Origin of the sequence: Microcoleus sp. BR0-C5 (assembly GCF_036705045.1) — a bacterium.
Taxonomy (GTDB): domain Bacteria; phylum Cyanobacteriota; class Cyanobacteriia; order Cyanobacteriales; family Microcoleaceae; genus Microcoleus.
Genome location: NZ_JAUBTR010000041.1, coordinates 1 through 57671, shown reverse-complemented (window position 1 = coordinate 57671; position 57671 = coordinate 1). Strand labels below are relative to the sequence as shown.

The window sequence follows — 57671 nt, the reverse complement described above, 5'->3', positions numbered from 1 at the left end:
TTTGGCGGTGATTGTACTTGGTGGATTAGGGAGTATTCCTGGGGCTGTTTTGGGTGGGTTTATCATTGGTTTGGTGGAGGCTTTTGTGCCGGGAGATTTTTCGGCTTATAAGGATGCTGTTGCTTTTGGCATATTGTTTATGATGCTATTGGTTAGACCGCAGGGTTTGTTTGGTCGGCGTTTGATTCAAAAGGTGTAAAATAGATAATTAGGTGATTAAAATTGGGGCGATGGTTCGACGCTTCGCACGCACCAACGGCCACGGGGGATTGCCCCCTAAAGAAACTAATTATATCGGAATGATTTAACCGCAGAGGACGCAGAGAACGCAGAGAAAGAGAAGAGAGAAATGAATGATTATGAGGGGACTGGATTTGAGATGAAGTTGGTATTTAAGTATGTTTATTATTTAAAATAAAATCATGGCTGTATTTTTTACTACTTATGGGTTTCTGATTGTCTCGATGTTGTTGGGTGCAATGTTGGGAATGTCGCTGTATTTGCCTCTAATGACTGGTCAGTTGTCTCTCGCTAGCCCTGGTTTTTATGCGTTGGGTGGGTATATTGCGGCGATTTTGTCTACGACGGTGTTTAAGCCGACAGGGGGTTTGTTTCCTCTGCCATTGCTGTTGGGGGAGATGATAATTGCAGGGGTTGTTTCGGGGTTGCTGGGGATTTTGGTGGGAATTCCGGCGCTGCGGTTGAGTGGGATTTATTTGGCGATCGCAACTATTGCTTTTGTGGAAATTTTGCGGGTTTTATCGCTGAATCTAGACATCACGGGCGGGGCTGTGGGCATTTTTGGGATTCCGCAACCGTTTGGGACGCCGATCGAGTATTTGTGGATTGTACTACCTTTACTTTTGGTAAGTATGGCGATTGTCTATCGGCTGGAACGGATTCGGGTGGGGCGGGCTTTTGCTGCGATTCGGGCTGATGAATTGGCTGCTGATGCGATCGGCATTAACCCGACTTTTTATAAGGTTCTGGCTTTTACATTGGGTGCTGTTTTAGCAGGGGTTGTCGGTGCGGTTAGCGCGCATTTTCTCAATACTTGGAACGCCCGTCAAGGTACTTTTGATGCTAGTATTATTTACTTGACTTCTGTGTTGATTGGTGGTAGCAGAACTTTTGTAGGGTCTGTTTTGGGCGGGATGGTTTTTACTGCTTTGCCGGAGGTTTTGAGGGGGATGGCGACTATTGATGGATTGCCGGTTTGGTTGGCGCAATTTCTGCGGGATGGGCGGTTAATTATTTTTGGGTTGCTGATTGTAGTAGGGACGATATTTTTTCCACAAGGGTTGGTGACACCGGAGTTGTTGAAGAAGTTTAGAAAGGGCGATCGCACTTCTGTTTAAAAAAAGATAGCGTTACGATTTCGCCCCATCCTCATCAATGGCTATATCAAGGATGTACAATTATTAAGAATTTTATTATTTAGGTGGTAAGAATCATATTACTTTTTCTTGATTCTGGCGTTATTCTTGGTAGAATCCGAAGCTTCTGCTTTGAACCGATCGCATAAGTTTTGTGCCATCAGTTGACTAACTTGCTCATGGCCTTGACTATTCCAATGACCGTCACAGCACATAGCATTGGGAAAGCCATGTAGACAAGTTTGATTTTTTTCTGCATACTCTAGCAATCGTGGGACTGTATCCAATGTCGTAATATTCAGGCGATCGCCAAGGGCTTTGATTCTCTGATTAGGATAATACAAGTCCTTAATCTTAAATCGTTTCATATAGCTTTGACGCATCATAGGCTCAGGATTGACTTGAACTCCCGAACTAACAATCAAAATCATAAAATCTGCCTTTTTGGTCTTGACTTCCTGATACATTCGTGTAACTAATTCCTCAGTTATTTGCCAAGCCTCTTTCCATACTGGATTGATAGGTTCTTGAAAGTTATGAGCTGAACGCTTTTTTTCTGTGGCATCAACTAGACGTTTCTTATTATTTAAATCAATTTGTCTGAATAATCGCAAAATGCGTGAATTATTGACCAACCAAGTCGGAAGATAATCAACAGATGAAAATTCTAAATAATTATGTTGTCTTTGTGAAATGTTCAGCCCTGAATTATCTAAAACTAATTCGCCATTTTTATATACGAAAAATGGCTTACGTTGAGAAAATTCAAGTTTTTTTGAATTATTAATGATATCGTTGCCAGGAAGAAAAGCTAAGATAACTAAATCTGGAGAATATTGCCAGACTTTATGGCGCAGAGTGATTAGTTCTTGATCTGTCCCATAGCCCTGAACCCCAAAATTAATTACCTCTACTTTGCGATCGCCTAAAGCAGCACATTGTTTATTGAGTTGCTTTCTCATTTTCCACCAAAAAGTATTTTCCATCGGCACTTGTAAAGATTCGGCAAAGGAATCTCCTAACACTGCGATCCGAAAAGTGTTTGGTGGTTTCTCCTTGGTATGTTCGCGATCGCGCAAACCATCTTTATTTGCGCGAATTAAGGAGCTATCGCCTTCCCCATGCCACTCGAAAGACGTACCCGGTTTCAATGACCAACCAGCGGGATCGTCTAATGTGTAACTTGCAAAAGAAGCAAGATCGCTTGGTTTTTCTATACCTTTAATTCCCCCCAGATGCAGAGCTAATTCTCCCATAAAAACACCGGCCATAATTCCTCCCAAAACTAGGCTGAGTTTTTGCGCCCATAAACTTAGTTTTTTCATCTTAGTTTTTTCAAAAATAAAAATAGGCTCTCAATCGCCGCGACTATCTCACAAAGACAATCCCTACAGACAATTAATGTTTTTCTTGCGAAGCTAATTTTATGCTTTTGAGTATCATATATCGATCGCCCAAAAGTGCAAAGGGAAAAAAGACGGATAAAGGCGGGTATTTATCAAATTTGGATAAAGGCGGATAAAGACGGATAAAAGCGGATAAAGGCGGATAAAGTCGGCTATACTAACCCTAGTTATCTGATACCCCTACTGATGGACACTGCCCATATATTGCAATTTGTAGATGAAGTGCTCAGCCCGAAGACAGGCAAACATCTCAATGACTTGCAGCGTAAAATTATCAAGGGAATACTGAACCGACACAAGTATTCTGATATTGCAGGTACTTACGGTTGTACCGCGGGTCATGCTAAGGATGTAGGTTACAAGCTTTTACAATTGTTATCGGAGGTTTTTGATGAAGCAGTTGATAAAGGTAATCTGGAATCAGTTTTAGAACGTCAATTAAACCTGAAGATAAATTTGGGCGATCGTAATACGACTTATTTTGGTAATAGCAACACAATTAACTATATCAATGCTTGCTCAGAAGTACCCACTACTAGCACCGAGAAAAGTCAGCCTCCGAATTCTGAATCTCAGGGCAACAAGAATCAAGTTAAGATTGAAGCGGTGGGTAAGTTACGGCAGCTTGGCTTGAGCGATGAGCAAATTGCAGAGGTGCTAGGCTTAGCCTTGGAGGTAGTGAAGCAGATGGATTGAAGAAAATGAGTTTATTAAAAGTGTCAAAGGTATTGTAAGCTAGAAAAATAAATGAGAGGTACGATCGCGCAACCTATTGTTGTTTTTTTACAAAGTAACTAAATTAGGCTATTTACGGAAACAAACCTAAACGAATCCATAATTGTCGCGCTATTAACTGTGCTTGAGAGTTCATTCCCAAACTCTCAACTGTTACTCTACCTGTTGGTGTCCTTCCTGCGATCGCACCAGACTCAGTTTGCACTTGAAAATGCTCGTCCCATCTATCTTGTCTTGGGTGAAAAAGGGAAACTTGTGTGTTAGACGTAGCATCAATTCCGCTTGTATTAGTTCCTTTCCGAAGATTGCAAGAGCGACAAGCTAATGCTAGATTTGAAATTTCATCATTACCGCCTCGATAAAGCGGAACAATATGTTCAACCTCAAAAGGAAAGTTGAATACGATTTCAGGCGCGCGACAATATTCGCAGCGATGAGCAGCGCGATCGGCTACTAAAGTGTAGTAAGGGTTCATTAACTAAATTATTGTACAAGAGCCGATGTCCGAACTGTAGCAGCTTTGAGTTCAACCTCGACAAGACTTTCTAATTCTGCTTGTTCTTTAGGAGAAAGAGTTTGTCCTCGATCGCGTGCTGTACGCCACAAATTCATTAATTCTGATAATCTTTTTTGTTGTTGGACAGTAAAGAATTCGTCAGGGTTAAAGCTTTGAATGACTATTAATGCGCTGAAGTTTATTTCACCTAACAAAGCCGTTAAAGCATCTAAAGCTTGACCAGCAGTTTGGCCAACTGACTCCCGATCGCCCGCAATAGCACGATAAGATTTCTCGCCGCTGGCATTAAATACAGGCAGGATAGCTACTGTAGTCATATCTCCTTCTATATCTGTTGTTTATTAATGGTAACATTCAAGATGCTATATTGTGCGATCGCAATTCAATGGCTGCGATTTACACAATATTCTGCCAGATTGTGATAGTTTTGTCACTGCTGCCGCTAGCAAGAAAATCTCCTTCCGGGCTAAAATTAACGGAATAAACCGAATTAGTATGCCCAGAAATATTACAAATTTCTCCACCGTCTTTAACTCGCCAAATCTTGATAGTTTGATTGCTGCTGCTAGCCAGAATCTCGCCATCGGGACTAAAAGCAATAGAATCAACATACCAAGAATGTCCTGTAATAGTTAAAACTTCTTGCCAATCTTTGACCCACCAAATTTTAATAGTATTGTCATGGCTGCCGCTAGCCAAAAACTCTCCATTTGGACTGAAAGCTATGCAGCGAACGGAGTCTGTATGACCTGTAAGTGTGCGAAGTAGCTTCCCATCTTTAACTCGCCAAATTTTGACGGTTCTGTCCCAACTGCAGCTAGCAATAGTTTCACCATCAGGGCTAAAAGCGACAAAATAAACTAAATTGATGTGACCCGCAAGCGTGCGAATTTCTTGCCCGTCTTTGACTCGCCAAATCTTGATTGTTCTGTCCCAACTGCTGCTAGCAATAATTTCGCCATCGGGACTGAAAGCTGCGCCGTAAACGGAGTTACTGTGACCGATCAGGGTGCGGATTTCTTGTCCATCTTTCATCCGCCAAAGTTTGACAGTTTTGTCGTGGCTGCTGCTGGCTAGCATCTGTCCGTCCGGGCTGAAAGCTACTGTATAAACCGAGTTAGCGTGTCCTGTGAGGGTGACAATTTCTTGCCCGTCTTCAACTCCCCACAGCTTGATTGTTTTGTCATCGCTGCCGCTGGCTACAACTTCTCCGTTGGGACTAAAAGCCACAGAGTAAATTAAGTTTTTGTGACCTGTGAGGGTGTGAAAACATTGCCAGTTATAGGTTTGCTTTTGGGGCGGGGCGGGAGTTTTTCCGGGTTTAACTAACTTGGAATTTGTTTGAGGAATTGCTAGGTCGATCGCAATTTGGGGATTAATTTCTTTTAATACTTCAACAGCCGTTTGATAGCGGCGGTTAGTAGCATTTTCAATCATTTTGTCTAAAATTTTCCCTAGTTGTTCACTCACGGGGTTGTTAGCCAAATACTGTCGCCATATCCAGGCATCTTCACCAGGATCGAACAGGTCAAAGGGGGAAACTTGAGTTAGCAAATACAAACAAGTTACGCCTAAACTGTATAAATCGCTGGTAAAAAATGCTTTGCCTCTAGCTTGTTCGGGGGCAATGTATTCGGGGCTGCCGATGCTGGTTCCTGTTTTGAGTAATGCCGTACCTGTGGCAATTTTGGCAGCGCCAAAGTCTACTAAAACTAATTGTTTGTCGGCGCGGCGGATGATATTTCCGGGTTTGATGTCTCGGTGAATAACGTTGTGGGAATGGATGAAGTGAAGTACGGGAAGTAAGCTGTTGAGTAAGTCTTGAATTTGAATTTCTGTAAATGTGCCTTCTGTTTCTACAATTTGTGCTAAGTTTTGCCCGTCGATAAATTCTTGGACTACATATTGTCTGCCCTCTTGGATGGAATAGGCTAATAGTTCGGGAATTTGAGGGTGTTTGCCCAATTCGTCTAATCGCATTGCTTCTTGTTCAAAAAGTTCGGCTGCTTTTTTGCTGTTGCGATTGCTTGCTGATGGGATGAGTTGGGTTTCTGCGGGTAAAAATTGTTTGATGACGCAGCGGGGTTTTGAGGGTTTGTCTTCGTCAACGGCGAGGAATGTTCTGCCAAAACCGCCTTGTCCGATCGCCTTTATAGCCCGGTAGCGATCGCGCAGCAGCAGTTTTGAACGGCAATGTTTGCATAATTTGACTGCGGGGGGATTTTGCGGCTTGGAACAGTTAGGATTCAGACAGTAACTCATTCGATTTTAAATTTCGGATTTGTGATTTTTGATTTTAACTTTTTGAATATTTCTACAGCGCAGTAGATATTATACCTCATTAGCTTTTTAGGAACGGGCTAGAAGCCCATTCGACAAGAAATTCACTCTTTGTGGAATGGGCTTCTAGCCCGTTAAGCGAGAATGGTGCTCTGGGCGTGAGTTCCGGGATACCTTACTATATATGCCAGTTGCGTCAGTTCTGTTTTAGAAGTTCCACATAACGGGGTTATCGTCTAAATGATCGGTGACTGTTCGCCCGATCGCGTCAATTTCTTTTAATTCTTCTTCACTCAATTTTACCTCAGCAGCTTTAGCATTTTCGGCTGCTTGTTCCCCGTCGCGCGCGCCGACAATTGCATTTGTTTGTGGCTGGGAAATCAACCAGGCTAAAGCTAAGTTGCCCAAGCTTATCTGGTGGCGATCGGCAATTGGTCTGAGTTGATTTAATGCTGTTTGCACTCGGTCGTAATTTTCTTTGATGAACAGCTTATTTTTGGCGCGGTGGTCGCCTTCTTCAAACTTGTGTTCTGGCCCGAATTTACCTGTCAATATTCCTTGAGCTAGAGATGAATAGGCAATGATGGAGATATGATTGTCCACACAATAGGACATCGCATCTTTTTCTACCCAGCGCCAAAACAGAGAATATGGCGGTTGCAAGCTGTCGATGCGTCCGTATTGGGCCGCTTCTTCTATTTGGGCGCGGGAGAAGTTGGAAACGCCGATCGCCCGAATTTTTCCCTGTTCTTTTAACTTGTTCAGGGCGTCCATTGTTTCTGCAATTGGCACTAACTCGGAATTCCAACTGCCAGCGGGCCAGTGGATTTGGTAAAGGTCGATATAATCGGTGTTGAGGTTTTTTAGCGATCGATCGCACGCTTCGATTACCAACTCGGGTTTCAGGTGGTTGGCAAAAACTTTGCTAGCATAAACTACTTGCGATCGTACATCTGAAAGTGCTTGACCGATAATTTGTTCCGAATGCCCTTCTCCGTAAACCTCTGCCGTATCAAAGGTGGTAATACCTGCCTCAAAAGCCGCGCGCATTGCTTTGACAGTTTCAGCATTCTCAATTCCCACCCACATCCGCTTCCCAGCTTGCCAAGTCCCCATAATTATCGGGGTAATCTGAATTTGTGATGTCCCTAATTGTCGCTTTTGCATACCCTAAGTCCTCATTTATATTTTTAGTATTCACCCTCAAGCTCTCTAATCTTAACAGAAAAAAGTTGGGTAGTAATGCACAGTAATGATATCGTTTTCTTATGCAATAATTATAGTGATGTACAAAGTTAAAAATTACCCCAATATGGTTGGGCAGTTTTTTTGATAAAGACAAGCTTTTACCAACCAAACGAGAAATTCGCTGCATTAAAGTATTATTAAGTCTTTCAATATAACTGGTTTCTCCCGATTATTTACCTACAGGTCGATGTCTTTTAAAAAGTAGCACTTCTGAATAAGATTCCCAAAAATCCGTATAACAAACAGCACATTGTCTATAGACCAATACGGTTCAGTTAATGTTTTTTTGTCCGAAGAGAGCTTTGGGCGAAGCATAAGCCCTTCGGGCAGGATTCGCCAACGCAGGATCGGTTTTTCACAGGGTTTTGTCTCCATGAGTGTCTTATGTGAACCGTATTGACCTATGGACATTTTATTGGCAAAATACAACCTTTTGCTAGCAATCCCTCAATCCATTCTACCCTAGTCCCAAACTACCTTGTAAAGCAATAACTTAATCCTCTAAAATCAGTTTTGCATTTTTTTGTGTTGCTTGAGAACTTTAGCGGGACTGATAAATGAAATGCCCTGAGAAGATGAGGTACTAATCATGACAGCTTCAATGACAGGATCATAAACCGTTTTTTCTGCAACCCACTCCACAATAAAGTTTGCACCTGAGCCTCCACTTGTATCATCTGCTGCAATAAAAAAGTCTGTGGAAGCAAGCGGTTTGAGTTCTACTGGACTCTTAATGTCGTGCCTAATCAATTTCCCATCACTATCGTAGTAACGCACCGAAGTAATAATAATCGAATTTGTCAGATCCGTATTGCGGATACTGAGGGTGGCTGACAAATTCATGACTTGATCCTGGCTATTGTAGTGATAAATATGTGAGTAAATAGGGACATATACGGTTTGTCCCATCACAACTTTTGTTTTATCTAACGAGACTGCTCTTAGTGAAATTTCACGTTTTATATCGGGTTGTTGTCTTTGTGAGGTAGTTTGGTCCCAACAAGAGCTCAGGACGATCGCCCCTAGCGCCCAACCAACCCAGAAATCATGTTTAAACTTCATCGGCATTCATCCAAATACACCACATACATTGCAGTTACGTCTAAAGCAGAGTGCACATTCTCTTTCGTTTGAGGCGGCTTAGTGATAAGGTTTGAGCGGCAGTTCAACCTGGAACGTTGAGCCCAGGCCCACTGCACTTGTCACCTGTATTTGTCCGCTGTGTGCCTTGACAATTTGTTGGACGATCGCTAACCCCAGCCCAAAGCCTCCGCTATCCTGCGAGCGATCGGTGTCTACTCGATAGAAGCGATCGAAAATATAGGGTAAGTCCGCTTCTGAAATACCGATTCCCGTATCGATTATCTGAATGACCGCCAAATTGGAATGAAGAACTAGGCGTATTGTTACAGTTCCGCCAACGGGAGTATATTTACAGGCGTTGTAAAGCAAGTTTTCGACTACTTGCCGTAGCAAATCAGGGTCAGCCAATAATTCAATCCGTTGTTCTGGTGATTCGCAGGTCAGTTTGATATTTTGGGCTTCTGCAAGTGCGACAAACTGGGTTGCTAAATTGCTCAGCAACTCGTTGAGATTGATTAACCTGAGCGATTCCGGCGCCAGGTGCCCCTGATGACGAGCCAACAGCAGTAAATTATTCACCAGGGCTCCCATGGATTTTGCGCTATCTACAATGTTTTCTAAGGGAGGATGGTAACGTGAATCATCAGCCGCCATGAGCAACCCAAGCTGGGCATTAGTGAGAATTGCAGACAGGGGCGATCGCAACTCGTGAGAGGCATCGGCTGTAAAGCGCTGAAGCTGCTGATAGGCTTGCCGAATCGGTTGCATGGCCAGCCCACTGAGAAACCAACCTGCGAGGGCAATTAAGCCCAGTGTCAGCGGGACAGCGAGAGTTAGCACAATCTGAAGCTCAGTGAGCCTGTTTTGAGTTTCTGTCAGGGGAGTTGCAACCTGAAGATAACCGAGTACCCCTGTTCTACCTTCAACGGGTAATGTCACCTGACGCAGCCAGATTCCTTTTCCCAAAAGTGGATCGGTCGATCGAACTGTGAGATAACCAAAGGGCGTATTTAACCGATCGGGAGGAGAATTCCCAAAAAAACGAACTAACCGCCTTTGTGCGTTATACCAGCGCACGTAAATCAGATCTTCAGCAAGGGGATGGGAACCGCTGCCTAACAAGGAAACATGACTCAGATCGACCTGGTTCTGGTTTTGGCGAACTTCATAATGTACGCTGGCAGCCATGACTCTAGTTTTGTCATAGAGCAGTCGATCGAGCGCCTCTAGTTTATCTTTTACCTCAATCTGATAAATCGCCCCAGCAAACAGCACGAGAATGCTTCCCATTGAGAGGGTGAACCAACGAGCCAGATTGCGACGACTTTGATTAAACATGACTTGCCTTCACGATCGTTGCTTTTCGGGGGAAGTGAGGCGATAACCCATGCCGTAAATGCTCTCGATCCAGTCTGCCGATCCTACAGCCTGCAAGCGTTGGCGGAGTTTGCGAATTAGAACAGTGATCGCATTGCTCTCTGGTTCAGTCCCCCATTCCCACACGCCTTGTTCAATCTGATTCCGAGTCAAAACCTGTCGGGGATGGCGCATAAAATACTCCAACAACTGAAACTCGCGACTGGAGAGGGAAACGGTTGCACCTTGTCGCTCAACAGTAAGAGTATCGAGGTGGAGGTGCAGATCCTCAAGGCTGAGCGTATCTCCTTGCCAAAGGGGCGATCGCCGTCTTAAGGCCCGCACTCGTGCCATGAATTCAACCAAATCGATCGGTTTCACCAGGTAATCATCTGCACCTGCGTCTAACCCAGTCACTTTTTCAGGCGTGGTGTCTCTTGCCGTGATCATCAAAATCGGCGCTGTTTTCCCTGCTGCTCGATATTGACGACAGAGATTTACCCCACTGATATGTGGCAACATCCAGTCCAAAATCAACAAATCATATTCTTTTTCTGACAACAGCCACTGTGCCGTCTTTCCATCTTTTACCCCATCCACGCTATGTCCTGCCTGAGACAGCACTGTTTGAAGCGGCATCAGTTGCTTTGGGTCGTCCTCCACCAGCAAAACTCTCATATCTCGGCTCGCCTCCTTCGCAGCTTGCAGTTTTCAGAATTATTAGAGTTTGAGGTGATTCGCGCATCTTCTTTAAGCTAGATTTTAGGAGAGATTAAGTTGTATTAAAGTGCCAATAGATAGTATTAGGCTCAGAATGGATGGGAAAGAATAGCGGATGATTAGACGTTGGCTAAAAGCATCAGGCGCAGAGTTTTGGTTGCCATTGCCGTTTGTGGCGATCGCGTTTTGGGTTTGCTCTAGTTTCCTAATGGCTCAAGAATTACAACAACCCCAGATAGTAAAGAATAAACTTCAGGCAGATACCCAGCTTAAAGCAACGGTGTCTGTCAATATATTGCTGATCAACGCGGTGATTAACCGAAAACAAGGAACCACCCAGGTTGCGGTAGAAACAGCAGAACCCATTTTGAAGCGATTGGAATTAGAATTGCCAATGACTGACGCAACCCAGATAGAGGCAGCGATCGCGCAAGAACTCCAGTTATCACGTCAAAATGTTCGCCAGTTAGTCCGTTACGAGATCGTGGAATAAGTTTATTGTTTCAATATTGCGATCGCATCCAGTAGACCTCTTGCAAAAATCCTTTTCATCAATTGACGGGACGGGCTATCCGGCCCATCCCACAAGAGTTATTTTTTTTGTGGGACGGGCCGGATAGCCCGTCCTATTTATTTTTGCGATCGCATCCAGTCAAATAAGGTTGCCAAATCCATAGGTTTCCTGGCTGGGATCGAGCAATTCCTCAAGCACCAAGAAGCGTCCCATACTCTTGCCGCTTGAGGATTAATAACTACTGAGTGACGATTTCGTTATTGATTGAAACATTCGCTGCAGTTTGCCGAGCAATTTGTTCTGCCAATGCTTTTTGTTCTGCAGTTTGAACGCGCCCTGTTAACACAATCGAATTATCCCGATCGTCTGCGTCCAAATCGAACGGCTTGAGAGTGGCATCGGAGTCTAAGGCATCTTCTACGCGATCGGCAATATCGTCAATGTCTTGATTTTGAGGCGTCTGTGCGGTCGTGGTTGCAGGCGCTGGAGTGGTTGGAACAGTCGTATTTCCAGTGGCAGTTGTGGGAGCAGAAGTAGATGGAACAGTTGTCTGTGGAGTATTGGGGGAGGTGCAAGCACCTAAACCCAAAATAGCAACAGTGCTGACGCTGATTCCTTGCACCAATAGCTTTAATAATTGCATATTCTTTGTTTGTTTTGTTTGTTGTGAAACGCAATTTTGCCGATAAACCTCAGCATGAAGTCTTTGAGGATTTGAACTCAATATAGCCTTTCGAGCTCTCATATGAGGTACTCATGGGCATAGGCTTCCGTGGGCATAGGGCATACCTCACTTTTTTGAAAACTTGTATAAGTAAATGTACCATAGTTCATCCATCAAAAGTAATGCTTTTTACAACCCTTTTAATAAAAGGTAACAATAAATCAAATGGAGTGAACTAAGGTTGGCAAGTTTATAAGTTATCTTAATCGGTTCTCTGCCTAAGTATAGGGAGCAAATGTGATCCAAATGTGAGTAACAGAAATCAGTCGCTCACTTTTCCCTCACTTTCATCAATGACGCTAGAAACAAGACGAAATAACAAAGAAGCAGTTGGCTTGACAATAAACGTTATGACTGCAACGAATGTAGAAAAATTAGTAGAACACTCTTGGCATCACCTTTCTGTCGAGAAAGTGGCTCGGATTTTAGAGACTGACCTGGAAATAGGTCTATCTTCCCAGGTGTCAGCCGAACGGCGCGAAATCCTCGGCCCCAATCAACTAACGGCTCAGAAGCAGCAAAGTGCCTGGTTGCGATTTTTTCAGCAACTGAATCAGCCACTAATCTACATTTTGTTAGCTGCTGGGATAGTAACAGCATTTCTGAAAGAGTGGATTGATTCAGGGGTAATTTTGGGGGTCGCTCTGACGAACGCCACCATTGGTTTCGTTCAAGAGTCAAAGGCAGAGAATGCGATCGCCGCTTTAGCAAAATCTGTTGCAACTGAGGCAACCATTCTCCGCAACGGTCAAAAGCAAGTGGTTTCCTCCAGCGAACTGGTTCCTGGCGATCTCGTCTTGCTGTCTTCTGGGGATAAAGTGTCTGCGGATCTGCGGCTGATCGAAGTCCGTGACTTACAGGTGGATGAGTCAGGATTAACGGGAGAATCTGTCCCGGTTCAGAAGCAATCCCAGGCGCTAGAGGCAGACGCTGCACTGGCCGATCGCACGAACATGGCCTATACCGGAAGCCTGGTAACGTTTGGACAGGGACGCGGACTCGTCGTCAGCATTGGTGACATGACCGAGACCGGACACATCTCCCAACTCATGCAGCAAAGTACCGCACTGGAAACGCCACTGAGTCGCAAAATTGACAAATTTAGCAAAACCTTGCTCTATGTCATTTTAGGTTTTGCTGCCTTCACCTTTGTCGCAGGCATTGCCCAAAGATTTTCTTGGGTTGAGGTGTTCAAGGCATCTGTGGCCCTTGCCGTCAGCGCAATTCCTGAAGGCTTACCCGCGATTTTAACGGTGACACTGGCGATCGGGGTTTCCCAAATGGCAAAGCAGCACGCCATTATTCGCAAACTTCCGGCAATTGAGACGCTGGGCAGCACCACCGTGATTTGTTCCGACAAAACCGGAACCTTGACAGAGAATCAAATGACTGTTCAGGAGATTGATGCCGGTGGAAAGCGATATCGGGTTAGCGGTGGAGGATATGCACCAGACGGGGAAATTTCTGTAAATGGACATTCCGTTGACCGGGCGAACGCACCTGCTTTATATGAATGCCTGCAAGCAGGATTGTTGTGCAACGATTCGCATCTAGAAGTGCAAGATGGAAACTGGACTGTAATCGGTAGTCCAACGGAAGGGGCGCTGGTTGCGGTAGCCCAAAAAGCGGGGTTAATTACTGAGAAACTGGAGGAAGCGTTTTCCCGGCTCGATACACTGCCGTTTGAATCTCAGTTTCAATACATGGCAACCTTACATGACGATCGCCCACAACGGTTGATTTATGTCAAGGGTTCAATTGAGGCAATTCTCAAGCGGTGTCGCCAGATGCTCGATCAAGAGGGAGAGGCGAGATCCCTCAACCCCGCGCCGATCGAGCAAACCGTCGACAGAATGGCGAAAAAAGGGTTACGAGTTCTGGCACTTGCCAAGAAAGTTGTACCCGCTTCTCAATCTTCAATTGAGCATTCTGATATTGAGCAAGGGTTAACTTTTGTGGGTCTGCAAGGCATGATCGACCCGCCTCGCCCCGAAGCGATTCAAGCGATTGAAGCCTGTCGGTCTGCGGGAATTCAGGTCAAGATGATTACCGGCGACCATGCCAAAACAGCAGCAGCGATCGCGCACCAAATGGGACTAAATCAAACCCAAGAGGCTCTTGTTTTTACGGGTCAAGAACTCGCTCAAATGAATCCGCAGGAATTAGCCAATGCTGTTGAACAAAGCTGCGTGTTTGCTCGTGTAGCGCCAGAACAAAAGCTCCGCATTGTTGAAGCACTTCAGTCTAAGGGCGAGATTGTGGCGATGACAGGAGATGGAGTTAACGATGCTCCCGCCCTGAAGCAAGCTGACATTGGGATAGCGATGGGCATCACGGGCACTGAAGTCACAAAAGAAGCCGCAGATATGATTCTGACGGATGACAACTTTGCTTCGATCGAGAAAGCAGTTGAGGAAGGGCGCACGGTTTATAAGAATCTGCTGCGGGCGATCGCCTTCATCCTGCCCGTGAATGGTGGCGAGTCCATGACCATCTTGATTGCCGTACTTTTGGCAACCCCACTACCCATTTTGCCAGTACAAATTCTCTGGCTGAATATGGTCAGTTCAGTTACTTTGAGCTTACCGTTGGCATTTGAGCCACCCTCTCCCGATGTCATGCAACAGCCGCCTCGACCTGCCAATGAACCGCTTCTGTCTCGCAGGCTGACCGCTCGGATTTTGACAGTTTCGGTATTTAACTGGATTGCGATCTTTGGGATGTTTGAATGGATCGTCCAAACCACAGGCAATGAAGCTCTAGCCCGGACGATGGCAATTCAAGCATTGGTGGCGGCCGAAGCTTTTTACCTATTAAGCATCAGTCGCTTCGTTCCGGCGATCGTCGCCAAACTACGCGGTAAGGATGAATCAGTTGGCTACGCGGTAGCGATCGGCATTGGGGCTATTTTCATTCTCCAATTCCTGTTTAGCCAATGGGGCATTATGAATCAGTTATTCAACACTGAAGCTTTGAACCCAATCCAAGGCTTAATTTGTATCGGAGTCGGACTGCCCATGATTGCTCTGTCAGCTTTGCTAAAGCGTTTTGCACCTCTGAACTAAGTGGTTTTTGTGATGCGAGTTTCACAGCGGCTTTACCAGAAAGAATTGGTTTAAAGCCCCCAGCATAAGCGGGAGAAATTAAAAGAAAACTATTCATTACTCCCATCCTCTTCCTTCCAGATAGAGTTCGCTATAAAGCGGTCAACTGTCAACTGTCAACTGTCAACTGTCAACTGTCAACTGTCAACTGAAACACTATTTACCAATTTTGTACTGTTGAATATTGAATATTTCTCATGACTTACCAAAATCTCAAACGTGCTAGTGGCCTATTTACTAATTATCGAAACGCAAAGCAGGCGCTAGTGGAGCTAAAAAGCACGGGCTTCCCCATGCACAAGATTTCAGTGATTGCTCAACCTTCTGATAATGATGATTTGGACTCTCTGGGTGTCCAGCAAATTTTAATCACAAGAGCAGCAGGTGCACAAGTAGGCGCGATCGTAGGCAGCATAAGACTAGGTTCAGTAGCATTAATTGTTGGACTCAGCAGCCTGCTAATTCCCGGTATTGGTCAGGCCGTAGCGGTGGAAAGCCTTTTAGCAACTTTTTTGGGAAGTGGGATTGCTGCAAGTGCTGGCGGTCTGTATGGCGCACTTCAAGGATGGTTGGTGCCAGAAGAACAAGCAAGAATTTACAATAACAGATTTAACGAGGGAGATTATTTGATCGTCATGGAGGCAAGAGAAAATGAGGTCGTGATTGCTGAACCTGTCCTTAAACGTTGGGAGATTCTGACGTGGCGTGTCTGTGATGCTACATAAATTCAAGGTAATATAAGAAAGACAATTACCTTGCGGTTCCGCCTACAGCATAGTCAACCGTATCCTGTAGACTAAAACGATAGTTAATCTGTCAATTTCTTTGAGGAAAACGAGTTTATGACAGGAGTATCGGCGATCGAGTCGATTGTAGCGCAAGCACCTCCCTTGGGGAGCGATCCTGCTATAAATAGCCAAACGGCAGGAGCCATTCCTGAATTGGTCATCATATTGATCATTCTGCTGCTGATTGCAACTTTTGTTGCACTCGTAACCCAACGGTTGCGAATTCCCTACGTGACGGGCTTAGTGTTAGCAGGCTTGCCCATTACCGAGCTCTTGTCGCGTCGAATTGGTTTAGACCCATCTTTAGTATTAAATCTTTTCCTACCAATTCTGATTTTTGAAGCAGCTATCAATACCGATATCAGCCGTCTCCGCAGCACCTTTAAGCCGATCGCCCTGCTGGCGGGTCCAGGCTCGATCTTTTCCTCAGCAATTATCGCTGTTCTGGTTAAATTTGGGCTAGGGCTAGACTGGATTCCGGCATTGCTGATCGCAGTAATTCTGGCAAATACGGATACCGTCTCAATGATCGCGGTTTTTAAAGAGATCCGTGTGCCTTCCCGGCTATCCACCATCGTTGAAGGAGAAACCCTGTTCAATGATGCGGCTGCCCTGGTTTCATTCAATTTGATTCTAGTCGTTTATGCTACAGGCTCTTTTACCGTCGTGGGAGGACTTAAGGAACTGCTCGTGGTTGCCTTGGGTGGGGCACTCGTGGGTGTCATCTTAGGTTACTTGAGTCTGCCGATATTTGTTCGATTACATGACCCGTTGAGTAGTCTCTTGCTGACCGTGGCACTGGCGTTAGGAACATTCCAAATCGGGCAATTTTTGGGGGTATCCGGTGCGGTGGCTGTGGTTATCGCCGGACTCATTTTTGGCAATCTGGGGCTTTCTCGCAGTACGTCAGCCTCGGATCGAATTACACTACTGAGCTTCTGGGAGTACGCTGGTTTTGGGGTCAATACATTTATTTTTCTGCTGATCGGCATTGAGATTAACCCCCTCGTGCTGTGGAGAATTTTGCCCTCCATCCTGTTCGTCATTTTGGCGTATCAACTGGGACGGATTCTCTCGGTCTATCTGTTGTTAGCGGGGCTGCGGTGGTTCGATCGTCCGATTCCCCTGCGCTGGCAGCACGTTCTGTTTCTGGGAAACATCAAAGGCTCACTCTCGATGGCACTGGCGCTTAGTATTCCTCTGGCATTGCCAGGACGGGATAACATCATTGCGCTGGTTTTCGGTGCAGTTTTATTCTCCCTGGTAGGACAGGGATTAAGTTTACCCTGGCTGGTAAAACGACTAAAAATTAGCCGTGTTTCTGATGTAATGCAGGAAGCTGGGCAGTTACAGATTCAGTTGATCGCTTCCAAAGCGGCTCAAGATGAGCTAGATAGTTTGCTGAAAGCAGGGGTGTTGCCGAAGGCAGTTTACGAGGAGTTATGGGCATCATATCAAGCACGAGTAGCACACTCTGAGCGAGTGCTGCGCGATCTCTACAATAAACATCGGGCAGGGCAAGTACAGGGCGATCGCAGCGGGCTAGATACGATTCGACGGCGATTGCTTCTAGCAGAAAAAGGAGCAGTTAGCGATGCCCTCCGCAAGCGAATTGTCCCAGAGGATCTGGTTCATCCTTACATCAAAGATTTGGATGAGAAACTTCTAACGTTGGCAGATGACTAGCGCGAATGCCGAGGTAATCAATCATCTGGTGAACTAGCTCTGGACGGGTGACGACCAAGATGGTAGAGCCTGCTTCCAGAACAGTATTGCCGTTCGGAATCTCCAGATTGGCGCAGGCATGGCATTGATAACCAATAATCAGCGAACCTTTTGGAAAACGGGGGTCTTGAGCAATTTGAGCAACGGTGCGACCTGCCACCTTGCAATCGCCTGGAACTGGCAGCTTTAGTACCTCGACTTGCCCGTGTTCAAAGTGCATCATCGACTCGATTTGGGGATATTCAATCGCATTCGCCATTGATGCAACTGCCAAATCAATAGTGCTGATGATGTGACTTGCTCCGGCAAGTCGATAGGCTTCCATGAATTCGCGATCGCGCATTCGCACCACAATATGGGAAATGCCATAGCTTCTGGATAGGGTGATCAGCGCTAAATTCAGTGCATCATCCCTGAGTGCTGCAACGACTGCGTTTGCTTGTTTAATTCCTGCTTCCAGAAGAACCGTTGTACTCACCGCACTGCCTTCAAATGCCATTACTCCGATTTTTTCACGAGCAAAGCGACAGGCCAGCGGGTCGGCATCGATGATGGCAACCGTATGACCGACTTTTAATAGCTGCTGGGCTAAACCCAGCCCCATCATTCCTGCTCCACCAATTAATACGTACATGACTATTTTTCACCCCAAGAATGAACTTTACAGATTTATCCCTATGAGTGAGATTGTTTTTGGTTTCTATCAGTTGAATCGGTTTGTGGGGTGGCTTTTACCGGGCTTACTTATTACTTGTTCCACACTTAGTTTAATCTGCTTGTGGGGCTGGCTCCCATGCCAACCCCACAAGTGATTTTCCTCAGTTAGGTACGCAGCGGGAACCCTACATAATCTTAGGCACTTTAAAAAACTCCCCATCGCGATCGGGAGCTCCCTCCAAAATACTTTCTCCCTTAGCAAAAGGTTGCAAATCGTCCGATCGCATTACATTACTAACATCGATCGCCCGCGTTGTCGGCTGCACCTTACTCGTATCTAGTTCACTCAACTGCTCGAAATAATCCAAAATACCGTTAAGTTGACCAGTAAACTGCTCTTCTTCTTCCGGCGTTAATTCCAATCTCGCTAAATTCGCTACTTTCCGAACTTCTTCTCTGTCAATCATAAAAATCTGTAATCTGTAATTGGGAATTGGGAATTGGGAATTGGGAATTGGGCATTGGGCATTGGGCATTGGGAATTGGGCATTGGGCATTGGTTATTTTTTATTAGAAAAACTACTAACTACTAACTATTACCGATTACCAATGCTTTATGCCCTATGCCCCATTCCCCATTCCCAATCCTAGTTAAAAATACACATCAATTTGCGATCGACCTGTCGTCTTCAGCCAATTTTGTACCTCAATGTAATTGTTTGGGGCCAAGCGAATAGCCTCCTTCCAATAATCGGCAGCTTTATCAAACAGCCCTTCCGCGCCTTCAATATTGCCAGCTTCCTTTTCCTTTTCCCCTTGATAGTGGTAAATTACAGCAATATTATTCAGTGCTTGTGGCATTCTCGGATTGAGATCCAAAGCCTCGCTGTAATATTCCAAAGCTTTATCGTGTTCGCCGTTGCTAGTATGGATCAGCCCCATATTGTACAAGACATAACTGCGATCGTAAGGATCTTCCTCCAGCTTCAGCGCTTCATGATAATTGTCCAGCGCTTCAGCATATTCGCCATCTGCTTGAGCTGACATACCATCCCGGTAATAAGCAAAAGCTTCCTTCGCCTGCTTTTTTGCCGGCATAATCTTGAGGATGATATCAGCCATTACCGTGAAACTTTTGTCAATAAAGTTATCGTTGCGTTGAGTTCTTGGCATATGCGATTCTTTGGTTAGTGGCTAATCAGAAAAATTAGCCTGTAAAGTTTTGCTATTAATAATTGCGCCACTGTTGTAGTGGACCGTTGTGTTGAGGGCGCTAAAAAGTTTAGTCGATCGCACCTGCGAACCTTAAAACACGCCCTTGGGTTTAACACCCGCGCAAGCTCTATCTATTTTATAGAAGTCTTGCAAGACTTGCAAAAAAACTAGATTTCTTTAACATATCTCTGGCACTCTACACAAAACTTACAAAAACCCGCGCCGAAGGGAAAAGTTCTGCTGGAGGGTGCAGGGGCAATCCTCTCCTCTTCGATGGCTTTCCTTCGGATTGCTTTGCTAACGCCAACGGGCGATGATCGCGCACCGTACCCTACTCACTGTACCCATAATCCCCCCTCCTTGACCCTCAGAGCAAACAAGCAAAAGCAAATGCCGAGGAGAAATTCAATCACAAAGTTTTATTAAGCTATTCGAGTTCAGCCCATACTTAAAAGTTATTCGGCAAAACACTAGCAATATTTTGCCCCAAAGTCAAGGGCAGACTCAAAAAAAATCAGAAACCCGATCGCCAAAACCAGCTCGAATTCCCGCAATATATAATAAAAATAACCGGGTAATTTTCACAGAGAGAAACCTATGGCTCCGAATCCCACCATTATGCAAGCCGTCGAACAACTTGGCTACCGCGTTACGGTTGGAGACGTGGCGGCAAAAGCTGGATTAGATGTCAATTTTGCCCAGCGAGAACTGTTAACCCTCGCCTCCGAAGCAGGTGGCAACCTGCAAGTAGCAGAATCCGGCGACATTGCCTACCTATTCCCCAAGAACTTTCGAGATATTTTGCGAAACAAATTCTTGCGATTGCAGTTGCAGGAATGGTGGCAAAAAATCTGGCGCATTTTATTTTATCTGATTCGGATATCTTTCGGCATAGTGCTGGTAGCTTCTATCCTCTTAATTTTTGTTGCTATCACGATTTTACTCTCCAGCGGCGATAGCAATAACAACGGGGGCGGAGGAGACGGTGGTAGCGGGGGCGGCAGAGGCGGCGGCTTTTCCTTTTTTCCCTACTTCTGGAACGACTTAATCTGGATATTTTACTGGAACCATGACCAACCATACTACCAGCAGCGATCGCGCTTAACTGGCCAAAAACCCGAGATGAGTTTTCTGGAAGCAGTTTTCTCCTTTATATTTGGAGACGGCAATCCCAATAACCATTTAGAAGAGCGCAAGTGGAGCGATATTGCCGCTGCAATCCGCAACAACCGAGGCGCAGTCGCCGCCGAACAAATTGCGCCCTATCTCGACAATCTCGGACAGGGATACGCCCAAGAATACGAAGAATATATGCTACCGGCTCTCGCTCGTTTTGATGGCCGTCCCGAAGTCAGTCCCGAAGGGCAAATAGTCTACCACTTTCCGCAATTGCAAACCACAGCTGCCCAGCAAAATCCTCAACCAGTAGCAGCTTATTTGCGAGAAATGCTGTGGCGTTTCAGCCGCGCCGACTCCGGCCAAATCATGCTGGCAGCAGGTTTAGGAGCCGTCAATCTTGTCGGTGCGTTAGTTTTGGGGAATCTATTAACTAATAATTTGCTCGCAGGTGGATTTATCGGTTTCGTCAGCGCTGTTTATCCCATGCTCCTGATTTACGGCGTCGGATTTCTCGCAATTCCTTTAATTCGCTACTTCTGGATTCAGTGGAAAAATAGCCGGATAGAATCCCGCAATCAAGAGCGTCAGCAGCGAGCAATGTTATTAAACGAACCCGATGCCCACTTGCTCAAAAAACTAGCCTACGCCCAGGAATTTGCAGCAGAAAACGTTCTCACTGGAGAAGACTTAGCTTATACAACAGAAACAGAATTAACCCAACAAGAACTAGAACAATCAGCCAAAATAGATGCCGAATGGCAGCGCAGGATCGATCGCTCGAACAACTTGTAATACTAATGAAAAAAACAGTTCTTTGTTGTTAAGTTAGGTTGCACTCAAATCTTGAACTCTTTTCAAGAATAGGCAGGATGCCTGTTCCACAATAAAATATCTTTGTTGGGGAACGGGCTTTTAGCTCGTTGCTAATAATTTGGGAAAATATCCATCTTTATGGATGTCAAAAGTTTTTCTAATCCGAGTTTTATTAAATAAGCTTAGGGCGTTTAAAAATCAAACAATTTTGGTCATACTTCGAGTCGTGATCCAGAGCCACAAGTTCCCATCCCTCCTCCCCCAAATGGTTGACAAATTGATGCAGCGAGCCTTGTTTCCAATCTCGCTGTTCTTCACCGTTTACATATAAACTAATCAGCTTGTTTCCAAAAGGATACATATTCGCATCCACAAATAAATACTCCCACTTTTGCATAGCAATCCTTAATGTAGTTAGTTGGCAATTGGCAGTTGGCAGTTGGCAGTAGTTAGTAGTTATTGGTTATTTGTTGTTGGCTCTAATAACCAATGCTTTTCGGCTAAGATGCTTTTCGCCCCACTTCCAAATTCCCAATTACCAATGCTTTTCGACCCAATTCCCAATTCCCAATTCCCAATTCCCAATTCCCAATTCCCAGCAGTTACTGGACTGCAATTCTAGCCAAAGTAGTACCCCGGTAATAGTGCAACAAAATTTGCTGGTAGCCGTATCCCTGTCTGGCCAAATTGTATGCCCCCCACTGACTCATTCCGACAGCATGGCCGAAACCTTTGCCAGCAACTTGAAAACCGGTAGGAGGTTGGCCACTGTTCCTTGGGTTCCCACCGCCCCCATACTGAGGAATCACGGTAAACCGCGTACTCCTCAAATTTAAAACCCGGCGTAAATCTGCGCCAGTCATGACCCTAGAACCGCCATCTCCAACTACTTTCATCCTCAAAACGCTGCCGTAAGCCGTAGTGCGTTCTGGCTTCATCGAGATCACATTGCCCACGCCAGAAATCTTACTGCTGATTTGAGCCCGAGAAAAATTTTCTTTCCATTGGTAAACCGGCGCCCCTTGGTCGAAGTCAGGAACAGCACGCAGGTAAGGCAAGGGTTCCGTCCAAACATCTTCGACATTTTCAGTATGCCCCCCAGACGCAGAGTGGAAAGCGGCTAAAATTATCTGACCGTTGTAGGCTAGAACTTGACCGGCGGTTGCATCGACTGCGGAATAAGTGCCAGAAGATTCTGTTTGCAGTCCTTTGTAAACCTGCGAAGACTGAGTGCTGTCCACGTCGTAAAGCTCGGTTTCGCTTTTGAGGCGCTGGTGGATAGCGTAGGAACGGGCGGCGACTGCTTGGGCTTTCAAAGCCTCTTGAGGCCAATTGCCACTCATCTCGGCGCCGAGAACGCTGTAGAGATACTGTTCGATATCGACGTAGTTGACGGCAGTCAAAGCTCCTTTTTGGGGAACTAGAAGCGTGCGTCCCCGATACCACCGATCGCCAATCCAAACATAACCGTTCCCCGTCGGCTCGATCCAAACTTGGTTGGCGGCCCAGCGACCAATTGCCACTGTTCCCGATCGAAATTGAGCCGACTGAGAACTGTTTGCCGACAGTTCGCCCAAATTGCGCCCGCTACCGTCGCGGATTGCAGCCTTAGTAGAACTGCCGACTTTTACCTGACTTGCCCCGTCTTGTACCGCCACTCGCAAGATCAGGGCAGCCTGTGCTGGGGCTACCATTGCCAGCCAAAACAACAGCGAAATCCAAAAGTAGCGTTTTTTTAATGTCGAAAAAACGGAACCAAAAAATACTCCTGACTGCATTTGAAAATTTTCCTCCTGTGCTGTATTAGTTTAAGAATTTTTAAGGGAAGGGAAGGGAAGGGAAAAAGGAAGGGGAACGGAAGAAAGAAAACGTTAGAATTGGGTTTGGCACTCTGTGCGCTTGTCGAAAATGATTTTAGCAACTAGATGTTCGCAGGAACAGCGATTTATCCCGGTTCCGGGGTGCGACTATTTCCTATATGTCGGATTTGTCGCACTCTGGATATATGTAACATATTTTTTAAGACTTAATTGAGGTGATTTGACTCTTGCAGATTACATTTCTCGGAACTAGCTCCGGCGTACCCACGCGATCGCGCAACGTTTCCAGCATCGCCCTCCGGTTGCCCCAGCGAGCGGAACTCTGGCTGTTTGACTGTGGCGAAGGAACTCAGCACCAGTTTCTCCGCAGCGATCTCAAAGTCAGCCAACTAAGCCGCATTTTCATCACTCACCTGCACGGCGACCATATTTTCGGCTTAATGGGTTTGCTGGCTAGCTGCGGTTTGGCCGGGAATGTCAAGCGCATCGATCTTTACGGGCCTCCGGGACTTGAAGAATATTTGCAAGCTGGCGTTCGTTATTCTCAAACTCATTTTTCTTACCCGGTTAAGGTACACAAAATTCACGAGGGAGTTATCTATGAAGATGACGAATATATTGTTAGTTGTGGCCCTTTGAAGCACCGAGTTACTGCTTTTGGTTATCGAGTAACTGAGAAAGATCGTGCGGGACATTTTGATGTAGAAAAAGCAAAGGCTGTGGGTATTCCTTCCGGGCCAATTTACGGCGAGTTAAAACAAGGAAAGACGGTAAAGTTAGAGGACGGGCGACAGTTTAAAGGTACTGATTTTTGTGGCCCGGATCAAGTCGGGCGCAAGTTTGTTTATTGTACTGACACTGTTTTTTGTGACGGGGCCGTGGAATTAGCGAAGGATGCTGATTTGTTGGTTCATGAAGCTACGTTTGCTCATCAAGATGCTCAAATGGCATTTGATCGCCTGCATTCAACTTCCACAATGGCGGCTCAAGTGGCTTTGATCGCTGGGGCTAAACAGTTAATTATGACGCATTTTAGCCCGCGTTATGCTCCCGGAAATGCGATCGTCCTGGATGATTTGCTCAAGGAAGCGCAGGCAATTTTTCCGAATACGAAAATGGCCTATGACTTTTTGACTTACGAAGTGCCACGCCCTGTTTAAAACTAGGGTTAATCTGACCTGAGATGTGACAGCATTTTCAATAAGGGCGATCGGGGCGGGCAAGATGCCCACCCCACAAAAACATTAATCTCTTGTGGAACAGGCATCTTGCCTGTTGATTAAATTAATCCAACAAAAACATTAATCTTTTGTGGAACAGGCTTTCGAGCCTGTTACGCCCTGCAATTGTCAATAAGTACATATACCTGAGCTGCGCTCGCTACCCACCTTCACCAACTTCAATCTAAAATCTAAAATCCAAAATCCAAAATCGGTCGATCGCCCCCAGCAACGGCCCAGGAGAGCCAATGGTTGCTACAATCGGGGAGGGTATATGTTGTGGCTAACACTACAGCCCGTAACCCTGAAAGCTAATAGCTAAATTATTAAAAATCTGCCTCTCCTGCCATGTTTAAAAATCTGCTAGGCGACCCCAACGCGCGCAAACTGAGAAAATTTCAGCCTTGGGTAGCTGATATCAATATTTTGGAAGAAGACTTCCGCGCACTCTCAGACGATGGTCTCAGAGGGAAAACGGCCGAGTTTCAACAACGTCTGGCAAAAGCTAGATCTCTCAACGAAGAAAAAGAGATCCTAGACGAAATCTTGCCGGAAGCTTTTGCAGTGGTGCGGGAAGCGGGACAGCGGGTTTTGGGACTGCGCCACTTTGATGTCCAACTCCTCGGCGGCATCATCCTCCACAAAGGCCAAATTGCGGAAATGAAAACCGGTGAGGGCAAAACTCTGGTGGCCACGCTGCCGGCATACCTCAACGCCCTCAACGGTAAAGGCGTACACATCATCACCGTCAACGATTATCTCGCAAGGCGGGATGCGGAATGGATGGGACAGGTGCACCGATTCCTGGGATTGACTGTGGGACTGATTCAGCAGGGCATGGATCAGGTGGAACGAAAGAAAAATTATAACTGCGATATTACCTACGCCACTAACAGCGAAGTCGGCTTTGATTATTTGCGCGACAACATGGCTACTGTCATGGAAGATGTAGTGCAGCGTCCTTTTAATTTCTGCGTGATTGACGAGGTTGACTCGGTGCTGATTGATGAAGCACGGACGCCTTTAATTATTTCCGGCCAGGTGGAACGCCCCAGTGAGAAGTATATGCGGGCGGCTGAGGTAGCTGCAGCTCTGAGAAAGGAAAATGAAGAACATTACGAGGTTGACGAAAAGGCTCGTAATGTGCTATTGACCGATGAAGGGTTTGGTGAAGCTGAGAATTTGTTGGGTGTTACGGATTTGTATGACCCGGCTGACCCTTGGGCGCATTACATTTTTAATGCGATTAAGGCGAAGGAATTGTTTATTAAGGATATTAACTATATCGTCACTCCCGATCGCGAAGTGGTGATTGTGGATGAGTTTACCGGCCGGGTGATGCCGGGACGCCGCTGGAGTGACGGTTTGCACCAGGCGATCGAAGCCAAGGAACGGGCGGAAATTCAGCCGGAAACTCAGACGCTGGCGACAATTACTTATCAAAATTTCTTTTTGCTTTATCCGAAGCTGTCGGGGATGACGGGGACGGCAAAAACTGAAGAGACCGAGTTTGAGAAGATTTACAATCTGGAAGTGACGCTGATTCCCACTAACCGGATTACGAGCCGTACTGACCTTTCCGATATGGTTTACAAGGCGGAGGCTGGGAAGTGGAATGCGATCGCCCAAGACTGCGCGGAAATGCACGAGATCGGTCGGCCGGTGCTGGTGGGCACGACAAGTGTGGAAAAGTCGGAGTTGCTGTCGCGGCTGCTGCTGGAACGCAAAATTCCTCACAATTTGCTTAATGCTAAACCGGAAAATGTGGAGCGGGAATCAGAAATTATCGCTCAAGCCGGACGCAAAGGCGCTGTGACGATCGCGACAAACATGGCGGGACGCGGTACTGATATTATTTTGGGCGGTAATTCTGAGTACATGGGCCGCCTGAAGTTGCGGGAGTATCTTATGCCCCGGATCGTGCAGCCCGAAGATGAGGAGGGGTTTTCGGTGGTGCAAGTGCCCGGTATTGGCGGCCGCCCCGCACCTCAAGGTTTTGGTCAGACTGCGAAAAAGGTCAAGTCTTGGAAAGCTTCGGCGCAGATTTTCCCGACGCAGCTATCGAAAGATGCCGAGCAAATGCTCAAGGCGGCGGTGGAATTGGCGGTGAAGGAGTACGGGGAGCGATCGCTCTCGGAATTGCAAGCCGATGATATCGTGGCTATAGCTTCGGAAAAAGCGCCGACAAAAGACCCGGTAATTCAAAAATTGCGGGAAGCTTACAATTTAACTCGCAGCGAATACGATGCTTTTACCAGCACCGAACACGATGAAGTGGTGCAGTTGGGAGGCTTGCACGTCATCGGTACAGAACGCCACGAATCGCGCCGGATCGACAATCAGTTGCGCGGCCGGGCGGGACGCCAAGGAGACCCGGGTTCTACGCGGTTTTTCTTGAGTTTGGATGACAATTTGCTGAGGATTTTCGGCGGTGAACGGGTGGCAGGTTTGATGAAGGCTTTCGGTGTTGAGGAAGATATGCCGATCGAATCTAAAATGCTGACTGGTTCCCTCGAAGGCGCTCAGAAAAAAGTCGAAACCTACTATTACGATATCCGCAAGCAGGTATTTGAATACGACGAAGTGATGAACAATCAGCGTCGAGCAATCTATGCGGAACGTCGCCGAGTATTGGAAGGTTTGGACTCCAAAGAACAGGTAATTAGGTATGCCGAACAGACGATGGATGACATCGTGGGAGCATACATCAATCCCGATTTACCTTCGGAAGAATGGGAACTCGACAAACTTGTGAGCAAGGTGAAGGAATTTGTTTATCTGCTGGCTGACATGACACCGGATCAGCTAGAAGATTTGTCCGTTGAGGAAATTAAAACATTCCTGCACGAACAAGTCCGCAATGCTTACGACATTAAAGAAGCGGAAGTTAATGCAATCCGAGCTGAATTGATGCGAGATGCGGAACGGTTCTTTATTTTGCAGCAAATTGATACTTTGTGGCGGGAACATTTGCAACAAATGGATGCTTTGCGCGAGTCTGTAGGGCTGCGCGGTTACGGCCAGAAAGACCCGTTAATCGAGTACAAAACTGAAGGTTACGAGCTGTTTTTGGACATGATGACGGATATCCGCCGCAATGTGGTTTATTCGCTGTTCCAGTTCCAGCCGCAGCCGGCAATGCAAGTTTCGCCAGAGATGGTTTGAACATAGTTAACAGTTGACTGTTGACTGTTAACTGTTAACTGTTGCTGGTTCCCAGGCTCTTCCGGGGAACCAGTTGCAGATTTGAGATTAAAGCCAATCTTCTTGATCGCTTTTTTGTTTCCTGTAAACCTCACCTTTGGCATGAATTTTACGGGTTTGTTCATAAAGACTTTCTTCGGTATGATTCCATTTTTGCAGGACTTTTTTTAAGTCTGATTGAATATCTCTAGCGCCGGGAAAGCCTCGGTAGCGAATTATCAATCTTGCTAATTCCGATAAATTGTAGTCGGTTGCTTCTCCTGCTATTAAAGTATCGACACTGGCTCGATCGCGCTTGTATTGCGGATGCTGCTGATCTTGAGTTTTTTCTACTAAATCCATACTATTTATGTTGGCCAATTATTTGAAAATGTTGCTAAGCTGTGTTGCATCTAGATTGCCTATGGTATTAGAGAGGGAGAGGGGGAGAAGAGGAGAGGGGGAGAGGATTTGACGATTTTTTGATGGGGACTCGAAATATACAATTTAAATGCACAACAGCTTACAAGCAACCGCCACCAAAAGCGCGGACATAAATAACTATCATGAATAGAGTCTTAAATCCGCGCTTCATAAACGGTTTGATTCGGGTATCATAACAGTCAACAGTCAACTGTCAACAGTCAACTGTCAACAGTCAACTGTTCAGTCATCCCCAGAAATTTTTGTGTTTGTTGAGTAATACCAAATAGTCGATCGCCGTGACAAAAGATTTCCCAGGCGCGAATTCCCATAAAACCAATACCTGCAACCGCCAAGGGCATCGCTGCGGCACCTAAAAGCGCGGCAATTGGGGGAAATATCATGCACAGTGTTAACAAAATGCCAGTAATAACACCGCCAGCAATGCCAGCTTTGGCGGTGGCGGTGGCGACTTCTTCGACTAACTCTGACTGGGTAATTTTCCCTTCCACGCACAATAGCGAGTTTTCTAAGATAGAAAATATTAACTCAATTACTGCTGCGGCGATCGCCCCTTTCATTGCAGCCCCAACGATTTCCGCAACTGCTGCTTTAAACGCTGCATCCGCTAAAACTTGCTTAGCGACTGCTAATTCTGCGGCAGTCATGTCTGCACCACCGCGAGTACGATTCACCCAAAAATGTTCAAAAATCCCGTTAGCAGCTTCGCTTCCGCCTCCATTGACGTGCGCTTGGATGTGACTCCAATCTTTATCTTGACGGAAGTTGCGAATTGCTTCTGGGCCTTGAGCACGAATTTGGGCGGGTATGGATTCAAATACTTTTGCTGCTTCTTGAATATCTCGCATTCCGTCACGCATCCCAACGCTAGCAAATTTGGATTGCAGATTTCTTGGCAGGTTCTCAAAACGGATGTTATGTGCTATTTTAAAAGCTTCTTGAGTGGCGATCGCCCCGGCACTAACCATTGAACTTGGCGCTGATTGTACCCACGCCGTTAATCCAGTTGCACTTTCCTCAACTTTAGCAGCGATTTCGTTGGCTAAGTTTTGGGTGTCGGCAACAGTTTCTCGTACTTTAGCCGTTAGCAATTCGAGCGGATTCTGGTTAATTTCCATGTTGAGCCAGCTTGCATCGTTAATGATTGAATTATGCTGACTATAACATTACTCTTCAGTAAGTGTTATTTTCTACTGAATTGCTTCTCGCTTCTAACTCCGGCTGTAAATTTAAAGCTTTTTTTTGATAAAATAAACCTTCATTGATTCGCCCTTGCTCTTCCAAACTTTTGCCTAAATTCCAATAAGCGACGGCTAAATCTGGTTGAATAGCGATAGATTTTTGATAGTAAGTTATGGCGTCATCGAGCTGACCTTGTTTGTAAAACATACTGCCCAAATTAACATAGGCTTCGACAAAATTAGGATCAAATTCGATCGCCTTCGAGTAGGCGCGAATCGCCGCCTCTATTTTGCCTTGGGCTTGCAGGATATTGCCTAGAGTTTTGTAGGGGGCGGCGAAATTCGGTTGCTGGCGAAGTGCTTGGTAACAGGAGGCGATCGCCTCTACATATTTCTGTTGCGTATAATAAATTTCTGCTATCTTGTTGAGTGCGATCGGACTATCCGGTTGAATGGCTAGTAATTTTTGATATTGAGCGATCGCCTCCTCAAGCTTTCCTGATTTCTGAAGGGTCTCGCCCGCTGACACATACTGCTCTGCTAACTCGGAATTTGCGGTCATAGATTTTACTTTAACAGCCAAAACTACTTTACCACAACTGTTAGTTAGCAACCGCAATTTGTAGGGATATTCTGACTATTTGAGATTTTAAATTTGTTTTTGTACCAACATAGGACTTACGCAATCATTCCAGGTATGGGGGCAGCCACGGGGGGTTTGCCCCTACAAAACACTATATATTGAGGCTGTGCGTAAGTCCTGCAACAGTTCGGACAGTTTTTGATTACCAAGAGCTTAGGAACCGGGTTTCTAACACCCATGCGTCAGCCTTGAAACTGTCGGAAGTGTTGATAGATCAATTAGCTAAATGTTCGATCGCCCTAGCTGTTCAAAAATTGATCGAAGGGGCGATCGAAAAAATTAAGGAGACAGTCGCCACACCTTAATCGTGTCGTCAAAACTGCCACTGATCAGAGTTTTGTCTTGAGGATTAAAAGCCAAATCCACCCAGGTAGAATGACCCTTCAGCGTGCCCGCGATTTCGCCGGAACTCAGGCGCCACAGCTTGATAGTCCCGCTCAAATCGGCGCTGGCCAGTTGGTCTCCGTCGGGACTGAAAGCCAAGGACTTAACCTTGTCGGAATGGCCGATCAAAGTCCGCAGCAAAAAACCGTTGGGCTGCCCGGAGTGATTATTGGCGCTGATATCCCACAACTTCACCGTCTTGTCCCAACTGCCGCTGGCGAGAGTTTGACCGTCTGGGCTGATGGCCAGAGACCAAACCGCCTCGGAATGACCCCAAAGAGTTTCTTTCAATTCCCCAGTCTGCCAGTTCCACAGGTTGATCTTACCGTCGCTGCTGCCGATCGCCAAAGTTTCTCGATCGGGACTGAAAGCCACCGACTGCACCTCGTCAACAACCCGGTTGAGAGTTTCCAACTCTGCCCCGCCTTGGACTTCCCACAGCTTCAAAGTTTTGTCCTTACCGACACTGGCCAGGGTCTGGCCGTCGGGACTAAAAACCACAGAGAACACGCCGTCTTGGTGTCCGTCCAAAGTCTGAATTAACCTGCCAGAATAGAACTTCCACAATTTAATCGTACCGTCAACGCCACCGCTGGCGATCATCCTGCCGTCGGGACTGACGGCCACCGACCACACAGGCCCCAAATGTCCTGCTAAAACCTTGAGCAGCTTGCCGTGACGCTTGTGCAGCAGGTGAATTGTGCCGTCGTTATTCCCGCTGACGATCACGCGGCCCTGGGGAGCGACTGCTACCGCCCAAACCGGGTTTTTGTGTTGATCCGCCAGAGTCCGTACAGCAGGCCCTGACGGCGATGCCTTACTCCTGAAATTCTGCATCGGGGGCGGATTGAACCGAATTTCGGGAATGCTAGAAACAGGCTCAGAAGAAGTGAAAGCCTGCGGTGCAGGAGATGGCAAGCGAGAACCCAGCACTACCGACAGCAGGGCAACCGCCGTTCCTCCCCACATTGCCAAAGTCCACTTGGGTTTGCTGAGAATCACGTCTACCGGTGCCGGGCCGTATTTCATGTCTGTGAGAATTGCCTCGGTCGAGCGATAGCGTTTTGATGGTTCTCGCTGCACCATTTTATCCAGAATGCGGCCGAGTCGCGCCGAAACTGGTACTTTCAAATAATGTCTCCAGGTCCAACTTTCGGCTTTGATGTCAAACAAATCAAAGGGCGACATTCCCGTTAACAAGTGAATGCAAGTGACTCCCAAACTGTAGATATCGCTGCTCTTAATCGCTTTGCCTTTAATTTGTTCCGGGGCGGCGTATTCCGCAGAACCTGTCACCGTTTCAGTTTTGAGCGGCCCGCTATTAGCCGGAATTGCGGCGCCGAAATCGACTAAAACTAGCCCAGAGGAACTTTCCTGGGACACGGAATGTAAATCCTCTTTCCCTGCCAAAGCTGGGGGTGCTTGGGGAGTTTTCCGGTGAATAATATTCGACGGTTTGATATCTCCGTGAATCAGTTGATGTTCGTGAACAAATTGCAGGACTGGCAACAATTCGCTCAGCAGATACCAAATTTGAATTTCTTTAACAACGCCTTTTTCTGAAAGCCGATCGGCTAAATTGTGGCCTTCGATGTATTCTTGCACTAAATACTGGCAGCCTTCGAGTTCAAAAGATGCCAGCAGTTTTGGTATTTGGGGATGTTGGCCCAACTCGTCGAGAACTGAGGCTGAGCCGCGAAATGTCCGGTTTAGTCGGTTTTGACCGTCCGCTGTGCCTGCGGGCGCGCAGAACTGTTGAATGACGCAGCGGGGTTGCGAAGGTTGGTCTTCATCGACGGCTAAGAAGGTGCCGCAAGTGAGACTTTGACCGAGGGTGTGAAAGACTCGGTAGCGGCCTTTTAGCAGCAAGTTCGACTCGCAACTTTTGCAGACTGTCGCGCGATCGAGATTTTGGGGATTCTGGCAATGGGGATTTGTGCAGTAACTCATTTGTCTTTCCGCTGGAGACCCCCGTCCGACATTATTGCTGGTGGGGGAGGAAAGCGGGGCGGTGCGTGCCGCTTCCTGTGGACAAATTAAATAATTGGAATCTTTGCTTGATCATAATTGTTTCCCAGATTTTCGCCACAATGGCTTCGGTCGATCGCGCGTAAATAATTGCTGACTTTCCTGCGAGCGAGGTTTAATAGGTCGAGCATACGGGCGGGCTCTGGGGCCCAACCCTACTCCCCACAAGAAAATCATTCTTTGTGGAACAGGACGGAAAGCCTGTTCTTTAGAATGGTGCAATATCTCACTTGTTACCGAATTAAGCTATACTGTCATTGCGAATACTTGCATTGCGATCGCACCAAATCAATCGCGAGAGCTTGCCAAATATCCGCGATTCTTTGTTCTAGGGAGTGAATCTAAAAGTTCAAATTTCCCATGTCAAATCCACTAACAGATTAAAACTTAGCCACATTTTCCCAAACTAACTACTAACTTTTAACTATTACTTATGCCGTTAATTCGCGTTCCCAAACCTTGGGAAATTCTCGAACCCCAAATTACCCCAGAAACAGCCTTTCTCAACCGCCGTCGGTTCATGACAAATTTAATTGGCGCCGGCGTGACAGCTTCGCTGCTGCCGCTGACCGGCTGCCAAAGCAATGCTAGCTCAAAAACTGCCTTGGAGCAAAGCTCAACCCAAGCATATTCAGAATTGAGCCGGAATCAGGCCTTTGCAAAAGTCGATCGAGCAATTACCGACGAAGCCTTAGCTACAAAATACAACAATTTTTACGAATACGGCGGCACAAAATCTATTTGGCAAGCCGCTCAAGCTTTGCCAACAGAAAACTGGAAAGTAGAAGTAGGCGGTTTAGTAAAAAATCCCCGCACTTATGATATTGACGACCTCTACAAAAAATTTCCTATCGAAGAACGAGTTTATCGATTTCGTTGTGTAGAAGCCTGGGCGATGGTAGTTCCTTGGGTCGGATTTCCCATGAAATTACTGATGGCCGATGTCGAACCGCAATCGAAAGCTAAATTCGTTCGCTTTACCTCATTTTACGACCCCAAAATAACTCCCGGCCCAGGTTTGATGTCGCAATTTTATCCCTGGCCTTATACCGAAGGTCTGCGAATTGAAGAAATGGCCAACGACTTAGCATTTTTTGCCACAGGCTTGTATGGCCGAAGGCTACCAAAACAAAATGGTGCGCCGCTGCGGCAAGTAATTCCTTGGAAATACGGTTTTAAGGGGGCAAAGTCGATCGTCAAAATTGAATTTGTCGAACAACAGCCCGCCACTTTTTGGAATACAATCGGCCCCAACGAATACGCCTTTGAAGCAAATGTCGAACCCGACAAACCGCACCCCAGATGGTCGCAGGCCAGCGAACGGATAGTCGGCCCCGGTAACAGTTGGTCGTGGGAAACTCGCCCGACTTTGCCCTATAACGGTTACGGCGAATATGTGGCGAGTCTTTACAGTTAATTGACGGCTTTCCCCTCGTTTCTAGGCTCTGCCTAGGAACGCAGATCCGGAGGCTCTGCCTCCCTATTTCTGCGAGGCAGAGCCTCGGATTCAGGCATTCCCAGGCAGAGCCTGGGAACGAAAAAAAACATCCTATTATCCTCTATAATAAAAATTGATGAAGCTACCAAGGAATTGCTAAATGGTAACAACAACATCAACTCCCGTAGAGCAGCAAACTACCCCAGAAAACCGAGTTATTTTAAAAGGTGTCAATTGGTACTGGGGGGGTAACAACCAGCCTGAAACCCATACTTTGTAAGGATTGAGCCAATCCGCTGCTCAAAAAAGATAGGCAGCATAATTGTTACACGCTTGCCTATCTCAAAAATAATGATACCAACATTCTACCTCATTCATTTAAAAAAACCACTAAGTTCAGCTCAATTTAAACTGATTGAAATCTTGCTACCCTTGATACAATCAGAAAAACAAGTGAGATTAGAACGGCTCTCGCGGGTATTTCCCTATCCAATTACAACAGAAAGTCGGCGTAGAAAACTACAAAGATTTCTCGACTTGCCTCACTTAACTATCTCACTAATTTGGTTCCCATTAATTACTTATTGGTTGATTACTTATTGCCGTGTTGGTCAAACTTTATCAATCGCAATCGACCGCAGTCAATGGGGCCGCATTAATCTCTTTATGGTTAGCCTGATCTGGGAGCGAAGAGCAATTCCATTATACTGGTCACTGTTGCCCAAATTGGGAAACAGTAACTTTGAATCACAAACAACCCATTTACAGCAAGTTTTACCATTATTTTCAGACGGGTAAAGTCATCGTGTTAGGAGACCGTGAATTTTGTTCTGTCGATTTGGGAAACTGGCTAAGGGAAAAGGGTGTATCTTTTTGTTTAAAACTGAAAAAAAATCATTGTATCGAAACGGAACATTTAGTTTGGCAACGGTTAGATGAATTAGGAATAGTATTCTTAAACCTCTTTATATTTTCAAGGTAAAAGAGTGAGGAAAACACGGGCATCCTACCGGATTTGATCTTGCTTGTAAGTGGAAAAGGAACTACGGGGGATGGAAGGTTGATGAAGCGTGGTTTATACTCACAGATTTAGGGTCATTGCTGGCAGCTATCGATGCTTACAAGCAACGGATGGGCATTGAAGAAATGTTTCGAGATTGTAAAACAGGAGGCTACGATCTTGAAGGAACTAGCTTAAAAGGAGACCGACTTATTAACATGATTCTGCTCATGACATTTGCGTACAGTTCAGCAATATTTCAAGGCACTGAAATGAGGAAAAAGCAGGTGCAAAAATATGTATATCGCCGCAAAGAACCTAAAAAAAGATATCAAAGACGGAGTACATTTGGTGTTGGTTTAGATGGAGAAAAGTGGGTTAATTATCTCGAACAATATTCTGAAGAGGTAGAACAGTTAATGAAGTTAACTCCCAATAAACGCCGCTTTTATCAACAAGGTATGCGGGCCGCAACCCTTATACAGTCTATCTCGTAGACCTCTTTGTCACCCCCCCAGCAATTGGTCAACTTTTAAAGCATTGCTGGCAGATGTAGGGGACGATAGAGCTTGGAGAATTGCTTACGATGGAGGAGTATTAGAAATCAGGATGCCGCATCTAGAACATGAAGTTCCGAAAGGACTGATAGAAAGCTTTATTGAAGCTACAGCAGATGAGCTAGAAATCGAAGTGATGAAAGCTGGTTCTCTGACTCTCGAACGGGAAGATTTAACTCGTGCTGTCGAACCTGATACTTGTTTCTACATTCAAAATGAAGCCAGCGTCAGAGGAAAAGAGATATGAAACTCCCAGAGGATTTGCCGCCTGATTTAGCAATAAAGTCAGATTACACGAATTCTTCAGTTAATAAAGATTCCATATATGCTGCTCTTGGCGTTCCCGAACTTTGGAGGTATCGGCGGCACTCTCTGCAAGTTTATCAACTTGTAGAAGGGAAATATGAATTGTGCGATTCCCTACGGGATAGCTTCGCCGCGCGTAGTTTAGCTTTTCCATTTTTACCCGTTGCCGAAATTCCCGGTTTCATCGAACAAAGCAGAACAGTCGGACAGCGCGCAGCAGTGCGTTTGTTTCGGCAAAGAATTAAAGAAATTTTACTCAGTCAAAGTTAACGGAAAAATCCCACTTACTTTTGTTGGAAAACTAGCCAATCAATTTAAATTACATCAGCGTTCATCAGCGTGCATCTGCGGTTAAAAAAATCTTTAATTCCGATAAAAAATCAATTAACAAACTCCTGCAATCTCTGCCAAACTCGCTCCAATAAATCTGGCGTGCTAACATCAAACCATTCAATTTCAGGATAAGCTCGAAACCAAGTTCGCTGTCTCTTGGCAAATTGCCGCGTGTGCAAAATTGTTAATTCTTTGGCTTCTTCAAGCTTAATGTCGCCAGCCAAATATTGTTTCATCTCCTGATAGCCCAGCGTGTTCAACAGTGGCAAGTCGCAGCCGTATTTTTTACACAAATATTCTACTTCAGCAATCCAACCGCGTTCTAGCATTTGTTCGGTGCGCTGTTTGATCCGATCGACCAAAACTTCGATATCGCAATCCAACCCAATTTGTAAAATAGGATAATTGGGAGGATTTTCGCCCTGCTGTTCGGAAATAGGGCGACCGGTCGCATAAAATACTTCCAGTGCTCTTAAAGTTCTTACTGGGTCATTGAGGTGAATTTTCTCAGCCGCAGAGCGATCGACCTGCTGCAACATCGCGTAACATTGAGATTGTCCGAGTTCCGCAAGTTGCGATCGCAATTCGGGCATCGGCCCTACCCTCGGAATTTTTAAACCGTGCACGATCGATTTAATATATAAGCCCGTCCCTCCCACCAACAACAGGGGGGGAGACAGGGGAAAATCGACAGCAGCTATTAAATTTTGAGCTTGCTGCTGGTAGTCTGCGACTGTTAGAGTTGCTGTCGGATCGCAGATGTCGATAAAGTGATGGGGTACAGAAGTGCGATCGACCGCCGTCGGTTTTGCGGTTCCGATGTCAAATTCGCGGTACACTTGACGGGAGTCCGCACTTAGAATCGAGGATTGCAGTCGCCCCGCCAAAGCCAAAGCCACTCCCGACTTCCCCGTCGCCGTCGCCCCACAAATCGTAATTAATCTAGGCATAAGCTGTCGCACATTCCCCTATAGAAACTCTCAAATCCTCTCCTATCAATGCTTTCCCCTCTCTTCTACACTGATTCACCGCGATCGGCCAGGGCATTCCTCCAGCAATCTCAAAACTATTCCTCTCCCTCCCCCCGATAAATTTCCATTCAGAAAGCCCTAGCATAGCCTTTAACGGTTTTGTGCTATAATTTTAGGAGTTTTCCCATTTTAGAAGCTTTCGGGGCTTTAGGCCTCATTATTGGAGCTATTTTTGTATGACCAGCAGCTACAGCGCCGACCAGATTCAAGTTCTCGAAGGTCTCGAAGCAGTCCGTAAACGACCGGGGATGTACATCGGTACCACCGGGCCGCGAGGACTCCACCACCTAGTTTACGAGGTTGTGGACAATTCCATTGATGAGGCGCTGGCTGGCCACTGCACTCACATCGAGATTGACATCAACGCCGACGGTTCCGTTACCGTGACAGACGACGGCCGGGGTATTCCGACCGGCATCGTTGCCAAGACTGGCAAATCGGGAATAGAAACAGTAATGACTGTACTTCACGCCGGCGGTAAATTTGGCGGTGGTGGCTACAAGGTTTCTGGAGGATTGCACGGTGTAGGTATTTCTGTTGTTAACGCGCTGTCCGAGTGGGTAGAAGTGACAGTTTGGCGCGACCAAAAAGAACATTTACAGCGCTACGAAAGAGGCAATCCAGTTACTGAACTTACTGCCAAGCCCAACAAAGGCAATCGCACCGGCACTTCAGTTTCTTTCTTGCCAGATACTCAAATATTTAGCACTGGCATTGAATTTGATTACACTACACTCGCGGGGCGCTTGCGAGAATTGGGTTACTTGAATGCGGGCGTGAGAATTACGTTTAGCGACCACCGTTTGGAACTGCTCAAAAGTAGCGAACCGCGAATCGAAACATACTGTTATGAGGGCGGAATCAAGGAATATATCGCCTACATGAACCGCGAAAAGCAGCCTCTGCACGAAGAAGTGATCTACGTGCAAGGAGAACGCAACAACGTGCAGATAGAAGTGGCTTTGCAGTGGTGCGTCGATGCTTTTAGCGACAACGTTCTAGGTTTTGCTAACAACATTCGGACGATCGACGGTGGCACGCACTTAGAAGGTTTGAAGGCAGTTTTGACGCGGACGATGAATTCGATCGCCCGCAAGCGCAACAAAATCAAAGAAAACGAGCCCAACCTCGCCGGCGAAAACGTTCGCGAAGGTTTGACAGCAGTGATTTCTGTCAAAGTCCCAGACCCGGAATTTGAAGGCCAAACTAAAACTAAGCTAGGAAATACAGAAGTTCGGGGAATTGTCGATTCCTTGGTAGGCGAAGTATTGACAGAATATTTAGAGTTTCGCCCCCAAGTAGCTGACGCTATTTTGGAAAAAGCAATTCAGGCATTTAAGGCCGCTGAAGCCGCCCGTCGTGCCCGCGATTTAGTGCGCCGAAAATCAGTCTTAGAATCGTCTCCTTTGCCTGGAAAATTAGCGGACTGTAGCTCCAGAGACCCCGCCCTGTCTGAGATATACCTGGTCGAGGGCGATTCCGCGGGGGGCTGTTTTTTTTCATTTCAAGAAATAAAATTAGCTGACGGCACCACAAAAACTATCAAACAGATAGTTGACGAACAAGCAGAAGGCAAAGAACACTTTTGCTACACCATTCGCGAGAGTGGAAACATCGGGTTTGAGCGAATAACTAATGCTCGGATGACTAAAGCAAATGCTGAAGTTGTCAAACTGACATTAGACAATGGGGAGACAATAACTTGCACTCCCGACCATCCATTCATGTTGCGGGATGGCACTTACAAAGCAGCCGCCATGCTGACACCGGAAGATTCATTAATGCCGTTCCACAGCAAGTTGTCGGAAAAAACCAAACAGGGTCAGGGACTTAACGGTTACGAAATGGTTTGGAATCCCAACAGTGATAAGTGGATTTACACCCATCTTTTAGCGGATTTCTACAACCTGAAACATGGCGTTTATCTCGCATCTGACGGCAATCACCGCCATCACGTTGACTTTAACAAACTCAACAACAATCCGACAAATATTCAGCGATTGCCTGCTGAGGATCACTTGGCTCTTCACCGCGCGAACCTTGAGAAAACCTTGCACAGGCCGGATGTCATTGAAAAGAGCCGTCAAGCTCACATGACCGATGAATTTCGGGCGATGATGAAAGAGCGGATGCGGCAGCCTGAAACGCGACAAATTCTTTCGGAACAGGCGAAAGCTCAGTGGGAAGATGAAGAGTATAAAGCTTACATGATGAGCAAGTGGCGGGAGTTTTACGATAGTGATGAAACTTATCGCCAGCAAAATAATGAACTGCTGAACCAAGCGCAGCAAGAGTATTGGAGTAGTGAAGAAAACCGTTTGGCTCAGTCGGAACGGGTGAGTAATCATTTTGCTAACAATCCTGAAGCACGGGAGACTCATTCTCAACTTGCTAAAGAACAGTGGCAAGATGAGAATTTGTTGGAGTGGCGGCGCGAAAAAACTAAGGAACAGTGGACGCCGGAGTTTCGCCAGAAACGTAAAGAAGCTTTGAAGGAAACTTATTACCGCCAGACGCTGGAAGCTTTGAAGACAGTCCACCTGAAAGAAGGTTGGATGAATGTAGATGCTTACAATCTTTATCGCCGCATGAAGGGTGATAAGACTTTGTTGAAGTTTGAGACGTTTTGCGATCGCTACTTTAATGGTGATGAAGTATATGCTCGCCAAGCGGTTCGGAATTACAACCACCGCGTTGTGTCGATCGAACATTTGGAGGAACGCTACGATGTTTACGACATCGAAGTGCCCAACAGTCACAACTTTGCATTAGGGGCGGGAATTTTTGTCCATAACAGTGCCAAACAAGGGCGCGATCGCCAATTCCAAGCAATCCTGCCTTTGCGCGGTAAAATTCTCAACATTGAGAAAACCGACGACGCCAAAATCTACAAAAATAACGAAATTCAGTCGTTAATTACAGCCCTGGGTTTGGGCATCAAAGGCGAAGAATTCGATCCGGGTCAATTGCGGTATCACCACATCGTAATTATGACTGACGCTGACGTAGATGGTGCTCACATCCGCACGCTGTTGCTGACTTTCTTCTACCGCTATCAGCGGGCACTTGTAGAACAAGGTTACATCTATATTGCTTGTCCTCCTCTCTATAAAGTAGAACGGGGACGCAATCACTACTACTGTTACAGCGATCGCGAAATGAACAATCTCATCCGCAATGAATTTCCGGCGAATGCTAACTACACCATTCAGCGGTTCAAAGGTTTGGGTGAAATGATGCCGACACAGTTGTGGGATACAACGATGAACCCAGAAACTCGGACGCTGAAACGGGTGGAAATTGAAGACGCTGCTGAGGCCGATCGCATCTTTACGATCTTAATGGGCGATCGTGTCGCCCCCCGCCGCGAATTCATCGAAACCTACGGCCCCAAACTCAACCTCCTCGACTTGGACATCTAAATTAATCCTGAGTCCTGAGTCGTTAGCTAGCAGCTAATGACTCAGGACTCATGACTCAACTTTTGTGGCCCTGATGCCTTCTGCCCTTTCGGGCGATCGGGCATCAGGGCCGTTTGATGTTTCTAGGTTTTGTTATAAAAATTAATACAATCTCTCATCAAATCGATCTAAGGTAAACACTTAGGTAAATTTTAGATTTTTGGCGCATCCATCAGCTACCACAAAAATAGAAGGTTGGACAAATATAGCATGAGCATCAATTTAGCGACCAAATTGCGTGAGGGAACCAAAAAGTCCCACACAATGGCAGAAAACGTCGGTTTTGTCAAGTGTTTTTTAAAAGGGGTTGTAGAAAAAACTTCTTACCGGAAGTTAGTAGGAAACCTCTACTTTGTCTACTCGGCAATGGAAGAGGAAATGGAACGCCAAAAGCAGCATCCGGTTGTTTCAAAAATTTACTTTTCTGAGTTAAATCGCAAACACAGCTTAGAGCAAGATTTATTTTACTACTACGGTGCGAATTGGCGCGAACAAGTAGCCCCCTCAGCAGCAGCTAAAGCTTATGTGGAGCGAATTCGCGAGATTTCGGCGACCGCACCGGAACTGTTAGTAGCTCACTCTTACACTCGCTACCTTGGCGATTTATCCGGCGGACAAATCCTGAAGGGAATTGCCCAGCGCGGGATGAATCTTTCCGAGGGAGAAGGCACTGCTTTCTATGAATTCCAGGATATTCCTGATGAAAAAGAATTCAAGGCTAACTACCGTCAGGCAATGAATGAACTGCCGATTGACGAAGCAACAGCAGAGCGAATTGTTGACGAAGCTAATGCAGCTTTTGGCATGAACATGAAGATGTTTATGGAGTTAGAGGGCAATTTGATTAAAGCAGTCGGTCAGATGCTTTTCAATACCCTGACTCGGAAGCGCGGTGGTGCCAGTACCGAATTGGCTACTGCTGATTGAGTTAAAGCTCACTGGGGATAATTTGAGCCTCGTTTAAGAGAAAAAACTTAAATCCTGGGGGTTTGATGGCTGCTTTTACAGTCACCAAATCTCCGGGATTTTGCATGGTGTTTGAATTGCGGGCGATCGACTTTTTCTAGAAGAGGGAAGAAGGAAGAAGGAAGAAGGAAGAAGGAAGAAGGAAGAAGGAAGAAGGAAGAGGGAAGAAGGAAGAAGGAAGAAGGAAGAAGGAAGAAGGAACCTCCTAACCGTTTTGACGGGTTCCACAACTCACAACTAAGCTGGTGTGCATTTAATTTTCACAATCTTGTGTATTAAAACACTTGTGGGGTGGGCATCCTGCCCGCCCAAAAAATTAAATTTAAATGCAGAACAACTATCACCTTCCCACGCCGCGATCGGGAGGCTCCTCGTCCGGGACAGGCAAAGAAGTGGGCCTTACTTGCCGCTCCAAATACTTGCTCAAAGCGTAAGCGATATCCCCACGAGTCATCGGCTTCAAAGGATTAATCTTATTAGTTGCCAGATCAACATTAACAAACCCTTCATAAAGTGCAGTAGCCAGAGACTTTCTAGCCCAATTAGGAATTTCGCCTGCATCTGGATACTTAGCTAAAATTTCGGAAATGCTGAGATCGGGAAACTGAAAAACCCCGTAAGCTTGAGCAAAAATCGCCAAAGCTTCAGCGCGAGTCACCCTTTGATTTGGGAAAAACATTCCGTCGCGGTATCCACTCATCGTTCCCGTTTTCAAAGCAGTTTGAATCGCACTATAAGCCCAGTAACTCTTCGGGACATCAGGCAATTCCCTATCCGGTTTCTGAGCGGTTTTCCGGCGTTCCAAACCAAAAGTTTTCACTAAAATCACCGCCAAATCGGCGCGACTTACAAGGCCCTCAGCATTAAAATTGCCACTGGCATCTTTATTCATCAATCCAGCACTCACAACCCGATCTATCTGGTCAATTATTTGTTGAGATTGAACCGCCATTGGGACTCCTTGCACTAGCGCGATCGCCAAAAAAATACTCACTAACTTTTTCACGATTTTAATCCTTTCTGTCGCTAAAACCATCATGAAAACAGCAGTAAGATTTTTTATGGTTCCATCGGTATTATTCTGTGGTTTCGGCGGTGCGCGAGATTTGGGGATTATATATTAAAATCAAACATTTGCTTCCGGCAAAGCGCCCTGCATTTTACCCAGCCAATCAATCAAATTATCCAATTGCTTTTGGGCCGTCAAAACCGCCATACCTCGAATAGTAACCTTCCCCTTGCTGTAGACAAAACGAGAGCGCAAATGTTCCGGCAAATTAGCCTTGAGCAAATTCCAAGCAGGCTCTTCCATCGCCGTTTCCAAAACTATGTTCTGCTTATTCTCCGGTTTGATCCGAGAAAAACCGATTTTTTTAGCAATTTGTTTGAGTTCGACAACACGGATAAGTTGCTGGGCTGGCAGAGGAATTGGCCCATAACGATCGCACCAATCAGCCTGAATCTGCTGTAATTCTTCAGGGGTATTAGCATTCGCCACAGATCGGTAAGCGCTCATCTTTTGATCCAAATCTGCGATGTAATCAGCAGGAATAAACGCCGTCAAAGTCAGGTCGATTTGCGCGTCCTCCACTTTCGGAATTTCCTGACCCTTAATTTCCCGAATAGCCTCCTCTAACATTTCAGCATACAAATCAAAACCGATCGCCTCCATTTGACCAGATTGTTCAGTACCCAAAACATCACCCGAACCGCGAATTTCCATATCTCGGACAGCCAACTGATAGCCCGATCCCAACTGGGCAAACTCTTGAATAGCCCGCAGCCTCTGCCTTGCAGCATCAGACAGTTGGTTCTGCTTCGGATAAAACAGCCAAGCATGAGCTTGAATTCCCGCGCGTCCCACCCGTCCCCGCAACTGGTAAAGCTGACCCAAACCAAACTTCTGCGCGTCTTCAATTAAAATAGTATTGACTCGCGGAATATCCAAACCCGACTCAATAATCGTCGTGCACACCAAAATATCGAAATCCGCCGCACTGAAAGTCAGCATGATTGATTCTAGTTCCGACGCCTCCATTTGACCGTGGGCGATCGCAATTCTGGCAGACGGTACCATCTCCTGCAACTGAACGGCCAACTCATCAATCCCCTCAATCCGCGGCACCACGTAAAAAACCTGACCGCCCCTGTCCAATTCTTGACGAATTGCCGATCGCACCACTTCCGGGTTATAGGGAGCCAAATGCGTCTGAATCGGGCGCCTGCTGGGAGGCGGAGTCGAAATCAAACTCATCTCGCGAATCCCCGACAGCGACATATACAAAGTCCGGGGAATTGGCGTTGCTGTCAGAGTCAGAACATCTACCTCTGTTTTGAGAGATTTAATAGCTTCCTTTTGCTTAACTCCAAACCGCTGTTCTTCATCCACCACCAACAAGCCCAAATCCCGAAATTTAATCGCCTTGCTCAAAACAGCTTGAGTACCGACAATCACATCTAATTCCCCAGTCGCCAAACGCTTGTGAATCTCTCGGCGCTCGGTTTCAGTGCGAAAGCGATTGAGCAAACCAACTTCGATCGGATAAGGGGAAAAACGCTCCGAGAGCGTGTGATAGTGCTGTTGGGTCAAAATCGTCGTCGGTGCGAGCAAAGCCACCTGCTTGCCCGCCGTAACCGCCTTAAAAATCGCTCTCAGAGCAACTTCTGTCTTACCAAAACCAACATCGCCACAGACCAAGCGATCCATCGGTCGATCGCCCTCCATGTCGCGTTTCACATCCTGAGTTGCCTTCAACTGATCCGGGGTTGGCTGGTAAGGAAAAGAATCCTCTAATTCTTGTTGCCAAGGCATATCAGCAGGGAAAGCGTAACCTGTTTGTTTAGCTCTTTTAGCATAAAGATTCAGCAAATCCACTGCCAATTTCTTAACAGCTTTGCGAACCTTGGTTTTAGTTTTTTCCCAAGTTTGACCTGTCAGCTTGTTTAAATCTGGTACTTTATCGCCTACAGTCCGAAACCTCGACAAAGCGCCCAATTGATCTGCCGCCACTCTCAGGGTACCATCAGCGTATTGAATCAATAAATATTCGCGAGTTTCGCGATCGATCGTCAAACGTTCCAACTTGAGAAATTTGCCCACTCCGTGCTGGCGGTGAACCACATAATCACCCGGACTCAATTTATTCGGGTCTACTTGCTTAGAAGCAGCGCGACGGCGCTTGCGGACGTAGCTAAAAGTAGCCAAAGAATGCTGACCGTAAAATTCCCGATCGGTAATTAACACAATCCGAAAAGTCGGCAGAATAAAACCTTCCAATTCTGCCAGCCCGCTGTACTTCAAAGCCACTGGAATGTGCTGCAATTGCAACTTGTCGATCGCCAAAAAATCGCGCGGATTCACCACAAACTGAGCCGGACAGTCGTGTTCCGACAGCAGAGAAACCGATCGACTCGGTTGAGCAGAAACCAGAAAAATGGTAAACCCGCGATCGCGCTCTTCCCTGAGCATTTGAGACAGCTTCGCAAATTGGTGAGGCATCACCGGCACAGGCCGAGAAGCCAAATTAATCGCAGACGGTAGCTGGTCATCCCCGGAGGAGCTTTGAAATTTTTTAGCCGTAGAATCTTCTGCCAATTCTGAAAGTTCTAGCCGATCGAAAGCTGCGACATCTGCCATAGATTCAGCAAAAGTGCGGTGAATTTTCGGAACTTTCAAATTAGCAATTGGCAAGTTTTCTGTTGCCTCACCAGCAACTGCCGATTCCCGATTGCAATTATTCCACTGTTCCTGTGCATTCTCAAACCAGCGGTCGCTGTGAGCTTCGCACCCTTGGGGTTCGTCAATAACAACTAAAGTGTTTTCTGGCAAATAATCCAACAAAGATGCAGGTTGCTCGAACGCTAAACCCAACAGCCTGCGGACAAATTTTTCCCCTTCATTTTGCGCTTCATTTTCGGGGTCAACCGAGCCTAGGTGGTTGATTTCGTCAAGCTTTTTTTCAGATAAAACTGCTTTAATAATTGTGTTAAAATTAGTAGGAGTTAAAACTAATCGCTCGACCTTATCGAGCGATCGCTGGGAAGACGGGTCAAACTCCCGAATTTGCTCCAAATTATCTCCGAACCATTCCAGCCGCACTGGCAACTCCGCGGCTACCGGAAACACATCGACAATATCGCCCCGGCGACTCCACTGGCCCTCCATTTCCACCAGAGTCACCCGATCGTACCCCATCGACACCAGTTGGCGATCTAAAATCTTCGAGTCTTGAACCGCACCTCGCTTCAGCGTCAGACAGTAGGGTTCAAAAGCAGCAGGTGGCGGTAAGTGAGACTGGAGAGCTCTTTCGGTAGCTACAATCGCGATCGGCTTAGAATTAGCGTTTGTTTCTCGTTTCTCGACCAAATCCGCCAGCACCTGCATTTGTCCCCAAGTCATTTCGTTCTCGTCGGAGTAAGATAGCTCGTAGGGCGAAGCCTCCGAAGTTGGGTAAAAATGCACAGTCTGCCAGCCCATAGCCTCCAGCCCTGCCACCCAGCGGCCCGCTTCTTCTAGAGTTGCCGTCACTACCAGTAAACTCCGCCCTTCTTGCTGTGCGAGGGCGGAAGCTACTAAACCTTTGGGCAAGCGGGCTACGCCGGACAGTTGCACGTAGCGATGGCGCTTGAGCTTGTTGAGGAGTTCTGTGGCTAGGGGCGATCGCCCCAGGGTACGAATTATTGAAGAGAAAGTCATGCGCTTTTAATTTTAATCCCTGAGCGGCGAAGGCTCTTTCCCTTTGCCTGTTAAGGAGATTGTACGACAAACATCCATGATTGTGCCGCTCTGCTGTTGACGGCTGGGAACTTAACTGGAGATAGATTTCTGCTTTAATATGTCGATCCTGCGATCGAGATCGAGCCAGTTCCGTTAATCTAGTGACAGGTTTAGAAAAAATTTCGATTTTGCGATCGAGATTCGCAGCTTCCAGACCTCTCCTTTAACCGGGCAGAGCGCTTCGCCGTTACTACCGAAAATTTTAGAAATGTCCCCAAGTACCGATATTCTGATTGTTCTCCTGCTGATTTTCCTCAACGGCTTGTTTGTGATGTCAGAGATGGCCATCATCTCTGTACGGAAGGTGAGACTGCAACAGATGGCCAACCAAGGTTCGATCAATGCCCGTGTAGCCTTGGATCTGGCTAATGCCCCCAATCAGTTCTTGCCGACAGTTCAAATCGGGATTACGATGCTGGCCATTCTGTCGGGCGCTTTCGGAGAAACGACTATTGCTAAAAGGGTAGAGCCTTTGTTGCGGCTGATTCCTGCCCTCGCGCCCTACTCTCAGACGATCGCCTCAGTAGTAGCAATTTTAACGATCACTTATCTGACCTTAATTATCGGTGAACTCGTGCCGAAGCGGCTGGCACTCAACAACCCGGAGCCGATCGCCTCAAGCGTAGCAATTCCCATGCGAATGCTCTCAAAAATTGGCGCTCCTGCGGTTTATCTGTTAAGTTATTCCACTGACTTAGTGATGCGGATCATGGGGATTGTGCCTTCTACAGAACCGCAAGTTACAGAGGAAGAAATTAAAGTTTTAATAGAGCAAGGAACAGAAGCCGGAACCTTTGAAGAAGCCGAACAAGATATGGTGGAAAGAGTCTTTCGTTTGGGCGATCGGCGAGTCAGCGCCTTAATGACCCCGCGTCCCGATCTTACCTGGCTCGACCTCGACGATTCAGTGGAAGAAAACCGCCAAAAAATGCTCGGTAGTGGTCATTCTCGGTTTCCCGTGTGTCAGGGAGGACTCGACAACGTTGTCGGTTTAGTACACGTTACTGATATGCTGTCTCGGACTTTAACTGGTCAACCCCTAGATTTAAGCGCTTCTTTACGACGACCGTTATTTGTACCGGAAAGCACGCGGGGTTTAAAAGTATTAGAACTTTTCAAACAATCTAGCAATCAAATTGCCTTGGTAGTAGACGAATACGGCGTCATTCAAGGATTGGTTACAGTCAACGACATTTTAGTTGAACTCGTTGGCGACTTTCCCTCGATTGAAGATGCTGACGAGCCGGAAGCGGTGCAGCGCGAGGATGGTTCTTGGCTGTTAGACGGAATGCTAGCAGTAGAAGATTTTTTCGAGCTGTTTGGAATCGAAGAGTCAGCAGAACACAAAGGAAGTTATCACACAATGGGCGGTTTTGTGATTACAAATTTGGGCAAAATTCCCACAGCAGCCGAGCATTTTGAGTGGAACGGTTTGCGTGTGGAAGTAGTCGATATGGACGGGAACCGAGTTGATAAAATCTTGGTAATGCCGATCGACTCAGCGGGCGATCGCTCCCCCAGCAAGCCAAAAACCTAAAACTAAAAACCATGTAATTTTAATCCATCGACATAATACCCGTAGGGGCGGGTTCACCAACCATCATCGCCGGAAACAAACAATCTCAAAAACCCGCCCCTACCCAACGATAAATCATCACCTACATTTAGGAATTAAATATAAATATCAGGTTGATGTGAATTATTGGTGAGTGGGGCGGGTTTTTATATATTGTTGGTTATCGTTATATATTGTTGGTGAACCCGCCCCTACGAGTTCGCAAATTGTACAATAACGAATCAACCAGACATAATATCACTTCTTGTTTTTTCTTTCATTTTTCCGCAAAGATTCCAGAATAGAACGGCCCACATAATTGCTAAAAACTACCTCTCCAGCTTGATTGTAGTGGCAGCAGCTATCTACATAAACTGCCTCTTTAGTCTTGTCAAATACATTTACAGCATTCAATATATTAATATTATTTTTTTCCAAATTCGGAAACTTCTTGAAAAGAGCCGGATATCCAATTTGTACAGATTTAGCATAAGGAGTCTCCTTGTTAAAAGCAATCTGCTTTTCAGCTTCACCAAACACCCTTTTCGTCTGATAATATTGATTAGGCTGAAGAACATGAAAATAAGGCACATTACTAGCTGACAACACTTTGTGCATAAAAATTGAACTTTTTGCCCAATTCCCTGCCATTTTTTCAAAAGCTACGGAATCCTGTAAAACCGCCTTATTAGTATTGATATAAATAACGCTGCTACTGTCATCTTTTTGTTGTTTAGTCTGTTCTTCTTCAAACTTAAGAACATCTGTTTTATAGTTATTTACTAGATGTTGAACGTAAACAGAAGTCACAGCATTGCACGCAGCTAAAGAGCAGTTTTGCAAACTTGACAAACCCTGATTAATCCTAGTTTTATTTTGTTGAATTCTGAGAGTTGCTTCCATAGCCTTAGTAGAAAGGCTATTATTCGCGAAGTTAGCCAGTGGCAAAATATGCTGAATGCTTGGCATAGCTAAATCGACTTGATTTTTATTGTTTAAATTAGAAAGTGCTACTTCATTAAAACCATCTATATTGACGACCATATCTAATTCTTGACCTAAAGCCAAAAAGTAGTTTAAAATTAATAATTGCTGCGGCTGTTTGTAGCCTCCAGTTGCAAAAGACAAAATTACAAATTCTTTATCTTTTAAACCGGGCAACTGTTTGAGGTATTTAGGTAAAATTTCATTCTGAACTTGAAATATTGCATAATCGGAAGCCACAGAACCGCCAAAAACTCCGATAAAAAACTGATTATTTTTAGTTTTTTTGAGAGGGTAATCGTAAGGAGAAATAAACCCATAATTATTGACTTTAAAACCAGGTCGAAAATCGCGGCTGGGTTTTTGAATAAACCCAAAAAAAGGATGAAATCTTTCGACAATAGACTGATTCAGCCGCACTCCTTCTAAATTTATTCCTAAATCCGACTTATCTTGCACTTGTTCTCTAGTATAGAAAAATTGCTTGTGCTTGACAAAATACCATCCCAAAGAACCTAGTTCCAGGAAAAACAGTAAAAGCGCTAAGTTAATCAAAGTTATCTTGAGAACTTCTTGTCCTTTTTTGAGGAATTTTAAATCTTTCATAAACCTTTATTTCGACTCTCTTACTACCTTAATAATCGAATTAGAAACATAGTTTGCCAATACTTCGTCTCCGACTGAATTATAGTGGCAGCAGGCATCTTTGTAAACCGTCTCTTTGGTATTATCTAAAATATTCACTGCGTTAAAAACATTAACCCCAGCTTTTTGCAAATCATCGACTTTAGACAACAATACCGGATAACCTTTTTTCACCCCTTCAATGTAGGGACTCTCTTTGTTAATCGCGATTTCCTTTTCCTTGGCGGTAAACGCTCGCTTAGTGGGATAATACTGGTTGGGCTGGATAAAGTGAAAATACTTAATCTTTCTACTTGATAAAATTTGATTCATCCCGATCGACGATTGGTACCACATTGATGCCATTTTGTCAAAAGCAGCGGCATCCTGCAAAACAGAGTCAGCTTTGGGAATGTACACTATACTGCTATTTGCCGTATCTGGGTTGGATGGTTTAACTTGCGAATCGTACTTGATCACTGCTTGCTGGTAATTGTTGACTAATTGTTTCACCTGTAGCGAGGTGACAGCGTGACACAAAGCAAGTTGACAAGTTTCCAATTTGTCAATACCTGCTTTCAATTGTTTTTTGGTTTCGTTAATTTTCACTATGGAACTCATCACTTCTGGCGATAAGTTATTGCTCGCTAAACCTGTTAACGGCTGTATGTGCTGAACGCTGGGCATTCCTATTTCAACTTGGGCTTTGTTGTTTAAATTTGACAGTGCTACTTCGTTAAAACCGTCAATATTGATGACTATATCTAACTCTTGACCCAAAGCCAAAAAGTAATTTAAAATTAACAATTGTTGCGGCTGTTTGTAGCCTCCGTTGCCAAAATTTAAAACAATAATTTCCTTGTTGGCAAATTCTGGATAAGTCTTCAATTTGTTAGACAATCGACGATTTACGTATTCAGTAACGGCAAAATTATTCGCAACTGAACCGCCAAAAACTCCGATGATAACTTGATTTTTATTGGTTTTTACAACCGGATATTCGTAGAGGGAAAAAAAACCCTGTTTGTTGACTTTTAACTTTAATTTTTCATTGGTGAAAGCACCTTGTTTTAGCACATACCCAAAAAGGGGGTGGAGTCTTTCCACGATAGATTCATCAAGTCTAATGCCGATTCTTTCAATATCTTCTACTACTTTTTCTTTGGCTTTTGTTCGGGTATAAAAAAACTGCTTTTGGTTGATAAAATAAAAAGCTAGCGATAAAGCTTCCAGACAAATAAAGGCGATCGCCAAATTAACCGCCATTATAATTAATATATTTTTGCCTTTTTTCAGCGCAGTTGAATCTTTCATGAAATTTGACTGATTACGGTTGTTTTTTGGGGAGTTGAGACTGCTTCAGTTGTTGGCACAAATTTCGGTTAATCAGGATACTAGCCAGCCGATGTCCGAGTTCATTCCAGTGACCTCCACAGGGTACAGAATTCTCAAAACCGTGGGCGCATACTTGATATTTGTCCGTGTAACCTTGGATCTGTTCGGATAAATTCAGTACCCGAAAACCCTCGCGCGCGCCCAATTTTTTTAGCCGCCTATCGGGATAAAACAAATCCTGAATGTTGTTCTTTGTCATAAAATCTTTTCGCACCAGGGCCTCCGGTCTAACTTGCATCGGATCGCCGATCGTCACAACCAAGAAATCAGCATTTTTCTGCACGACTTCATTCCGCATCGTCACAATCAAACCCTCTGTCACCCTCCAAGCCTCTTGCCAAGCTGCATTCTGAGGTTCCTTGAGGTTTTGGGTACTTAAAGTGGTAAAATCCTCAGATAACTCGCGCTTTTTCCTTTCTAAGTCTACTTTTTTAATAACCTGCAAAATGCGCGAATTGTTGACTAGCCAACTTGGCATCCTGTCTACAAAGGAAACTGCTCTTTCGTTGCGATCGATCGGCGGCAGGTTGCGAAAAGACATATCCGGTACTAACTTGCCACTAGCATCATAAGCAAAAAATGGTCGGTAGCGATCGTATTCCAGTTTCGGAGAATTATTTATCACATCATTGCCAATAAAAAATGCAAGAACTACAATATCAGGACTGTAATCCCACACTTTTTTTCGCAGCATAATTAATTCTTGAGCAGTACCGTAGCCCTGCACCCCGAAATTAATTACCTCAACATTTTTGCGTCCCTTAACAGCTTTGCAGTTGCCTAACTTTCGTTCCAATTTTGACCAGAAAGTTTGTTCGACAGGTACGTGAATTGCTTCGGTGAAAGAATCGCCCAAAACCGCAACGCGCAAAGTATTTGGAGGTTTTGCTTTTGTATGTTCACGATCGCGCAAACCCTCGCTATTCACCTGCACAAAACTCGCACCTTCCCCATTCCACTCGCCCGACACACCAGGTTTCAGCTTCCAGCCCAAATTCGGATCGGAAGTGTGAAAACGAGTTGGCGCCGAGTCTGCGAAATCTCCTATTTTTGGATAGCCCTCAACTCTAGCAACTCGCAACCCAACTTCACCAATTACCACCCCCATCAATAAACCGCCGAGTGTCAAACCCAAATTGACACCCAAATCTTTCAACTTGCTCATTATTTCAAAACAGCGTGTAAATAAATGGAGCAATCACAGAACCCTGACTCAATACAATCAAAGCTCCCAAAAAGACTAAAGTCACAATGAGCGGCAACAGCCAATACTTTTGGCGTTCTTTCATAAACGCCCACAAATCTTTGAGAAAATCTAAAGTTGCTTCAAACACTTAAAAAGGACGCTCCATACTAACTTTTGTTCTTGCTTTACTGGGGACGCGGTAAGTATCCATTTTCGGATTTAGTTTGCGCCGCATGGCATCTTCGCCGAAAATGTTTTTGATCACTCCCATCGGCCAAACTATCAGGTAAAAAACTATCCCTAGGACGATCGGCGTTTCGATTTTGTTAAGAATAAGTCCAAAGCGCATCCACGTGTGATAAACGGGATTAAGCGATTTCGGCGCCACCAATGCTAGCAGCACCATCACTCCGCAGATTGCCCAAGGCCACCAAGGTAGAGAATGCCGCCGCAGTAAAGGTACTGCTAAACCGAACAGCACTGCAATCAAGCCGCCAATTAGCAGCCCGAAATCGCGCAAGCCTTTTTTGTCGAGTTTTTTAATTTCGTCGCTCATGGGGAAGAAGGAAGAAGGAAGAAGGAAGAGGGAAGAAGGAAGAGGGAAGAAGGAAGAGGGAAGAGGGAAGAAGGAAGAAGGAAGAGGGAAGAAGGAAGAGGGAAGAAGGAAGAAGGAAGAAGAAAGAAGGAAGAAGGAAGAGGGAAGAGGGAAGAAGGAAGAATGACAATTGCCAACTAACAAATCACCACTGCCCACTGCCAACTGACTAATAATTAATCCAATTCAAATTCATTTTTCCAAGCATCATCTTGTTTCCAAGGAATTTGTTCGGACTTGGGAAGCAAGTAATTTTCCAAAACCAGATAGTCCATTTCGGTTCGCATGAAACAGCGGTAAGCATCCTCTGGAGTGCAAACAATGGGTTCGCCTCGGACGTTGAAAGAAGTATTTACCACAATAGAACAGCCCGATCGCTTTTCAAAATGGCTGATTAAGTCATAGTAGCGAGGATTGGTTTCTTTGTGAACAGTTTGAATGCGAGCCGAGTAATCGACGTGGGTAACAGACGGAATCTCCGATCGCGGAATGTTGAGCTTTTCAATGCCAAACAACTGCTCTTGTTCGGGAGTCATCGGAATGCGGAGACTGGCTTTGACAGGTGCTACCAATAGCATATAAGGGCTAGAATGGTCAATCTCGAAATAATCCGCAACTCGCTCGGCTAAGATTGACGGAGCAAAAGGTCGAAAAGATTCCCGATATTTAATTTTCAGGTTCATCACGGACTGCATTTTAGCACTGCGGGGATCGCCAATGATCGATCGACCGCCCAGAGCCCGCGGCCCAAATTCCATCCGCCCTTGGAACCATCCCACCACATTTCCCTGTTCCAAAATCTCAGCCAACTGTGGCATTAATTCGGCATCGTCCAATCGGTGATAGCTGGCTTTGACAGCATCCAAATATTCGATAATTTCTGCGTCAGTAAACCTCGGCCCCAAATAAGAGCCGCGCATTTGATCGTGACAAGTTAAATGAGCAACAGACTTCGCCACAGTTGCCACCGCTGGGTTTGCAGTGAGAACTTCAGTCCTCTCCTCAACCGCTGCGTTTGTAGTGATAAGTTCAGTTTTGAGGGATTCTATACTATTTGCTGTCGAGTTGGCGCTCACAGTGCGAGTTTGTTCGCAATACTGGTACCAAATCGCCAAAGCCGCGCCCAAAGCACCGCCAGCATCTCCCGCTGCCGGCTGAATCCAAATATCTTTGAAAATACCTTCGCGCAAGAGTCTGCCGTTAGCAACACAGTTGAGAGCAACGCCGCCGGCCATACAAAGATAATCGACATCCAATTCTTTTTTAACTGTTCTGCACAGCCGCAAAACAACTTCTTCGGTAACAACTTGAATGGAAGCGGCAATGTCCATTTCTCGCTGAGTCAATTTTCCTTCAGCTTGACGCGGCGGCCCTTCAAATAGTTCGTCAAACTTCTTATTGGTCATGGTTAAGCCAACTGTATAGTTGAAATAATCCATGTTCAAACGGAAAGTTCCGTCATCTTTGAGGTCGATTAAATAGTTGAGAATCTTGTCTACATACTTGGGTTCGCCGTAAGGAGCTAAACCCATGAGTTTGTATTCACCAGAGTTGACTTTGAAGCCGGTGTAATAGGTGAAAGCTGAATAAAGCAAACCCAAGGAGTGGGGAAAATCGATTTCCCACTGAGGTGTAAGTTGGTTGCCGTCTCCCAACCAAACTGAGGTTGTGGCCCACTCGCCCACGCCGTCGAGGCACAAAACGGCTGCTTTTTCAAAGGGGCTGGGGAAAAATGCCGATGCTGCGTGCGATTGGTGGTGTTCGGTAAATAGCAGAGATGGCAGTTTATTCGTTTTGCAGTTTGCTATTTCTGCCAGATCTCTTTTGAGCATGGTTTTGAGGTAAAGCTTTTCTTTGAGCCATATCGGCATGGCTGCTAGGAAAGAGCGAAAACCTTGGGGTGCGTAGGCTAAATAGGTTTCGAGAAGTCGCTCGAATTTGACTAAAGGTTTGTCGTAAAAGACTATTTGATCGAGTTCCCGCAAATCTATTTGCGCTTCTTTCAAGCAATAAGCGATCGCATTCTTAGGGAATCTGGCGTCATGCTTTTTGCGGGAAAATCTTTCTTCCTGCGCTGCTGCTATAATTTCTCCGTCGCGAATTAAGGCTGCGGCGCTGTCGTGATAGTACGCCGAGATTCCAAGTATGTTCATCGCTCTCCTCACAAATCGCAATGCGTTTGCTTTTGACTATTTAGAATAGCTAACGATTATAGCTGCTTAAGTGCTGATTGGGAATTGAATTTTGCGCTCGCCTCTAATTTTACCTGGATCGATGTCGGTGCAACGTCCTCGGACGATCGGCTGTTAGAGAGCATTTTAGCTAGCGCCGGCGTATCCTGCGCCCCCAAGCTCTGAAGTAAGTGACCACCGGGAATTGATAAAATTCACCTATCAACCACAGCACAATGCCTAAATGGGACAAAAAAGCTAAGCCTGTCCAAGCTGCTGGCAGCCACGACAACCGGCTGCCGGGAACCGGGGGAAAATAGTAAGCTGAAAGTCCCAGCAAGGTAGTGGGAAGGAAAATTAGACCCACAGCCGCTGCCAAGTAGGGCCATCCGAATTCTACGCCTTCGAGGTGGGCTCCTATCCACCGTTTGCCGTTCCAGTGCCATGTTACGGGCGGTTGGCGATCGGCCATTTGGAGCGATTGTCTTTCAACGCTTGCGGTATAAATGTGCTGGCAGAAGTTGCAAGCTAGGGCGTCCATCATCGGCATGGTAGAAATTTGACCGGTGCGGCACACGGGACAGGGATATGTATCTTGAGGGTTGAAAGGTCGGGTTGATTTTTTTAAAATCTGCATAGATCAGGCTGTTTGTCAAGATATTGAGCGATCTTAACAGAGTACAGAAATTGTGCGTTGGATCTGGCGGTTTTTGTATCTAGATTGTTGGTGATTTAACAGGTTTTTTCACGCCTACTCGCCCCTACAGGTTAATGGGGCTTGATATTAGACCTCTTCAATAATTATTATTGTGGAACAGGCATCCTGCCTGTTCAAGACTGGCATTTCTTGCGATGTCTATTGAATGATTCGGATTAATTGCGGTGATTGTTGCTGTACCGAATTCTGGCTCCTGCCCAGTGAAGTTTTTCCCTCAAAGTGTTGAAATAAGAATAGTTTTCCCGCAAAATGATAAACTTGGCTTCGCAGTCTGCCCTCCGCACGTCTACGCGCTGTCCCGGCCAAATTGCAGTACCTAAAATGCCGTCTGTCCAGAGTTTGGTACTGAGTTCGTAATCTGCTAAAGGCCAAATGCTGACGACTGAACCGGGCGGCAGGACGATCGCCCGACTGGATAAACTCAAAGGGCAAATTGGAGTAACTGCGATCGCCTCCATTCCTGAGTGCATAATCGGCCCGTTGGCAGATGCGGTGTAGCAAGTCGAACCGGTGGGAGTTGCCACAATTAAACCGTCGCCTTGATATTGATCGACTACTTCGCCGTCAACTTCCATTTCTAGAATACAGCTCGGCATTCGATCGGCTGAAGCAGGTTTGACACACATTTCATTTAGTGCCAAAAATCGATCGCTTTGGGGTTCGAGATTGCTTCTGTTTCCCTCAAAAACTGTTGCCTGCAACATCATCCGCGTCTGCACAGCATACCTGTCTTCCGAAAGTCTGTCCCAAATCTCCTCAGTATTTTGGAAATCATCAAAAGACTCGGTTAAAAAACCCAGATGTCCCCCCACATTCGCTGCCAAAATCGGGATGCCGTCAGCAGCCAAATTCCGCGCCGCAGCTAGGGCCGTACCGTCGCCCCCCAGAACTACCGCTAAATCAATTGGGCTGTTACTAGAAGCTAAAAACACCGGATACGGGTTATCTTTGGGGCCACTCGGCCCCATTAAAACCTGACACCCGCGACTTTCTAATTGGCGGGCACACTGTTCTGCCCACCGCTGGCTGAGGGTATCTCTGGCTTTGTGGGCGATAATTACTTGTTTTAGTTGCACAACCTATCGATTTGAGATTTGAGATTTGAGATTTTAGATTATTAGATTTTAGACTGAATTGCCGCGACCGGGACGATCGCACTGTACTCGGAAAAATATTATTCCGATGCCACAGGGCATCTCCCCTGGGAGACTCTCCCTCTGGTTTATAGCAGTTTCAAAAAGTAATGCAATTGTTGGAAAGCTGCAAACCCTTATCTCATATCAATTCCGGTTAGATCCGAATGATTAAACCACAGAGGACGCAGAGGATACAGAGGAAGGGAAGAGAGAGATGAATAATTCCGATGAAGGGCGGATTTGATATCATCTGTTATGCCCAATTCTTTAATCGAAACGAAAATCGAAAATCGAAAATCGAAAATGGTATTACCCCTCGGTGCGGCTGGATTTGGGCCGTGGCCAGATAATGCTGGAATCGGCCGCGAGTAGGCTAGAAACTGCGCTGGCCCCAAAGCGGTTGAGGTGGCTGGGGTCAACAAAATAGTCATTGCGGCCAGGCCACCGCTGGGACAAGTCGCGGAAAGCGAAGCCTTTTTGCCGCGAGAGTTGCTGCATTCGCTGCCGAAACTGCTGTTCTGCCCGCAGGCGAGTTCCGTCTAAGTAGTCGTCGGTGAGGGGCAAATTGACGAAAATCAGGGGAATTTTGCGAGCTTTGGTAAATGCTACAACGGAATTAAAGGCTGCTGCTTGTTTGCCTCCGAGGTTGAAGTTTTCGTAGTCGCGATCGTACTGGCCTGAAACGTAAGCGCGTTCTCTATAATAAGTGTTGGGATTGTACTTGCCCGACATAGCCATGAATCCGTTGGAGTCGATCGAATCTGCCAATTGGTTGAGTTGTCTGATGGCTACTGTTGTCCGTCGCGAGACTGGAATCAATTGTGCTTTTTGGGTGGCTGCATTCGCTGCGATCGGTTTTAACTCATATCTTGCAGCATTCTCAGCAACGGGCAAGATGCCCGTTCCACTTGACAGGAATTTGATTTTGGGGAGTAGGGGTTGGGTGTCAGCAACGGGCAAGATGCCCGTTCCACTTGACAGGAATTTGATTTTGGGGAGTAGGGGTTGGGTGTCAGCAACGGGCAAGATGCCCGTTCCACTTGACAGGAATTTGATTTTGGGGAGTAGGGGTTGGGTGTCAGCAACGGGCAAGATGCCCGTTCCACTTGACAGGAATTTGATTTTGGGGAGTAGGGGTTGGGTGTCAGCAACGGG

At 46.0% G+C, this 57671-nt stretch carries 48 protein-coding genes and 2 pseudogenes (1 of these 50 running past the window's edge); 19 read left to right on the top strand and 31 right to left on the bottom strand.

The window, feature by feature from the left end:
* Both QUB08_RS19660 and QUB08_RS19655 read left to right on the top strand, forming a co-directional pair.
* A protein-coding gene (locus QUB08_RS19660; RefSeq protein WP_333226315.1) for a branched-chain amino acid ABC transporter permease crosses the window boundary here: on the top strand, positions 1-199 show its 3' portion. 752 nt of this gene lie to the left of the window's left edge; 199 of the gene's 951 nt are visible here — the last part of the coding sequence; the start codon falls outside the window, past its left edge; its stop codon occupies positions 197-199.
* A 223-nt stretch (positions 200-422) separates the two neighbouring features.
* Positions 423-1358 (top strand): branched-chain amino acid ABC transporter permease, encoded by a 936-nt coding sequence (locus QUB08_RS19655; RefSeq protein WP_333226311.1) that lies wholly within the window; start codon positions 423-425, stop codon positions 1356-1358.
* Between the two features lie 98 nt (positions 1359-1456).
* On the opposite strand, the gene QUB08_RS19650 is transcribed toward QUB08_RS19655, so the two are convergent.
* Positions 1457-2701 carry an SGNH/GDSL hydrolase family protein gene (locus tag QUB08_RS19650; RefSeq protein WP_333226309.1) on the bottom strand — a complete coding sequence of 415 codons (1245 nt, stop codon included), beginning with the start codon at positions 2699-2701 and terminating at the stop codon, positions 1457-1459.
* A 267-nt stretch (positions 2702-2968) separates the two neighbouring features.
* Between QUB08_RS19650 and QUB08_RS19645 the strand changes: the two genes are divergently transcribed.
* Entirely contained in the window at positions 2969-3478 is a 510-nt protein-coding gene (locus tag QUB08_RS19645) for a hypothetical protein (protein WP_333226307.1), read from the top strand.
* A 112-nt stretch (positions 3479-3590) separates the two neighbouring features.
* On the opposite strand, the gene QUB08_RS19640 is transcribed toward QUB08_RS19645, so the two are convergent.
* From QUB08_RS19640 to rppA, 8 genes and pseudogenes are all read right to left on the bottom strand, one after another.
* Positions 3591-3992: an HNH endonuclease gene (locus tag QUB08_RS19640; RefSeq protein WP_333226305.1), complete on the bottom strand. Its 402-nt coding sequence runs from the start codon at positions 3990-3992 to the stop codon at positions 3591-3593.
* 8 nt (positions 3993-4000) lie between these two features.
* Entirely contained in the window at positions 4001-4351 is a 351-nt protein-coding gene (locus QUB08_RS19635; RefSeq protein ID WP_333226303.1) for a hypothetical protein, read from the bottom strand.
* Positions 4352-4430: 79 nt separating this feature from the next.
* A complete protein-coding gene (locus QUB08_RS19630) occupies positions 4431-6296 on the bottom strand; it encodes a serine/threonine-protein kinase (RefSeq protein WP_333226301.1) in 1866 nt (621 codons plus the stop codon).
* Positions 6297-6521: 225 nt separating this feature from the next.
* Entirely contained in the window at positions 6522-7481 is a 960-nt protein-coding gene (locus QUB08_RS19625; protein WP_333226299.1) for an aldo/keto reductase, read from the bottom strand.
* 97 nt (positions 7482-7578) lie between these two features.
* Positions 7579-7824, bottom strand: a pseudogene (locus tag QUB08_RS19620) (IS1 family transposase); the annotation flags it as partial.
* A 245-nt stretch (positions 7825-8069) separates the two neighbouring features.
* Positions 8070-8624, bottom strand: a complete 555-nt coding sequence (locus tag QUB08_RS19615) for a DUF3124 domain-containing protein (RefSeq protein ID WP_333226298.1) — start codon at positions 8622-8624, stop codon at positions 8070-8072.
* Positions 8625-8702: 78 nt separating this feature from the next.
* Positions 8703-9983, bottom strand: coding sequence for a HAMP domain-containing sensor histidine kinase (locus tag QUB08_RS19610; protein WP_333226296.1), 1281 nt, complete (start codon positions 9981-9983; stop codon positions 8703-8705).
* A gap of 9 nt (positions 9984-9992) precedes the next feature.
* The gene (gene rppA / locus QUB08_RS19605; RefSeq protein ID WP_333226294.1) at positions 9993-10679 is read right to left on the bottom strand and encodes a two-component system response regulator RppA; all 687 of its coding nucleotides are present in this window, start codon (positions 10677-10679) and stop codon (positions 9993-9995) included.
* A 157-nt stretch (positions 10680-10836) separates the two neighbouring features.
* On the opposite strand from rppA, the gene QUB08_RS19600 reads away from it, so the two are divergent.
* Entirely contained in the window at positions 10837-11214 is a 378-nt protein-coding gene (locus QUB08_RS19600; RefSeq protein ID WP_333226292.1) for a hypothetical protein, read from the top strand.
* A gap of 259 nt (positions 11215-11473) precedes the next feature.
* Here the strand turns inward: QUB08_RS19600 and QUB08_RS19595 are convergent, their stop codons facing one another.
* Positions 11474-11878 carry a BON domain-containing protein gene (locus QUB08_RS19595; protein WP_333226289.1) on the bottom strand — a complete coding sequence of 135 codons (405 nt, stop codon included), beginning with the start codon at positions 11876-11878 and terminating at the stop codon, positions 11474-11476.
* A 431-nt stretch (positions 11879-12309) separates the two neighbouring features.
* Here QUB08_RS19595 and QUB08_RS19590 point away from each other — a divergent pair, with 431 nt between their 5' ends.
* From QUB08_RS19590 to QUB08_RS19580, 3 genes are all read left to right on the top strand, one after another.
* Complete coding sequence (locus QUB08_RS19590; protein ID WP_333226287.1) at positions 12310-15024, top strand: cation-transporting P-type ATPase; 2715 nt, start codon at positions 12310-12312, stop codon at positions 15022-15024.
* Positions 15025-15260: 236 nt separating this feature from the next.
* Complete coding sequence (locus QUB08_RS19585) at positions 15261-15788, top strand: hypothetical protein (RefSeq protein WP_333226285.1); 528 nt, start codon at positions 15261-15263, stop codon at positions 15786-15788.
* A gap of 117 nt (positions 15789-15905) precedes the next feature.
* On the top strand, positions 15906-17537 hold the full coding sequence (locus tag QUB08_RS19580; protein ID WP_333226283.1) for a sodium:proton antiporter: 1632 nt from the start codon (positions 15906-15908) through the stop codon (positions 17535-17537).
* Here the strand turns inward: QUB08_RS19580 and QUB08_RS19575 are convergent.
* The 3 genes from QUB08_RS19575 to QUB08_RS19565 all read right to left on the bottom strand — a co-directional run bounded on the left by QUB08_RS19575 (position 17494) and on the right by QUB08_RS19565 (position 19406).
* Positions 17494-18210 carry a TrkA family potassium uptake protein gene (locus QUB08_RS19575; protein WP_333226281.1) on the bottom strand — a complete coding sequence of 239 codons (717 nt, stop codon included), beginning with the start codon at positions 18208-18210 and terminating at the stop codon, positions 17494-17496. The two genes, QUB08_RS19580 and QUB08_RS19575, sit on opposite strands and share 44 nt — an antisense overlap.
* A gap of 208 nt (positions 18211-18418) precedes the next feature.
* Positions 18419-18700, bottom strand: coding sequence for an Asp-tRNA(Asn)/Glu-tRNA(Gln) amidotransferase subunit GatC (gene gatC / locus QUB08_RS19570; protein ID WP_006635952.1), 282 nt, complete (start codon positions 18698-18700; stop codon positions 18419-18421).
* Between the two features lie 184 nt (positions 18701-18884).
* The gene (locus QUB08_RS19565) at positions 18885-19406 is read right to left on the bottom strand and encodes a photosystem I assembly protein Ycf3 (protein WP_333039118.1); all 522 of its coding nucleotides are present in this window, start codon (positions 19404-19406) and stop codon (positions 18885-18887) included.
* Between the two features lie 639 nt (positions 19407-20045).
* On the opposite strand from QUB08_RS19565, the gene QUB08_RS19560 reads away from it, so the two are divergent.
* The gene (locus QUB08_RS19560; RefSeq protein ID WP_333226279.1) at positions 20046-21359 is read left to right on the top strand and encodes a hypothetical protein; all 1314 of its coding nucleotides are present in this window, start codon (positions 20046-20048) and stop codon (positions 21357-21359) included.
* A gap of 193 nt (positions 21360-21552) precedes the next feature.
* Here QUB08_RS19560 and QUB08_RS19555 read toward each other — a convergent pair whose 3' ends face one another.
* Together QUB08_RS19555 and QUB08_RS19550 are read right to left on the bottom strand one after the other, a co-directional pair.
* Positions 21553-21777, bottom strand: a complete 225-nt coding sequence (locus QUB08_RS19555) for a hypothetical protein (RefSeq protein WP_333145441.1) — start codon at positions 21775-21777, stop codon at positions 21553-21555.
* Between the two features lie 205 nt (positions 21778-21982).
* Positions 21983-23158 carry a SpoIID/LytB domain-containing protein gene (locus tag QUB08_RS19550; protein ID WP_333226277.1) on the bottom strand — a complete coding sequence of 392 codons (1176 nt, stop codon included), beginning with the start codon at positions 23156-23158 and terminating at the stop codon, positions 21983-21985.
* Between the two features lie 269 nt (positions 23159-23427).
* Here QUB08_RS19550 and QUB08_RS19545 point away from each other — a divergent pair, with 269 nt between their 5' ends.
* Positions 23428-24360 (top strand): ribonuclease Z, encoded by a 933-nt coding sequence (locus QUB08_RS19545; RefSeq protein ID WP_333226275.1) that lies wholly within the window; start codon positions 23428-23430, stop codon positions 24358-24360.
* 408 nt (positions 24361-24768) lie between these two features.
* The gene (gene secA / locus QUB08_RS19540) at positions 24769-27585 is read left to right on the top strand and encodes a preprotein translocase subunit SecA (protein ID WP_333226273.1); all 2817 of its coding nucleotides are present in this window, start codon (positions 24769-24771) and stop codon (positions 27583-27585) included.
* A gap of 87 nt (positions 27586-27672) precedes the next feature.
* On the opposite strand, the gene QUB08_RS19535 is transcribed toward secA, so the two are convergent.
* The 4 genes from QUB08_RS19535 to QUB08_RS19520 all read right to left on the bottom strand — a co-directional run bounded on the left by QUB08_RS19535 (position 27673) and on the right by QUB08_RS19520 (position 32205).
* Positions 27673-27966, bottom strand: coding sequence for a DUF3288 family protein (locus QUB08_RS19535; protein WP_333226271.1), 294 nt, complete (start codon positions 27964-27966; stop codon positions 27673-27675).
* A 281-nt stretch (positions 27967-28247) separates the two neighbouring features.
* Positions 28248-29165 (bottom strand): hypothetical protein, encoded by a 918-nt coding sequence (locus QUB08_RS19530; protein WP_333226269.1) that lies wholly within the window; start codon positions 29163-29165, stop codon positions 28248-28250.
* A gap of 55 nt (positions 29166-29220) precedes the next feature.
* Positions 29221-29790, bottom strand: coding sequence for a tetratricopeptide repeat protein (locus tag QUB08_RS19525; RefSeq protein ID WP_333226267.1), 570 nt, complete (start codon positions 29788-29790; stop codon positions 29221-29223).
* Between the two features lie 360 nt (positions 29791-30150).
* Positions 30151-32205 (bottom strand): serine/threonine-protein kinase, encoded by a 2055-nt coding sequence (locus tag QUB08_RS19520; protein ID WP_333226265.1) that lies wholly within the window; start codon positions 32203-32205, stop codon positions 30151-30153.
* 511 nt (positions 32206-32716) lie between these two features.
* On the opposite strand from QUB08_RS19520, the gene msrP reads away from it, so the two are divergent.
* The 4 genes from msrP to QUB08_RS19500 all read left to right on the top strand — a co-directional run bounded on the left by msrP (position 32717) and on the right by QUB08_RS19500 (position 35854).
* The gene (gene msrP, locus QUB08_RS19515; protein WP_333226263.1) at positions 32717-33700 is read left to right on the top strand and encodes a protein-methionine-sulfoxide reductase catalytic subunit MsrP; all 984 of its coding nucleotides are present in this window, start codon (positions 32717-32719) and stop codon (positions 33698-33700) included.
* Between the two features lie 1119 nt (positions 33701-34819).
* Positions 34820-35218, top strand: coding sequence for a hypothetical protein (locus QUB08_RS19510; RefSeq protein WP_333226261.1), 399 nt, complete (start codon positions 34820-34822; stop codon positions 35216-35218).
* A gap of 43 nt (positions 35219-35261) precedes the next feature.
* Complete coding sequence (locus QUB08_RS19505; RefSeq protein WP_333226259.1) at positions 35262-35525, top strand: hypothetical protein; 264 nt, start codon at positions 35262-35264, stop codon at positions 35523-35525.
* Positions 35522-35854, top strand: a complete 333-nt coding sequence (locus tag QUB08_RS19500; protein WP_333226258.1) for a hypothetical protein — start codon at positions 35522-35524, stop codon at positions 35852-35854. The genes QUB08_RS19505 and QUB08_RS19500 overlap by 4 nt, the downstream gene beginning before the upstream one ends.
* Before the next feature lie 110 nt (positions 35855-35964).
* Here the strand turns inward: QUB08_RS19500 and miaA are convergent, their stop codons facing one another.
* Entirely contained in the window at positions 35965-36867 is a 903-nt protein-coding gene (gene miaA / locus QUB08_RS19495) for a tRNA (adenosine(37)-N6)-dimethylallyltransferase MiaA (RefSeq protein WP_333226256.1), read from the bottom strand.
* Positions 36868-37124: 257 nt separating this feature from the next.
* On the opposite strand from miaA, the gene gyrB reads away from it, so the two are divergent.
* From gyrB to QUB08_RS19480, 3 genes are all read left to right on the top strand, one after another.
* Positions 37125-40370, top strand: a complete 3246-nt coding sequence (gene gyrB / locus QUB08_RS19490; protein ID WP_333226253.1) for a DNA topoisomerase (ATP-hydrolyzing) subunit B — start codon at positions 37125-37127, stop codon at positions 40368-40370.
* A gap of 249 nt (positions 40371-40619) precedes the next feature.
* Positions 40620-41336, top strand: a complete 717-nt coding sequence (locus QUB08_RS19485) for a heme oxygenase (biliverdin-producing) (protein ID WP_333209133.1) — start codon at positions 40620-40622, stop codon at positions 41334-41336.
* A 111-nt stretch (positions 41337-41447) separates the two neighbouring features.
* Complete coding sequence (locus tag QUB08_RS19480) at positions 41448-41654, top strand: hypothetical protein (protein ID WP_333226251.1); 207 nt, start codon at positions 41448-41450, stop codon at positions 41652-41654.
* Between the two features lie 61 nt (positions 41655-41715).
* On the opposite strand, the gene QUB08_RS19475 is transcribed toward QUB08_RS19480, so the two are convergent.
* Positions 41716-42369 carry an S-layer homology domain-containing protein gene (locus QUB08_RS19475; RefSeq protein WP_333226249.1) on the bottom strand — a complete coding sequence of 218 codons (654 nt, stop codon included), beginning with the start codon at positions 42367-42369 and terminating at the stop codon, positions 41716-41718.
* A 132-nt stretch (positions 42370-42501) separates the two neighbouring features.
* The gene (gene mfd / locus QUB08_RS19470) at positions 42502-46071 is read right to left on the bottom strand and encodes a transcription-repair coupling factor (RefSeq protein WP_333226247.1); all 3570 of its coding nucleotides are present in this window, start codon (positions 46069-46071) and stop codon (positions 42502-42504) included.
* Between the two features lie 289 nt (positions 46072-46360).
* Between mfd and QUB08_RS19465 the strand changes: the two genes are divergently transcribed.
* On the top strand, positions 46361-47689 hold the full coding sequence (locus QUB08_RS19465) for a hemolysin family protein (RefSeq protein WP_333226245.1): 1329 nt from the start codon (positions 46361-46363) through the stop codon (positions 47687-47689).
* Between the two features lie 276 nt (positions 47690-47965).
* On the opposite strand, the gene QUB08_RS19460 is transcribed toward QUB08_RS19465, so the two are convergent.
* Genes QUB08_RS19460 through QUB08_RS19440 form a run of 5 tightly spaced genes read right to left on the bottom strand, consistent with a single transcriptional unit; the run spans position 47966 to position 52452 of the window.
* Positions 47966-49297 carry a hypothetical protein gene (locus QUB08_RS19460; protein ID WP_333226243.1) on the bottom strand — a complete coding sequence of 444 codons (1332 nt, stop codon included), beginning with the start codon at positions 49295-49297 and terminating at the stop codon, positions 47966-47968.
* A gap of 6 nt (positions 49298-49303) precedes the next feature.
* Positions 49304-50629, bottom strand: a complete 1326-nt coding sequence (locus QUB08_RS19455) for a hypothetical protein (protein WP_333226241.1) — start codon at positions 50627-50629, stop codon at positions 49304-49306.
* A gap of 13 nt (positions 50630-50642) precedes the next feature.
* Positions 50643-51875, bottom strand: coding sequence for an SGNH/GDSL hydrolase family protein (locus QUB08_RS19450; RefSeq protein ID WP_333226239.1), 1233 nt, complete (start codon positions 51873-51875; stop codon positions 50643-50645).
* A 4-nt stretch (positions 51876-51879) separates the two neighbouring features.
* Complete coding sequence (locus QUB08_RS19445) at positions 51880-52044, bottom strand: DUF5989 family protein (protein WP_190657062.1); 165 nt, start codon at positions 52042-52044, stop codon at positions 51880-51882.
* On the bottom strand, positions 52045-52452 hold the full coding sequence (locus QUB08_RS19440; RefSeq protein ID WP_333226237.1) for an SxtJ family membrane protein: 408 nt from the start codon (positions 52450-52452) through the stop codon (positions 52045-52047).
* On the opposite strand from QUB08_RS19440, the gene QUB08_RS19435 reads away from it, so the two are divergent.
* Positions 52451-52618 carry a hypothetical protein gene (locus QUB08_RS19435; RefSeq protein WP_333226235.1) on the top strand — a complete coding sequence of 56 codons (168 nt, stop codon included), beginning with the start codon at positions 52451-52453 and terminating at the stop codon, positions 52616-52618. The two genes, QUB08_RS19440 and QUB08_RS19435, sit on opposite strands and share 2 nt — an antisense overlap.
* Positions 52619-52667: 49 nt before the next feature.
* On the opposite strand, the gene QUB08_RS19430 is transcribed toward QUB08_RS19435, so the two are convergent.
* The 4 genes and pseudogenes from QUB08_RS19430 to QUB08_RS19415 form a co-directional block, all read right to left on the bottom strand.
* Complete coding sequence (locus QUB08_RS19430) at positions 52668-54644, bottom strand: carbamoyltransferase (protein ID WP_333226234.1); 1977 nt, start codon at positions 54642-54644, stop codon at positions 52668-52670.
* Between the two features lie 169 nt (positions 54645-54813).
* Positions 54814-55299 (bottom strand): hypothetical protein, encoded by a 486-nt coding sequence (locus QUB08_RS19425; RefSeq protein WP_333226233.1) that lies wholly within the window; start codon positions 55297-55299, stop codon positions 54814-54816.
* Between the two features lie 236 nt (positions 55300-55535).
* Positions 55536-56456, bottom strand: a complete 921-nt coding sequence (locus QUB08_RS19420; protein WP_333226232.1) for an NAD(+) kinase — start codon at positions 56454-56456, stop codon at positions 55536-55538.
* A 369-nt stretch (positions 56457-56825) separates the two neighbouring features.
* Positions 56826-57671: pseudogene (locus QUB08_RS19415) on the bottom strand (hypothetical protein); the annotation flags it as partial.

What these genes read in the sequence shown, in the direction of transcription:
- QUB08_RS19655 (WP_333226311.1), top strand. Translation starts at nt 423, where the DNA reads ATGGCTGTATTTTTTACTACTTATGGGTTTCTGATTGTCTCGATGTTG.
- QUB08_RS19650 (WP_333226309.1), bottom strand. Translation starts at nt 2,701, where the DNA reads ATGAAAAAACTAAGTTTATGGGCGCAAAAACTCAGCCTAGTTTTGGGA.
- QUB08_RS19645 (WP_333226307.1), top strand. Translation starts at nt 2,969, where the DNA reads ATGGACACTGCCCATATATTGCAATTTGTAGATGAAGTGCTCAGCCCG.
- QUB08_RS19640 (WP_333226305.1), bottom strand. Translation starts at nt 3,992, where the DNA reads ATGAACCCTTACTACACTTTAGTAGCCGATCGCGCTGCTCATCGCTGC.
- QUB08_RS19635 (WP_333226303.1), bottom strand. Translation starts at nt 4,351, where the DNA reads ATGACTACAGTAGCTATCCTGCCTGTATTTAATGCCAGCGGCGAGAAA.
- QUB08_RS19630 (WP_333226301.1), bottom strand. Translation starts at nt 6,296, where the DNA reads ATGAGTTACTGTCTGAATCCTAACTGTTCCAAGCCGCAAAATCCCCCC.
- QUB08_RS19625 (WP_333226299.1), bottom strand. Translation starts at nt 7,481, where the DNA reads ATGCAAAAGCGACAATTAGGGACATCACAAATTCAGATTACCCCGATA.
- QUB08_RS19615 (WP_333226298.1), bottom strand. Translation starts at nt 8,624, where the DNA reads ATGAAGTTTAAACATGATTTCTGGGTTGGTTGGGCGCTAGGGGCGATC.
- QUB08_RS19610 (WP_333226296.1), bottom strand. Translation starts at nt 9,983, where the DNA reads ATGTTTAATCAAAGTCGTCGCAATCTGGCTCGTTGGTTCACCCTCTCA.
- rppA (WP_333226294.1), bottom strand. Translation starts at nt 10,679, where the DNA reads ATGAGAGTTTTGCTGGTGGAGGACGACCCAAAGCAACTGATGCCGCTT.
- QUB08_RS19600 (WP_333226292.1), top strand. Translation starts at nt 10,837, where the DNA reads ATGATTAGACGTTGGCTAAAAGCATCAGGCGCAGAGTTTTGGTTGCCA.
- QUB08_RS19595 (WP_333226289.1), bottom strand. Translation starts at nt 11,878, where the DNA reads ATGCAATTATTAAAGCTATTGGTGCAAGGAATCAGCGTCAGCACTGTT.
- QUB08_RS19590 (WP_333226287.1), top strand. Translation starts at nt 12,310, where the DNA reads ATGACTGCAACGAATGTAGAAAAATTAGTAGAACACTCTTGGCATCAC.
- QUB08_RS19585 (WP_333226285.1), top strand. Translation starts at nt 15,261, where the DNA reads ATGACTTACCAAAATCTCAAACGTGCTAGTGGCCTATTTACTAATTAT.
- QUB08_RS19580 (WP_333226283.1), top strand. Translation starts at nt 15,906, where the DNA reads ATGACAGGAGTATCGGCGATCGAGTCGATTGTAGCGCAAGCACCTCCC.
- QUB08_RS19575 (WP_333226281.1), bottom strand. Translation starts at nt 18,210, where the DNA reads ATGTACGTATTAATTGGTGGAGCAGGAATGATGGGGCTGGGTTTAGCC.
- gatC (WP_006635952.1), bottom strand. Translation starts at nt 18,700, where the DNA reads ATGATTGACAGAGAAGAAGTTCGGAAAGTAGCGAATTTAGCGAGATTG.
- QUB08_RS19565 (WP_333039118.1), bottom strand. Translation starts at nt 19,406, where the DNA reads ATGCCAAGAACTCAACGCAACGATAACTTTATTGACAAAAGTTTCACG.
- QUB08_RS19560 (WP_333226279.1), top strand. Translation starts at nt 20,046, where the DNA reads ATGGCTCCGAATCCCACCATTATGCAAGCCGTCGAACAACTTGGCTAC.
- QUB08_RS19555 (WP_333145441.1), bottom strand. Translation starts at nt 21,777, where the DNA reads ATGCAAAAGTGGGAGTATTTATTTGTGGATGCGAATATGTATCCTTTT.
- QUB08_RS19550 (WP_333226277.1), bottom strand. Translation starts at nt 23,158, where the DNA reads ATGCAGTCAGGAGTATTTTTTGGTTCCGTTTTTTCGACATTAAAAAAA.
- secA (WP_333226273.1), top strand. Translation starts at nt 24,769, where the DNA reads ATGTTTAAAAATCTGCTAGGCGACCCCAACGCGCGCAAACTGAGAAAA.
- QUB08_RS19535 (WP_333226271.1), bottom strand. Translation starts at nt 27,966, where the DNA reads ATGGATTTAGTAGAAAAAACTCAAGATCAGCAGCATCCGCAATACAAG.
- QUB08_RS19530 (WP_333226269.1), bottom strand. Translation starts at nt 29,165, where the DNA reads ATGGAAATTAACCAGAATCCGCTCGAATTGCTAACGGCTAAAGTACGA.
- QUB08_RS19525 (WP_333226267.1), bottom strand. Translation starts at nt 29,790, where the DNA reads ATGACCGCAAATTCCGAGTTAGCAGAGCAGTATGTGTCAGCGGGCGAG.
- QUB08_RS19520 (WP_333226265.1), bottom strand. Translation starts at nt 32,205, where the DNA reads ATGAGTTACTGCACAAATCCCCATTGCCAGAATCCCCAAAATCTCGAT.
- msrP (WP_333226263.1), top strand. Translation starts at nt 32,717, where the DNA reads ATGCCGTTAATTCGCGTTCCCAAACCTTGGGAAATTCTCGAACCCCAA.
- QUB08_RS19500 (WP_333226258.1), top strand. Translation starts at nt 35,522, where the DNA reads ATGAAACTCCCAGAGGATTTGCCGCCTGATTTAGCAATAAAGTCAGAT.
- miaA (WP_333226256.1), bottom strand. Translation starts at nt 36,867, where the DNA reads ATGCCTAGATTAATTACGATTTGTGGGGCGACGGCGACGGGGAAGTCG.
- gyrB (WP_333226253.1), top strand. Translation starts at nt 37,125, where the DNA reads ATGACCAGCAGCTACAGCGCCGACCAGATTCAAGTTCTCGAAGGTCTC.
- QUB08_RS19485 (WP_333209133.1), top strand. Translation starts at nt 40,620, where the DNA reads ATGAGCATCAATTTAGCGACCAAATTGCGTGAGGGAACCAAAAAGTCC.
- mfd (WP_333226247.1), bottom strand. Translation starts at nt 46,071, where the DNA reads ATGACTTTCTCTTCAATAATTCGTACCCTGGGGCGATCGCCCCTAGCC.
- QUB08_RS19465 (WP_333226245.1), top strand. Translation starts at nt 46,361, where the DNA reads ATGTCCCCAAGTACCGATATTCTGATTGTTCTCCTGCTGATTTTCCTC.
- QUB08_RS19460 (WP_333226243.1), bottom strand. Translation starts at nt 49,297, where the DNA reads ATGAAAGATTTAAAATTCCTCAAAAAAGGACAAGAAGTTCTCAAGATA.
- QUB08_RS19455 (WP_333226241.1), bottom strand. Translation starts at nt 50,629, where the DNA reads ATGAAAGATTCAACTGCGCTGAAAAAAGGCAAAAATATATTAATTATA.
- QUB08_RS19450 (WP_333226239.1), bottom strand. Translation starts at nt 51,875, where the DNA reads ATGAGCAAGTTGAAAGATTTGGGTGTCAATTTGGGTTTGACACTCGGC.
- QUB08_RS19435 (WP_333226235.1), top strand. Translation starts at nt 52,451, where the DNA reads ATGGGGAAGAAGGAAGAAGGAAGAAGGAAGAGGGAAGAAGGAAGAGGG.
- QUB08_RS19440 (WP_333226237.1), bottom strand. Translation starts at nt 52,452, where the DNA reads ATGAGCGACGAAATTAAAAAACTCGACAAAAAAGGCTTGCGCGATTTC.
- QUB08_RS19430 (WP_333226234.1), bottom strand. Translation starts at nt 54,644, where the DNA reads ATGAACATACTTGGAATCTCGGCGTACTATCACGACAGCGCCGCAGCC.
- QUB08_RS19425 (WP_333226233.1), bottom strand. Translation starts at nt 55,299, where the DNA reads ATGCAGATTTTAAAAAAATCAACCCGACCTTTCAACCCTCAAGATACA.